Source organism: Micromonospora sp. NPDC002575, assembly GCF_042889525.1.
Lineage (GTDB): Bacteria > Actinomycetota > Actinomycetes > Mycobacteriales > Micromonosporaceae > Micromonospora > Micromonospora carbonacea.
In genome coordinates this window covers 287,375-343,715 of sequence record NZ_JBIARA010000004.1, presented here as the reverse complement: position 1 = coordinate 343,715, position 56,341 = coordinate 287,375, and the positions used below count along the sequence as shown (strand labels likewise).

The 56,341-nt window shown below is 73.8% G+C and carries 51 protein-coding genes and 1 pseudogene (1 of these 52 only partly in view); 21 read left to right on the top strand and 31 right to left on the bottom strand.

Annotated elements, in window-relative coordinates; translation table 11 throughout:
- The 4 genes in view from paaD to paaA are tightly spaced (each overlapping or abutting the next) and all read right to left on the bottom strand, a layout consistent with a single transcriptional unit that may run on beyond the window.
- On the bottom strand, nt 1-236 hold the 5' end (the start) of the coding sequence (gene paaD / locus ACFYWL_RS09320) for a 1,2-phenylacetyl-CoA epoxidase subunit PaaD (RefSeq protein ID WP_386969568.1). 265 nt of this gene lie to the left of the window's left edge; only the first 236 of its 501 coding nucleotides appear in the window; the start codon lies at nt 234-236; the stop codon falls past the left edge of the window.
- Nucleotides 230-955, bottom strand: a complete 726-nt coding sequence (gene paaC, locus ACFYWL_RS09315; protein ID WP_386969565.1) for a 1,2-phenylacetyl-CoA epoxidase subunit PaaC — start codon at nt 953-955, stop codon at nt 230-232. The genes paaD and paaC overlap by 7 nt, the downstream gene beginning before the upstream one ends.
- Nucleotides 952-1,242 (bottom strand): 1,2-phenylacetyl-CoA epoxidase subunit PaaB, encoded by a 291-nt coding sequence (paaB, locus tag ACFYWL_RS09310; protein WP_386969562.1) that lies wholly within the window; start codon nt 1,240-1,242, stop codon nt 952-954. Before paaB ends, paaC begins: the two co-directional genes overlap by 4 nt.
- Nucleotides 1,239-2,309, bottom strand: coding sequence for a 1,2-phenylacetyl-CoA epoxidase subunit PaaA (paaA, locus tag ACFYWL_RS09305; RefSeq protein WP_386969559.1), 1,071 nt, complete (start codon nt 2,307-2,309; stop codon nt 1,239-1,241). Before paaA ends, paaB begins: the two co-directional genes overlap by 4 nt.
- Nucleotides 2,310-2,686: 377 nt before the next feature.
- On the opposite strand from paaA, the gene ACFYWL_RS09300 reads away from it, so the two are divergent.
- Nucleotides 2,687-3,634 (top strand): hypothetical protein, encoded by a 948-nt coding sequence (locus ACFYWL_RS09300; RefSeq protein ID WP_386969557.1) that lies wholly within the window; start codon nt 2,687-2,689, stop codon nt 3,632-3,634.
- A complete protein-coding gene (locus ACFYWL_RS09295; RefSeq protein WP_386969555.1) occupies nt 3,634-4,614 on the top strand; it encodes a hypothetical protein in 981 nt (326 codons plus the stop codon). Before ACFYWL_RS09300 ends, ACFYWL_RS09295 begins: the two co-directional genes overlap by 1 nt.
- 77 nt (nt 4,615-4,691) lie before the next feature.
- Here ACFYWL_RS09295 and ACFYWL_RS09290 read toward each other — a convergent pair whose 3' ends face one another.
- Nucleotides 4,692-5,543: a menaquinone biosynthetic enzyme MqnA/MqnD family protein gene (locus tag ACFYWL_RS09290; protein ID WP_386969553.1), complete on the bottom strand. Its 852-nt coding sequence runs from the start codon at nt 5,541-5,543 to the stop codon at nt 4,692-4,694.
- A 202-nt stretch (nt 5,544-5,745) separates the two neighbouring features.
- Nucleotides 5,746-6,951 carry a S8 family peptidase gene (locus tag ACFYWL_RS09285; protein WP_386969551.1) on the bottom strand — a complete coding sequence of 402 codons (1,206 nt, stop codon included), beginning with the start codon at nt 6,949-6,951 and terminating at the stop codon, nt 5,746-5,748.
- A gap of 342 nt (nt 6,952-7,293) precedes the next feature.
- On the opposite strand from ACFYWL_RS09285, the gene ACFYWL_RS09280 reads away from it, so the two are divergent.
- Complete coding sequence (locus ACFYWL_RS09280; protein ID WP_386969549.1) at nt 7,294-9,537, top strand: M4 family metallopeptidase; 2,244 nt, start codon at nt 7,294-7,296, stop codon at nt 9,535-9,537.
- A 115-nt stretch (nt 9,538-9,652) separates the two neighbouring features.
- The gene (locus ACFYWL_RS09275) at nt 9,653-10,117 is read left to right on the top strand and encodes a hypothetical protein (RefSeq protein WP_386969547.1); all 465 of its coding nucleotides are present in this window, start codon (nt 9,653-9,655) and stop codon (nt 10,115-10,117) included.
- A gap of 10 nt (nt 10,118-10,127) precedes the next feature.
- On the opposite strand, the gene ACFYWL_RS09270 is transcribed toward ACFYWL_RS09275, so the two are convergent.
- Both ACFYWL_RS09270 and ACFYWL_RS09265 read right to left on the bottom strand, forming a co-directional pair.
- Nucleotides 10,128-11,486: an MFS transporter gene (locus ACFYWL_RS09270; protein ID WP_386969544.1), complete on the bottom strand. Its 1,359-nt coding sequence runs from the start codon at nt 11,484-11,486 to the stop codon at nt 10,128-10,130.
- Nucleotides 11,487-11,539: 53 nt separating this feature from the next.
- On the bottom strand, nt 11,540-12,121 hold the full coding sequence (locus ACFYWL_RS09265; protein ID WP_386969541.1) for an ArsR/SmtB family transcription factor: 582 nt from the start codon (nt 12,119-12,121) through the stop codon (nt 11,540-11,542).
- A gap of 346 nt (nt 12,122-12,467) precedes the next feature.
- Here ACFYWL_RS09265 and ACFYWL_RS09260 point away from each other — a divergent pair, with 346 nt between their 5' ends.
- From ACFYWL_RS09260 to ACFYWL_RS09240, 5 genes are all read left to right on the top strand, one after another.
- Nucleotides 12,468-14,477, top strand: a complete 2,010-nt coding sequence (locus ACFYWL_RS09260) for a HelD family protein (protein WP_386969538.1) — start codon at nt 12,468-12,470, stop codon at nt 14,475-14,477.
- A 130-nt stretch (nt 14,478-14,607) separates the two neighbouring features.
- The gene (locus ACFYWL_RS09255; protein ID WP_386969535.1) at nt 14,608-16,014 is read left to right on the top strand and encodes a serine hydrolase domain-containing protein; all 1,407 of its coding nucleotides are present in this window, start codon (nt 14,608-14,610) and stop codon (nt 16,012-16,014) included.
- Nucleotides 16,015-16,026: 12 nt separating this feature from the next.
- Complete coding sequence (locus tag ACFYWL_RS09250; RefSeq protein ID WP_386969533.1) at nt 16,027-16,965, top strand: ABC transporter ATP-binding protein; 939 nt, start codon at nt 16,027-16,029, stop codon at nt 16,963-16,965.
- Nucleotides 16,962-17,699: an ABC transporter permease gene (locus tag ACFYWL_RS09245; protein WP_386969530.1), complete on the top strand. Its 738-nt coding sequence runs from the start codon at nt 16,962-16,964 to the stop codon at nt 17,697-17,699. The genes ACFYWL_RS09250 and ACFYWL_RS09245 overlap by 4 nt, the downstream gene beginning before the upstream one ends.
- A 269-nt stretch (nt 17,700-17,968) precedes the next feature.
- Nucleotides 17,969-18,751 (top strand): VOC family protein, encoded by a 783-nt coding sequence (locus tag ACFYWL_RS09240; protein WP_386969527.1) that lies wholly within the window; start codon nt 17,969-17,971, stop codon nt 18,749-18,751.
- Nucleotides 18,752-18,810: 59 nt separating this feature from the next.
- Here the strand turns inward: ACFYWL_RS09240 and ACFYWL_RS09235 are convergent, their stop codons facing one another.
- The 4 genes and pseudogenes from ACFYWL_RS09235 to ACFYWL_RS09220 all read right to left on the bottom strand — a co-directional run.
- The gene (locus ACFYWL_RS09235; protein WP_386969525.1) at nt 18,811-19,641 is read right to left on the bottom strand and encodes an ABC transporter ATP-binding protein; all 831 of its coding nucleotides are present in this window, start codon (nt 19,639-19,641) and stop codon (nt 18,811-18,813) included.
- Complete coding sequence (locus tag ACFYWL_RS09230) at nt 19,638-20,720, bottom strand: FecCD family ABC transporter permease (protein WP_386969522.1); 1,083 nt, start codon at nt 20,718-20,720, stop codon at nt 19,638-19,640. The genes ACFYWL_RS09235 and ACFYWL_RS09230 overlap by 4 nt, the downstream gene beginning before the upstream one ends.
- Before the next feature lie 62 nt (nt 20,721-20,782).
- Entirely contained in the window at nt 20,783-21,721 is a 939-nt protein-coding gene (locus tag ACFYWL_RS09225) for an ABC transporter substrate-binding protein (RefSeq protein WP_386969519.1), read from the bottom strand.
- A 372-nt stretch (nt 21,722-22,093) separates the two neighbouring features.
- A pseudogene (locus ACFYWL_RS09220) lies at nt 22,094-23,407 on the bottom strand (M14 family metallopeptidase); the annotation flags it as partial.
- A 217-nt stretch (nt 23,408-23,624) separates the two neighbouring features.
- Here ACFYWL_RS09220 and ACFYWL_RS09215 point away from each other — a divergent pair.
- On the top strand, nt 23,625-24,965 hold the full coding sequence (locus ACFYWL_RS09215; protein WP_386969516.1) for a C39 family peptidase: 1,341 nt from the start codon (nt 23,625-23,627) through the stop codon (nt 24,963-24,965).
- Between the two features lie 198 nt (nt 24,966-25,163).
- Here ACFYWL_RS09215 and ACFYWL_RS09210 read toward each other — a convergent pair whose 3' ends face one another.
- The 3 genes from ACFYWL_RS09210 to mqnE form a co-directional block, all read right to left on the bottom strand.
- Nucleotides 25,164-25,430 carry a DUF4229 domain-containing protein gene (locus tag ACFYWL_RS09210; RefSeq protein WP_386969513.1) on the bottom strand — a complete coding sequence of 89 codons (267 nt, stop codon included), beginning with the start codon at nt 25,428-25,430 and terminating at the stop codon, nt 25,164-25,166.
- Nucleotides 25,431-25,470: 40 nt separating this feature from the next.
- Nucleotides 25,471-25,905: a hypothetical protein gene (locus ACFYWL_RS09205; protein WP_386969510.1), complete on the bottom strand. Its 435-nt coding sequence runs from the start codon at nt 25,903-25,905 to the stop codon at nt 25,471-25,473.
- Nucleotides 25,906-26,108: 203 nt separating this feature from the next.
- On the bottom strand, nt 26,109-27,278 hold the full coding sequence (gene mqnE, locus ACFYWL_RS09200; protein ID WP_386969507.1) for an aminofutalosine synthase MqnE: 1,170 nt from the start codon (nt 27,276-27,278) through the stop codon (nt 26,109-26,111).
- A 240-nt stretch (nt 27,279-27,518) separates the two neighbouring features.
- Here mqnE and ACFYWL_RS09195 point away from each other — a divergent pair, with 240 nt between their 5' ends.
- The 4 genes from ACFYWL_RS09195 (at nt 27,519) to ACFYWL_RS09180 (ending at nt 34,103) form a co-directional block, all read left to right on the top strand.
- On the top strand, nt 27,519-28,997 hold the full coding sequence (locus ACFYWL_RS09195; RefSeq protein WP_386969504.1) for a C40 family peptidase: 1,479 nt from the start codon (nt 27,519-27,521) through the stop codon (nt 28,995-28,997).
- Between the two features lie 1,449 nt (nt 28,998-30,446).
- Complete coding sequence (locus ACFYWL_RS09190; RefSeq protein ID WP_386969502.1) at nt 30,447-30,917, top strand: hypothetical protein; 471 nt, start codon at nt 30,447-30,449, stop codon at nt 30,915-30,917.
- Nucleotides 30,918-31,113: 196 nt separating this feature from the next.
- Complete coding sequence (locus ACFYWL_RS09185) at nt 31,114-33,309, top strand: DEAD/DEAH box helicase (protein ID WP_386969499.1); 2,196 nt, start codon at nt 31,114-31,116, stop codon at nt 33,307-33,309.
- Between the two features lie 107 nt (nt 33,310-33,416).
- Complete coding sequence (locus tag ACFYWL_RS09180; RefSeq protein WP_386969780.1) at nt 33,417-34,103, top strand: putative glycolipid-binding domain-containing protein; 687 nt, start codon at nt 33,417-33,419, stop codon at nt 34,101-34,103.
- 74 nt (nt 34,104-34,177) lie between these two features.
- On the opposite strand, the gene ACFYWL_RS09175 is transcribed toward ACFYWL_RS09180, so the two are convergent.
- Together ACFYWL_RS09175 and ACFYWL_RS09170 are read right to left on the bottom strand one after the other, a co-directional pair.
- The gene (locus ACFYWL_RS09175) at nt 34,178-35,269 is read right to left on the bottom strand and encodes a PLP-dependent cysteine synthase family protein (protein WP_386969497.1); all 1,092 of its coding nucleotides are present in this window, start codon (nt 35,267-35,269) and stop codon (nt 34,178-34,180) included.
- A gap of 125 nt (nt 35,270-35,394) precedes the next feature.
- Nucleotides 35,395-35,853, bottom strand: a complete 459-nt coding sequence (locus ACFYWL_RS09170; RefSeq protein WP_043961353.1) for an Lrp/AsnC family transcriptional regulator — start codon at nt 35,851-35,853, stop codon at nt 35,395-35,397.
- Nucleotides 35,854-36,121: 268 nt separating this feature from the next.
- Here ACFYWL_RS09170 and ACFYWL_RS09165 point away from each other — a divergent pair, with 268 nt between their 5' ends.
- On the top strand, nt 36,122-36,388 hold the full coding sequence (locus tag ACFYWL_RS09165) for a BldC family transcriptional regulator (protein ID WP_117668385.1): 267 nt from the start codon (nt 36,122-36,124) through the stop codon (nt 36,386-36,388).
- A 62-nt stretch (nt 36,389-36,450) separates the two neighbouring features.
- Here the strand turns inward: ACFYWL_RS09165 and ACFYWL_RS09160 are convergent, their stop codons facing one another.
- Complete coding sequence (locus ACFYWL_RS09160; RefSeq protein WP_386969493.1) at nt 36,451-37,077, bottom strand: UbiX family flavin prenyltransferase; 627 nt, start codon at nt 37,075-37,077, stop codon at nt 36,451-36,453.
- Nucleotides 37,078-37,207: 130 nt separating this feature from the next.
- On the opposite strand from ACFYWL_RS09160, the gene ACFYWL_RS09155 reads away from it, so the two are divergent.
- Nucleotides 37,208-38,212, top strand: a complete 1,005-nt coding sequence (locus tag ACFYWL_RS09155) for a terpene synthase (protein WP_386969491.1) — start codon at nt 37,208-37,210, stop codon at nt 38,210-38,212.
- A gap of 81 nt (nt 38,213-38,293) precedes the next feature.
- Here the strand turns inward: ACFYWL_RS09155 and mqnP are convergent, their stop codons facing one another.
- Both mqnP and ACFYWL_RS09145 read right to left on the bottom strand, forming a co-directional pair.
- The gene (gene mqnP / locus ACFYWL_RS09150) at nt 38,294-39,205 is read right to left on the bottom strand and encodes a menaquinone biosynthesis prenyltransferase MqnP (protein WP_386969489.1); all 912 of its coding nucleotides are present in this window, start codon (nt 39,203-39,205) and stop codon (nt 38,294-38,296) included.
- Entirely contained in the window at nt 39,205-40,665 is a 1,461-nt protein-coding gene (locus ACFYWL_RS09145; protein WP_353899894.1) for a menaquinone biosynthesis decarboxylase, read from the bottom strand. The genes mqnP and ACFYWL_RS09145 overlap by 1 nt, the downstream gene beginning before the upstream one ends.
- Before the next feature lie 200 nt (nt 40,666-40,865).
- Between ACFYWL_RS09145 and ACFYWL_RS09140 the strand changes: the two genes are divergently transcribed.
- The gene (locus tag ACFYWL_RS09140; protein WP_386969486.1) at nt 40,866-41,792 is read left to right on the top strand and encodes an alpha/beta fold hydrolase; all 927 of its coding nucleotides are present in this window, start codon (nt 40,866-40,868) and stop codon (nt 41,790-41,792) included.
- Nucleotides 41,793-41,817: 25 nt separating this feature from the next.
- Here ACFYWL_RS09140 and ACFYWL_RS09135 read toward each other — a convergent pair whose 3' ends face one another.
- Nucleotides 41,818-42,417 carry a carboxymuconolactone decarboxylase family protein gene (locus tag ACFYWL_RS09135; protein WP_386969484.1) on the bottom strand — a complete coding sequence of 200 codons (600 nt, stop codon included), beginning with the start codon at nt 42,415-42,417 and terminating at the stop codon, nt 41,818-41,820.
- 63 nt (nt 42,418-42,480) lie between these two features.
- On the opposite strand from ACFYWL_RS09135, the gene ACFYWL_RS09130 reads away from it, so the two are divergent.
- Together ACFYWL_RS09130 and ACFYWL_RS09125 are read left to right on the top strand one after the other, a co-directional pair.
- Nucleotides 42,481-42,981 (top strand): MarR family winged helix-turn-helix transcriptional regulator, encoded by a 501-nt coding sequence (locus ACFYWL_RS09130; RefSeq protein WP_386969481.1) that lies wholly within the window; start codon nt 42,481-42,483, stop codon nt 42,979-42,981.
- 216 nt (nt 42,982-43,197) lie between these two features.
- Nucleotides 43,198-43,386, top strand: coding sequence for a hypothetical protein (locus ACFYWL_RS09125; protein WP_386969479.1), 189 nt, complete (start codon nt 43,198-43,200; stop codon nt 43,384-43,386).
- 34 nt (nt 43,387-43,420) lie between these two features.
- Here the strand turns inward: ACFYWL_RS09125 and ccsB are convergent, their stop codons facing one another.
- Genes ccsB through hemL form a run of 6 tightly spaced genes read right to left on the bottom strand, consistent with a single transcriptional unit; the run spans nt 43,421 to nt 49,536 of the window.
- Nucleotides 43,421-44,410: a c-type cytochrome biogenesis protein CcsB gene (ccsB, locus tag ACFYWL_RS09120; RefSeq protein ID WP_386969476.1), complete on the bottom strand. Its 990-nt coding sequence runs from the start codon at nt 44,408-44,410 to the stop codon at nt 43,421-43,423.
- Nucleotides 44,410-46,086: a cytochrome c biogenesis protein ResB gene (locus ACFYWL_RS09115; RefSeq protein WP_386969474.1), complete on the bottom strand. Its 1,677-nt coding sequence runs from the start codon at nt 46,084-46,086 to the stop codon at nt 44,410-44,412. Before ACFYWL_RS09115 ends, ccsB begins: the two co-directional genes overlap by 1 nt.
- Complete coding sequence (locus ACFYWL_RS09110) at nt 46,086-46,973, bottom strand: cytochrome c biogenesis CcdA family protein (RefSeq protein WP_386969472.1); 888 nt, start codon at nt 46,971-46,973, stop codon at nt 46,086-46,088. Before ACFYWL_RS09110 ends, ACFYWL_RS09115 begins: the two co-directional genes overlap by 1 nt.
- Entirely contained in the window at nt 46,973-47,548 is a 576-nt protein-coding gene (locus ACFYWL_RS09105) for a TlpA family protein disulfide reductase (protein WP_386969470.1), read from the bottom strand. The genes ACFYWL_RS09110 and ACFYWL_RS09105 overlap by 1 nt, the downstream gene beginning before the upstream one ends.
- Entirely contained in the window at nt 47,548-48,195 is a 648-nt protein-coding gene (locus ACFYWL_RS09100; protein ID WP_386969467.1) for a histidine phosphatase family protein, read from the bottom strand. Before ACFYWL_RS09100 ends, ACFYWL_RS09105 begins: the two co-directional genes overlap by 1 nt.
- A 3-nt stretch (nt 48,196-48,198) precedes the next feature.
- Nucleotides 48,199-49,536 carry a glutamate-1-semialdehyde 2,1-aminomutase gene (gene hemL / locus ACFYWL_RS09095; protein ID WP_386969464.1) on the bottom strand — a complete coding sequence of 446 codons (1,338 nt, stop codon included), beginning with the start codon at nt 49,534-49,536 and terminating at the stop codon, nt 48,199-48,201.
- Between the two features lie 172 nt (nt 49,537-49,708).
- Between hemL and ACFYWL_RS09090 the strand changes: the two genes are divergently transcribed.
- Nucleotides 49,709-50,044 carry an STAS domain-containing protein gene (locus ACFYWL_RS09090; RefSeq protein WP_386969462.1) on the top strand — a complete coding sequence of 112 codons (336 nt, stop codon included), beginning with the start codon at nt 49,709-49,711 and terminating at the stop codon, nt 50,042-50,044.
- A gap of 59 nt (nt 50,045-50,103) precedes the next feature.
- On the opposite strand, the gene ACFYWL_RS09085 is transcribed toward ACFYWL_RS09090, so the two are convergent.
- Nucleotides 50,104-51,693: an ABC transporter permease gene (locus ACFYWL_RS09085; RefSeq protein WP_386969459.1), complete on the bottom strand. Its 1,590-nt coding sequence runs from the start codon at nt 51,691-51,693 to the stop codon at nt 50,104-50,106.
- On the bottom strand, nt 51,690-52,607 hold the full coding sequence (locus ACFYWL_RS09080) for an ATP-binding cassette domain-containing protein (protein ID WP_386969456.1): 918 nt from the start codon (nt 52,605-52,607) through the stop codon (nt 51,690-51,692). The genes ACFYWL_RS09085 and ACFYWL_RS09080 overlap by 4 nt, the downstream gene beginning before the upstream one ends.
- Nucleotides 52,608-52,698: 91 nt before the next feature.
- Here ACFYWL_RS09080 and ACFYWL_RS09075 point away from each other — a divergent pair, with 91 nt between their 5' ends.
- Entirely contained in the window at nt 52,699-53,208 is a 510-nt protein-coding gene (locus ACFYWL_RS09075) for a GbsR/MarR family transcriptional regulator (protein WP_386969454.1), read from the top strand.
- Nucleotides 53,209-53,264: 56 nt separating this feature from the next.
- On the opposite strand, the gene ACFYWL_RS09070 is transcribed toward ACFYWL_RS09075, so the two are convergent.
- Nucleotides 53,265-53,819 carry a two-component system response regulator gene (locus tag ACFYWL_RS09070; protein ID WP_386969451.1) on the bottom strand — a complete coding sequence of 185 codons (555 nt, stop codon included), beginning with the start codon at nt 53,817-53,819 and terminating at the stop codon, nt 53,265-53,267.
- The coding region (locus ACFYWL_RS09065) for an ATP-binding protein (RefSeq protein ID WP_386969449.1) at nt 53,816-56,341 on the bottom strand (2,526 nt) is incomplete at its 5' end. The genes ACFYWL_RS09065 and ACFYWL_RS09070, both read right to left, overlap by 4 nt.

The window sequence follows — 56,341 nt, the reverse complement described above, 5'->3', positions numbered from 1 at the left end:
CTGTAGACCGTGCGGACGTCGGCGTCGGGGTGCCCGGCGGCGGCCAGCGCCCGCCGGATGTCGGCCCGGATCACGTCCATCGCCGGGCAGCCGGTGTAGGTGGGGGTGATGGTCACGGTGACCCGGCCGGTGGCCGGGTCCTGCTCGACCGCCCGCAGGATGCCCAGCTCGTCGATGGTGATCACCCGGATCTCCGGGTCCACCACCGCCGCCACGGCCTCCCTCGGGTCTACCACTTCGCCCCCGGGTGGGCGCGGTGCAGCACCTGCATCTCCGCCAGCAGGTACGACAGGTGCTCGGTGTGCAGGCCGTCCCGCCCGCCGGCCGGGGCCCAGCCGTCGGCCGGCCGGGTCAGCGTCGCCTCGGCCAGCACCGGCCCGACGTACGCGTCGAAGTCGCCGCGCAGGGTGGCCGGGTCGACCGGCGCGCCCGGCCACGGCGCGAACAGCTCGTGCGCGTACGGCCAGACCTGGTCGACGGCGGCCTGCATGCGGCGGTGCGACTCGGCGGTGCCGTCGCCGAGCCGGCGCACCCACAGCGCGGCGTGGTCCCGGTGGTAGGCGGACTCCTTGCGCGCCTTCGCCCCGATCGCGGCGAGCCGCTCGTCGGCGCACCCGGCCAGCGCGGCGTAGAGCGGGAGCTGGTAGGCCGACAGGAACAGCAGCTTCGCCATGGTCACCGCGAAGTCGCCGTTGGGCAGCTCGACCAGCAGGCAGTTGCGGAACTGCCGGTCGTCGCGCAGGTACGCCAGCGCGTCCTCGCCGCGGCCGGCCCCCTCCAGCTCGCCCGCGTACGTGAGCAGGAGCCGGGCCGCGCCGAGCTGGTCGAGGGCGATGTTGGCCAGCGCGACGTCCTCCTCCATCTCGGGGGCGCGGCTGGTCCACTCGCCGAGCCGCTGCGCGGCGACCAGCGCGTCGTCGCCGAGGGCGAGGGCGAAGTCGAAGGGATTCCTCACAGGTGGGCCACCCCGTCCGGCACCTCGTAGAAGGTGGGGTGGCGGTAGACCTTGTCGGCCGCCGGGTCGAAGAAGGCGTCCTTCTCGTCGGGGCTGGACGCGGTGATCGCGGCGGCCGGCACCACCCAGATCGACACCCCCTCCTGGCGGCGGGTGTAGAGGTCCCGGGCGTTGTGCAGGGCCAGCTCGGCGTCGGGGGCGTGCAGGCTGCCGACGTGGGTGTGCGCCAGCCCGCGCCGGGCCCGCACGAAGACCTCCCACAGCGGGGTCGTGTCGTCGGTGCTCATACGGCGATCGCCTCCTTCGCGGTCGACCGCTTGGCCGCGTACGCGGCGGCGGCCTCGCGGACCCACGCGCCCTCGGCGTGGGCGCGGCGGCGGTGCTCCATCCGCTGCCGGTTGCACGGGCCCTCGCCGGAGATCACCCGCATCAGCTCGGCGTAGTCCGGCTCGGTGAAGTCGTACGCCTGGCGCTGCTCGTTCCAGCGCAGGTCGGGGTCGGGCAGGGTGAGGCCGAGGATCTCCGCCTGCTGCACGCACATGTCGACGAAGCGCTGGCGCAGCTCGTCGTTGGAGAACCGCTTGATCTTCCAGGCCATCGACCGGGCGGAGTGGGTGGAGTCGCCGTCGGGCGGGCCGAACATGGCCAGTGACGGATACCACCAGCGGTCCACCGCGTCCTGGGCCATGGCCTTCTGCTCCGGGGTGCCGTGGGCGAGGGTGTGCAGGATCTCGTAGCCCTGGCGCTGGTGGAACGACTCCTCCTTGCAGACCCGGATCATGGCCCGCGCGTACGGGCCGTAGGAGCAGCGGCACAGCGGCACCTGGTTGACGATCGCCGCGCCGTCGACCAGCCAGCCGATCACCCCCACGTCGGCCCAGCTCAGGGTGGGATAGTTAAAGATCGAACTGTACTTCTGCCGCCCGTCGAGCAGGAGCTGCACCAGCTCGTCCCGGCTGACGCCGAGGGTCTCGGCGGCGGCGTACAGGTAGAGGCCGTGCCCGGCCTCGTCCTGGACCTTGGCCAGCAGGATGGCCTTGCGCTTGAGCGAGGGGGCGCGGCTGATCCAGTTGCCCTCCGGCTGCATCCCGATGATCTCGGAGTGCGCGTGCTGGGCGATCTGCCGGATCAGCGTCTTCCGGTACGCCTCGGGCATCCAGTCGCGGGGCTCGATCTTCTGGTCGGCGTCGATGACGTCGGCGAAGTATGCCTCCAGGTCGGCGTCGGGGCCGGGAGCGACGCCGCCCCGCTGCCGGGTCGCCGCCTCGCGCAGCGCCGCCTCCGCCGCCGCCACCTCGCCGAGCAGGCCACCGCCGGGCGCGTCCTCCGGGGCGGAGAAGTCGTTGCCATACATGACGACAAGTGTTACAGCTCGCGCCTGCCGATACCAGAGGGTGTCACAGGTTTCCGCACACACCTTCCGCCACGGGTCGACCCCGCTTCGCATCGCCCCAGGTGCAGGGACACAGGTATGACATGGCTCACTAATCACAGATGAATCCGCCCAAGCTAGGCATAGCTGGCCACAATCCCGCCCTCATAGCGACCTGACAGGCGTCGGTTCCTGGCGCGTCGGCCACCCGGACGTAGACTTTCCCGGTCACACCGACCGGCTGCGGACGGCCGCCGGGCGTATGACGCGGGCCACCTCCCCCGGCCCCCAGCGATCAGGACGAACCAGTTCGGAAAGCAGTCGGTCCCCCGGCCCTGACATCTGGAGCTCACCCACTCATGCGACCTCGCGTGGCCATGGTGCTCGCCGTCGTGGCGATCCTCGTCGGCAGCGCCATGCTGGTGCCAGCCGCGTACGCCAAGCTCTCCGGCGGCGACGACGGCGGGCCCGGCGGCGCGGACGCCGTGGCGGCCCCCGAGCCGACCGCCCCGCCGCCGCCGACCCTGGCCGCCGGCCCCGTCTCGGTGAGCTTCGCCGGCGAGTTCTTCTCCTGGGCGCTGATGGACCGGGAGACCGACACCATCTCCGGCTCGAAGAACCTGACCAGGACCAGCTCGACCGAGTCGATGATCAAATCCTGGTTCGCGGCCGACCTCCTTCGGCGGCTCGGCGACAAGGAGCCCAGCGCCGCGCAGAAGAAGGCGATCAGCACCGCCATCCGGGACAGCAACGACGACGCGGCCAACTATCTGTACGCGGCCGACGGCCGGGGCGACTCGATCAAGCGAATGATCAAGATCTGCGGGCTGACCGACACCAAGCCCGGTACCGTGCCCGGGTACGTCGGGTGGTGGAGCTTCACCCAGATGTCCCCCCGCGACGCCGTCCGGCTCGGCGACTGCATCGGCGACGGCAAGGCCGCCGGCGCGAAGTGGACGCCGTACCTGCTGGACGAGATGAGCAAGGTCCGGGGCAGCGTCAAGGACCAGCGGCAGCGCTCCGGCGGCGGCAAGTGGGGCATCGTCGACGGCCTGCCCGCCGAGATCAAGGCCCAGGGGCCGGTCAGCATCAAAAACGGCTGGACACCGTTGAACTATGACGGCAACTGGCACGTGAACTGTCTTGCGGTCACCGAGAAGTGGAGCCTCGCCGTCATGTTGCGCTACCCGCAGAAGCTGGGGCTGTCGTACGGCGCGAAGGTCTGCGCCAGCGTCGCCACCCAGTTGGTCACCCCGCAGCCCGGCGCCGCCCTCAAGGTGCCGCAGCAGCCGATCGGCAAGCTCTGATGGCCGGCAGCCGTCGCCGGGCTGCCGGCGGTGGAGGCTCGGCGCGGGAGGGCTCGGCGCGGGGCGAGACCTCGCCGCTACGGCTGATCGCGATCGCGGCCGTCCTGATCGGGCTGGTGCTGGTGTCGCTGCGGCTGCTGCCCGGCTCGCCGATGGCGTCGACCGCCACCGCCGAGTGGGGCGACGCCTCCACGCCCGCCGACCGTGCCGCCGGCACGGCCTCGGACCGCAAGTCGCGTCCCACCGCCTCGCCCAGCCCCTCGCCGACGCTGGAGCCGCTGCCGTTCGCGGACAGGCAGATCGACCTCGACATCGAGGGCTGGTATGCCTGGAGCGTCCTGGACACCCGCACCGGGAAGATCATCGGCTCGAAGAACATGGACGAGACCAGCACCACCGCGTCGCTGATCAAGTCCTGGATCGTCGCCGACTACCTGCGGCGGGCTGACGAGCAGGGGCAGCGGCCCAGCGACGCCAAGCTCGCCGACGCCACCCGGATCATCCGCGACAGCGACAACACCCGCGCCGAGCAGTTCTACAACACGGTGGGCCGGTCCGCGTCGATCAAGCGGATGATCTCCATCTGCGAGACCACCGACAGCAGCGTCGCCGCCGACGGCGGCTGGAGCCGGACGAACCTCTCCCCCCGGGACACCGCGCGCCTGGGCGCCTGCATCAAGGACGGCCGGGCGGCCGGGCCGGAGTGGACCAAGTGGCTGATCAGCGAGATGCGGCTGGTGCGGGGCTCCGGTGACTTCGGCATCCGCAAGGCGTTCCCGGCGGCCGAGCAGAAGAAGATCGCCATCAAGAACGGCTGGATCGACCGGACCCGCGAGCAGGAGATGCACATCAACTGCCTCGCCATCGGCGACAACTGGACGATGGGCGTGATGGTCCGCTACCCGATCGACATGGGCTACGAGTACGGCATGAAGAACTGCCAGAAGATCACCGAGGCGGTGCTGGACTCGACCACCTGACGCGCGCCCCGCGACCGCCGTCGGGCGACGGCGGTCGCGGCGTACGCCGGAGCCTCGCGTACGCCGGGCCCTCGGCCTCAGCCGGCGAAGAACCGGGGGCCGTCCGCCGGCAGCGGCGGGGCCTCGCCGATCTCGGCCGCCCGGCGGGCGAACTCGCGCAGCCCGGCCACCTGACGCCCGCCGAGCGAGAAGTCCAACGCCCGGAAGTACGTGGCCAGGGTGGCGGCGTCGAACGACTCCCACCGGGCGGCGGCCTCGGCGACCTGGTCCAGCTCGGCCAGGCACAGGTCGCGGGAGCGCAGGAACGCCTCGTGCACCTCCTTGACGAGGCCGGGGTGGGCGGCGGCGAAGTCCCGGCGTACCGCCCAGACGGCGAAGACCATCGGCAGCCCGGTCCAGTCCCGCCAGGCCAGCCCGAGGTCGGTGACCTCCAGCCCCCGCTGCGGCGCCTCGTACAGCGCCCGCAGCGCCACGTCGCCGATCAGCACCCCGGCGTCCGCCTCCAGCAGCATCTGCGTCAGGTCGGGCGGGCAGCGGAAGTAGTCGGGGTGGACGCCGTACCGCTCGCCGAGCAGCAGCCGGGCGAGCAGCACGCCGGTGCGCGACGTCGAGCCGAGGGCCACCCGGCCGCCGCCCAGCTCGGCGAGGGGCTTCGTGGACACCATGTTGACCGAGAGCACCGGGCCGTCGCTGCCGACCGCGAGGTCGGGCAGGAGCAGCAGCTCGTCGGCGTGGCGCAGGTACTCGACGTGCGAGATCGGCCCGATGTCCAGGTCACCGGCGACCAGGGCGGCGCTCAGCCGGTCCGGCGAGTCCTTGTGCAGGTCGACGTCGATCAGCGCGCCGGAACGCATCAGGCCCCAGTAGATCGGCAGGCAGTTCAGGAACTGGATGTGTCCGACCCGGGGACGGGCGATGCGGTCAGCCATGTTGCGACCGTATCCCCGCCGTGGGGGGCGGGCTCACCGGGCGGGCCCCGGAGTGGCCAATCCCGCACCGGCGGCGCGACCGCCGCCCGGGTGGGGCGGCGGTCGCGCCGGGTGACCGCCCCGGCGGGTCTTGCGGGGCGGTGGGCCACCGGCCGCCGTCCGCGCCGGGGGTGGCCCGGCGCGGACGGGTGGTGCGGGCGGGTCAGCTTCCGACGTAGAGCAGCCGGTTCGGCGAGCCGGCACCGGGGTTGACGACCACGTTGGGCGTGGCGGCGGCGACGATCGCCGCGTTGACCGTGGCGGGGCTGGCCGTGGGGTTGTTCCGCAGGTAGATCGCGGCGGCGCCGGCGACGTGCGGCGCCGCGAACGAGGTGCCGCTGCCGGTGTAGGTGGCGGTGTCGCCGGTGCGCCAGGCGGCGGTGATGGAGACACCGGGCGCGAAGAGGTCGAGTGCGGTGCCGTAGTTGGACCAGCTCGCCCGGGTGTCGGTCTGGTCGGTCGCGCCGACGGTCAGCGCCTCGGTGACCCGGGCCGGCGAGGTGCCGGTGGCCGGTACGCCGGAGTTGCCGGCCGCGATGCTGTAGGTGACGCCGGCGGCGATCGACCGGCGGACCGCCGCGTCGAGAGTGGTGCTGGCGCCGCCGCCGAGGCTCAGGTTGGCCACGGCGGGACGGGTCGCGTTCGCGGTGACCCAGTCGATGCCGGCGATGACGCCGGCCGTGGTGCCCGAGCCGCTGTTGTCGAGCACCCGGACGCCCACGACGGTGGCGTTCTTGGCCACGCCGTACGCGGTGCCGGCGGCGACCGAGGCGACGAAGGTGCCGTGTCCGTTGCCGTCGTCGGCGTTGTTGTCGTTGTCCACCGCGTCGTACCCGCTCACCGCCCGGCCGGCGAGGTCCTGGTGGGTGATCCGGACGCCGGTGTCGACGACGTAGACGCGCACCCCGTTGCTCGGCCCGTAGGTGAAGGACCGGTTGAGCGGCAGGTTGCGCTGGTCGATGCGGTCGAGCCCCCACGAGGGCGGGTTGGTCTGGGTGGCGAGGGCCTGCACCCGCTGGTCCTGCTCCACGTAGGCGACGGCGGGGTCGGCGGCCAGCCGGCGGGCCGCCCGCTCGGTGAGGTGGGCCGACCAGCCGTTGACGGTCCGGCCGTAGACCCGGTCGACCCGGCCGTCGCCGTAGCGCGAGGTGATGGCCTCGGCGCGGGCCCGGTCGGGCCGCTGGCCCTCCTTGAGCACCACGAGATAGCTGCCGTCGACGGCGGTGGGCCGGTCGGCGCCGAGGACGGTGCCGGTGGCCGCTGTCGCCGCTGCCGGGTCGACCCCGGCGGTGGCCAGCAGCGCGCCGGCGAGGGCGGCGGTGCCGAGGGTGCCGATCCGACGGCGGTTGACGTACGGGGTGAGCCTCACTGGGCTGCTCCTTCCTGGGCCGGTCGACGGCGTCGACCGGCGGCCTCCCGCGCCGATGGGATGTGTGGGCGGAGGGCCTTCGTGGTACGTCGGGTTCGACGTGCCCATCACGCTAGGGATCGGGCAGCCATCGAAGGTTGCCATTCATTTAGGCGATTGTTGTCAATGGGTTCCTTCCGTAACAGAAACGGAACACCCTCGCGCATTTCGTCGGCGATAGCATCGCCGGGATGGGCAAGTCGGTATGTTTATCCATCGATGCTCATCTTCACAGGATCTCCACAGCGGACGATGATCCCGCTATCGACAGATGCGAGTGCATCTCGTATTGGGGAGGTCATCTTGAGATCAGCCCTAGCGCTGGCCGGCGTCACCATGCTGGTCGGCAGCGGACTCGTGGTCACCACCACGAGCGCGTCCGCCGCCCCGCCGTCCACCCCCGGGCCGGCGCTGGTCGCCGCCGCCGACACCGCCCTGAAGGAGCACTCCCAGGCCGTCAGGTCCTCGGCAAAGGACCGCTACGCGGTGCACAGCAGCAAGCGGGACGCCCAGGGTCGGGGCACGGTCCGCTACACCCGCACGTACGACGGGCTCCGCGTCTACGGCGGGGACGTCGTCATCCGCACCGAGGCCGACGGCGACTACGCGGGCAGTTCGGTCGGCCTGGCCGCCCCGCTCAGCCTCGCCACCACCCCGAAGGTCAGCGCCGCGAAGGCCCGCAAGGCGGCGATCGCCGAGTTCTCCGGCCGGATCACCGGCACCGGCGCGGCGGAGCTGTTCGTCGACGCCAGCAGCGGAACCGGGCGGCTCGCCTGGGAGACGGTGGTGACCGGCTGGGCCCCGGACGGGCAGACCCCCTCCAAGCTGCACGTGATCAGCGACGCGCTGACCGGCGCCCGGATCGGCGCGTACGACGAGATCGAGTCCGTCGTCGGCACCGGCAACAGCATCTACGCCGGCCAGGTCTCGATCGACACCACGCTGTCCGGGTCGACGTACAGCATGATCGACCCGACCCGGGGCAACGGCCGCACCTGCGACATGAACAACGGCACCTCGACCTGCACCACCTTCACCGACGCCGACAACGTGTGGGGCACCGGCGCGGCCTCGAACCGGCAGTCCGCCGCCGTCGACGCGCACTTCGGCGCGGCCACGACGTTCGACTACTTCACGAACGTGCACGGCCGCAACGGCATCTTCGGCAACGGCACCGGCGTGCCGAGCCGGGTGCACTACGGCAACGCGTACGTCAACGCCTTCTGGGACGGCGCGCAGATGACCTACGGCGACGGCTCGGGCAACGCCCGGCCGCTGGTCGCCCTCGACGTCGCCGGCCACGAGATGTCCCACGGCGTCACCGAGAACGTGGTCCCCGGCGGCCTGACCTACTCCGGCGAGTCCGGCGGCCTGAACGAGGCCACCAGCGACATTTTCGGCAACATGGTGGAGTTCTACGCCAACACCCCGGTCGACCCGGGCGACTACCAGGTCGGCGAGAAGATCAACATCAACGGCAACGGCACCCCGCTGCGCTACATGTACGACCCGACGCTGGACGGCTCGTCGCACGGCTGCTGGTCGAGCAGCACCAACAGCCTCGACGTGCACTACTCCTCGGGCGTGGCCAACCACTTCTTCTTCAACCTGGCCGAGGGATCCGGCGTCACCCCGTACGGCACCTCGCCGCTGTGCGGGTCGGCCCCGCCGGTCACCGGGATCGGCCGGCAGAAGGCGGAGAAGATCTGGTTCCGGGCGCTGGACGCGTACTTCGTGTCGAACACCCGGTACGTGAACACCGCCCAGCCGACCAACACCGCACGGGTGCACACCCTGTCGGCCGCCACCGACCTGTACGGCCTGTGCAGCACCGAGTACAAGGCCGTGATGGCCGCCTGGACCGCGGTGAACGTCAACGGCACCGAGTCGTGCGCGGCCAACGACTTCACCGTCGCGGTCGCCCCGGCGACGCTGACCCTCGACCCGGGCGCCTCGGGCACCGCCACGGTCAGCACCACGGTCATCCGGGGCACCGCCGAGACGGTCGCCTTCTCGACCGGCCCGCTGCCGACCGGGGTGAGCGTGTCGTTCGCCCCGTCGTCGGTCACCGCCGGCGGGTCGACCACGGTCACGGTCAGCGCCGCGGCCACCGCCGGCAGCGGCACCGTACCGATCACGCTGGTGGGCACCTCCCCCTCGGTCGCCCGGACGACCACGCTGAACCTGACGGTGAACGGGCTGCCGGGCTGCTCGGGCACGAACGGCACCGATGTCGCGATCGCCGACAACACGACTGTGGAGAGCGCCATCGTGATCAGCGGCTGCGCGGCGACCCCGTCGACCGCGAGCAAGGTCGAGGTGCACATCGTGCACACCTACATCGGTGACCTGGTGGTCAGCCTGATCGCGCCGGACGGCAGCGCGTACGTGCTGCACAACCGCTCCGGCGGCGGCACCGACAACATCGACCAGACGTACACCGTGAACCTCTCCTCGGAGGTGGCGAACGGGAGCTGGCGGCTGCGGGTCCAGGACGCGGCGAGCCTCGACACCGGTTACCTCAACAGCTGGAGCCTGAACCTCTGACGGCGGCGCAGCGAGCGGGCCATCCGGCTTTCCGGGTGGCCCGCTCGTGGGCCGACCCCGGCGGGGAGCACAAGCCGGTCGTCGACGCCCCACCGCCGGCCACTACCCTGACGCCGTGCGATACCACGAGGTCGAAAAGGCCATCCAGCAACTGATCGACGCCGCCGGCGAGGACGACCTGCATGCCTTCGGGTTGGCGACCGTCACCCGCCTGACCACCGCCGACCTGGTGGACCAGGCCGACGAGGACGACCTCGACAAGGACGCCTGGGCGGCGCTGGCCACCGCCCGGCAGACCGTCGCCACGGCCGGCGCGAGCGAACTGCGTGCCCTCCTGGACCGCATCGACGAGGGCATCCTCGCCGACGGCGACATGGACCCCGGCCTGCTGATCGTCCTCTCCGCGCTCGAGCACTGGACCACCTACCTGGAGGAGCACCGGCGCAGCGAACTGCACGAGCTCGCCATCCGCTCCCTGGAGGAGGTCGACTTCCGGGTCTCGCCCGCGCTCGACGACTTCCTGGCCGAGCCGGAGATGGCCGCCGAGTACGCGCGGATCCGGCAGTTGCTCACGGCGTAGACCCACCTGCTCACGGCGTAGACCCCACCGCGCGAGCCGTCTCGCCCCGCTGCCCCGCTCCGTCGACGGTCGCGGCAGAACCCGGGGCGACCGCGCGTTCGGCGCGGCGTTCGGCGCGGGCCGCCCGGACGACCGGCACGGCGAACGCGGCCACCGCGAGCACCCCCACGGTGCCGCACGCCGCCACCAGCGGCCGGGGGTCGGCCAGGTCGAGCAGCAGTCCGCCGGCCGCGAGGCCGACCATGCCCGCGCCCTGCACGGCCGCGCCGAAGATGGCGTACGCCCGGCCGCGCGCCGCCTCGGGCACCCGGCGGGCGAGCAGCACGGTGCAGACGACGTTGTCGCCGCCGTTGAGCAGGCCGCCGAGCAGCCAGATCGGCACCAGCAACCAGGCGGACGGCACCGCGGCGGAGCCCAGCACCGCGAGGCAGCACCCGCCGAGCAGGAGCAGCCCCACGCCGAGGAGCCGACCGTCGTCGGTGAGCCGGCGGGCCAGCGGCGTGAGCGCCCATGCCCCGGCCACGATGCCCAGCGGCCAGGCCCCCGTGACCAGCCCGTAGACGGTGGTGGAGCTGCCCAGCGTCTCCCGGATGAAGAACACCTCGATCACGTTGATCGCCCCGACCGCGCCGACGACCCCGGCGAGCGAGGCCACCATGGCGAACAGCAGCCGGTCCTGGCGCAGCCGCCAGCCCCGGGCCGGGCCCCCGAGGGTCGGGCGCCCGTCGCCGGCCGGCCCGCCGGGCGTCGGGCGCATGCCCTCGGGGGTCGGGCGGGGGTCGGCGACCGCACGGGCGCCGCCCCGGCGGGTGCGGATCAGCAGGCCGGCGGCCACCAGGGCGAGGTAGCTGGCGGCGTCGAGCAGCAGCGGCACGCGGGAGCCGAACTGCCCGACCAGCAGCCCGGCCAGCGCCGGGCCGGCCAGCGCTCCGAGGGTGCCGGCCGTCTGGTTCAGCGCGCTGGCCCGGGGCAGGTCCGCGGGCGTGACCATCGCCGGGACGAGGGCGGCGAGCACCGGCTGGGTGACCGCGAGCCCGGCGGCCAGCAGCGCCACCAGGCCGATCACCAGGGCCGGGTGTCCGGCGTACGCGAGGGCGAGGCAGATCGCCGCCTGCACCACGCCGGCCGCGACGAGCAGGGTGCGGGAGTCCACCCGGTCGGCGAGGCGGCCGGTCAGCGGGGCGAGGGCGACGAGCGGCAGGCTGGCGGCGACCAGCAGCCCCGCCACGGCCGGCCCGCCGGCCCCGGCGGACTGGAGGGCGAGGGTGAGGGTGCTCGCGGCCAGGAAGTCGCCGCAGCTGGAGATGCCCCGGGCGGCGGTGGCGAGCCAGACGTCGGGCCAACGCGACCGACCAGGTGTGAAGGACATACTTCGAAAATAATCCTTCACACCCGGTCCGGGCAATCCCCGTCGCCGCCCGTTCAGTCCACCGGCACCGACCGGTACTGCACGGCGACGGGGCGGGCCCCGGCCGGCGGGTCGGTGCGCACCCGACGCCGGTACGGCGCCATCAGGTCCTGGATCGCCTCGTTGAGCGCCAGCGACTCCTCGGCGGTGAGCAGCAGCACGCTGTCGCTGAAGCAGCCGGCGCGGTACCACTCCGGCGGCTCCTCGGGCCCCCGGCGGAACCAGTCCCGGGTGCGCTGCGCGTCCCGGGCGAGGTGCGCCTCCACGAGGGCCAGCTCGGCGGCCCGCGCCTCGGAGCCGGCCGCCTGCCCCGCCTCCACGTTGTACGACGGGCTGAACGCCCGCCACACCCGCTCCCGGGCGTCCCCCCGGCTCGGGGCCTGCTCGACCAGCCCGAACTTCGCCAGCGCGCGCAGGTGGTAGCTGGTCGCGCTCGGCGACAGGCCGGCGATCTCCGCGCACTCGGTGGCGGTGGCCCCGGACTCGATCGAGGCGAGATGTTCCATGATCGCGAGCCGCGCCGGGTGGGCCAGGGCCCGCATCACCTGCGGATCGCTGATCGTCACCCGCTGCCGCTCGGGCGGTGCCTCGCTCATGCCCCCATGATCCCGCCCGCCACCCGCGTCTGCCATCGCCCCCGCCGCCACGCACCGACGGCCGCGGCACAGCTCGGGTGATCAAGAGGTTTGCGTCATCGCCGAGATCGACTCTGACACTTTTCTCTTGATCACCGGGGTGGACGGGGGGACGCGGGTGGGGGCGGCGACGCTGCGGGGTGGGGGGTGGGGGGTGGGGGGTGGGGGTGGGGGTGGGGGTGGGGTAGAGTGTTTGGCTCCGCCCGACGGCCGCGGTGTTGAGCACCGCAGCGGACGTCCCCGCGCCGGCCTCCGTTGCCGGAAACGCGAGCGGCAGTGTTGTCCCCCGCGCCGAGGAGTAGGTCGGATGACCCCGCACGCCCCCATGTCCCTGGACACCGAGCTGGCCGCCGAACGCGCCCACCTGGACGCGTCCCGGGCCGCGCTGGCCCGCATGCGCGAACGCACCGAGGCCCTCTTCGCCACCGGCCACAACGTCGCCGGCGACGCGTACACGGCGGAGACCCTGGGGCGCACCCTGTCCCGCCGCGTCGCCGAGCTGGCCGACCAGCCCGACACCCCGCTGTTCTTCGGGCGGCTCACGTTCGGCGACGAGGAGCACCACGTCGGCCGCCGGCACGTCACCGACGATCTCGGCGAGCCCATGGTGCTCGACTGGCGGGCCCCGATCTCCCGGTCGTTCTACCGGGCCAGCGCCCGCGACCCGCAGGGCGTGACCGTGCGCCGCCGGTTCGGCTTCAGCGCCGGGGCGCTGACCAGCTTCGAGGACGAGCACCTGGACCGGGGCGAGGAGCTGGGCACCGCCAGCCGCATCCTGACCGCCGAGATCGAGCGCCCCCGCGTCGGCCCGATGCGCGACATCGTCGCCACCATCCAGCCGGAGCAGGACGAGCTGGTCCGCGCCGACCTGGCCGCCTCGATCTGCGTGCAGGGCGCGCCCGGCACCGGGAAGACGGCCGTCGGGCTGCACCGGGCGGCGTACCTGCTCTATCTGCACCGGGAGCGGCTGCGCCGGTCCGGGGTGCTGATCGTGGGGCCGAACCGGGCGTTCCTGTCCTACATCGCGGCGGTGCTGCCGGCCCTCGGCGAGGTCGAGGTCGAGCAGGCGACCGTGGAGGACCTGATCGCCCGGGTGCCGGTGCGGGCGGTCGAGGACCCGGCCGTGGCGGCGCTCAAGCACGACGCGCGGATGGCCGAGGTGCTGCGCCGGGCCGTCGAAGCCCGCATCGCCGCACCGACCGAGCCGATCATGGTCTCCGACGGGTCGTTCCGCTGGCGGATCGGCCTCGATCCGCTGCACCGGGTGGTCGAGGAGACCCGCCGGGAGGGGCTGCCGTACGCCACCGGCCGGGAACGGGTCCGGGCCCGGGTGGTGGGCCTGCTGCAACGCCAGGCCGAGGCCCGCCGCGCCGAGTCGCCCGGCGACGCCTGGCTGCGCCGGATGGGCAGGTGCCGCCCCGTCGCCGACTTCCTGGACGCGACCTGGCCGGCGCTCACCCCGGAGGGGCTGGTGCACGGGCTGCTCGCCGACCCGGCGGCGCTCGCCGCAGCCGCCGACGGCGTGCTCACCGAGGCCGAGCAGGCGCTGCTGACCTGGGCGAAGCCGCCGCGCACCCCGAAGGCGACGAAGTGGACGGCCGCCGACGCGGTGCTCGTCGACGAGGCCGCCGGGCTGCTGGAGCGCCCCGCCGGCTTCGGGCACGTGGTGGTCGACGAGGCGCAGGACCTCTCCCCGATGCAGTGCCGGGCCATCGCCCGCCGCAGCGAGCACGGGTCGATCACGCTGCTCGGCGACCTGGCGCAGGGCACCGCCCCGTGGGCCGCCCGCGACTGGCGGGAGTCCCTGGCCCACCTGGGCAAGCCGGACGCGACGGTGGTGCCGCTGAGCGTCGGCTTCCGGGTGCCCGCCGCCGTGGTGGCCTTCGCCAACCGGCTGCTGCCGGCGCTCGCGGTGGACGTGCCCCCGGCCGAGTCGCTGCGCCGCGACGGCGCGCTGGACGTGCGTACCGTGGATGACCTGGTGGCGGCGACGGTGGCCGAGGTGCGGGCGGCGCTGGCCCACGACGGCTCGGTCGGGGTGATCGCCGCCGACGACGCGGTCGGCGGGCTGCGGGCGGCGCTGGCCGACGCGGGGATCGACACCGCGACCGCCGACGACGTGGCGGCCTCGGCGCGGGTCACGGTGGTCCCGGCGACGCTGGTCAAGGGCCTGGAGTACGACCATGTGGTGACCGTGGAGCCGGCGGCGATCGTGGCGGCCGAGCCGCGCGGGCTGCACCGGCTGTACGTGGTGCTGACCCGGGCGGTCTCCCGGCTGACCGTGCTGCACACCGCCCCGCTCCCGGCCCCGCTGTAAGGAAGGGCCCCCTGTTAACGCATACGGTCGAGAAGGGTCCCCTTCTTACCCGCTTACCCGCCGGTTCACCATCGGTGGGGGTTGTGGCGATCGGTGATGATGGGTGCACCTCGTCCACTTGGGAGGCAGCATGCACCTGTCGCGCCGCGATCTCCTGCTCGCCGGGGCCGGCACCGCGCTGGCGGCCACGCCCCTGCTGGCCGCCGCGCCGGCGACGGCCGCACCCACCGGGGCGGCCTCGCCCGGCGGACCGGGCACCGCCGCCGGGCCGGGAGCGCCCGCGCGGCCGGGAGCGGCGGCGGGGCGGCTGCCGGCGGACGCGCTCGACGCCGGGATCGGCGCGATCACCGACGTCGGCATGGTGGGGGCGTTCGCCGAGGCCCGCGACGGCCGGGACCGGTGGCGCGGCGCGAGCGGCGTCGCCGACCTGGACACCGGCCGGCCGATGCGGGCCGGCTTCCAGCACCGGGTCGGCAGCATCACGAAGACGTTCGTCGCCGCCACGCTGCTGCGCCTGGCCGGCGAGGGGTGGGTGGCGCTGGACGCCCCGCTCGGCCGCTACCTCCCGCAGTACGCCGTGCCCGGGGTCACCGTGGAGATGCTGCTCAACCACACCAGCGGCATCGGCGACTACGACACCGTGCTGTTCACCAGCGGATACGACGTCGAGCGGCTCCGGTTCACCACGTTCACCCCGGACCAGCTCGTCCGGATCGGGCTCGGCGAGCCCCGCACCGGGGCGCCGGGGGCGGGGTTCGCGTACTCGAACACCAACTACATCCTGGCCGGCCTGGTCGTGGAGCGGGTGACCGGCCGCAGCGCGGCCGACGAGGTGCACCGGCGGGTCATCCGGCCGCTGGGGCTGCGCCAGACGTACTTCCCGGGGCGGCGGACCCGCATCGCCGGGCCGCACAGCGAGGCGTACCTGCCCTGGTACGACGGCCAGCTCCGCGACTTCAGCGTGACGAACACGTCGTGGGCGTGGACGGCCGGCGCGCTGGTCTCCACGGCGGCCGACCTCAACCGGTTCTTCCGCGCCCTGCTCGGGGGGCGGCTGCTGCGGCCGGCCGAGCTGGCCCGGATGCGGGCGACCGTGCCGCTGGACCCGGCGCAGCCGGAGGCCGGCGGCTACGGCCTCGGCCTGCTGTGGCTGGCGCTGCCCGGCGGGCGGTTCTGGGGGCACGACGGGGTGGTCTTCGGGCACGCCACGATCTCGCTGCACGCCCCCGACGGCTCCCGCCAGGTGACGCTCGGCACGAACGTCACCCACTACCAGGTGCCCGGCCAGCCGGACCCGATCGGGGCCGCCACCGGCGCGTTCCTGGTCACCGCCCTGTCCGGCCCGGCCGCCGCCCTGTCCAGCCCGGCCGCCGCCCTGTCCGACCCGGCCGCCGCCCTGTCCAGCCCGGCCGCCGCGCGGTCCCGGGGCGCGACCGGGAAACTCCCGGCGACCCCGTCGCCGGGCGGCCCGGCGCTGGTCCGGCCCGCTCCGGCACTGGTCCCGGCCCGCTCCGGCGCTGGCCCGGCCGCCCGCTGAGAAGGAGCGTTCATGATCCTCGCCCGCGCCGACCAGGCCACCCGCCGGTACGGCGACGTGCTCGCCCTCGACCGGGTCGACCTCGACGTGCGCGCGGGTGAGCTGGTCGGCCTGCCCGGGCCGAACGGCGCCGGCAAGAGCACCCTGCTCAACCTGCTCGTCGGGCTGCGCCGGCCCACCGCCGGCCGGGTCGAGCTGTTCGGCGGCGACCCGCGCGACCCCGCCCACCGCCTGCAGGTCGGGGTCACCCCGCAGGAGACCGGCCTGCCGGCCACCCTGCGGGTCGGCGAGGTGGTCGACTTCGTCGCCGCGCACTACCCGGACCCGGTCCCCCGGGGCGAGCTGCTCGACCGGTTCGGCCTCGCCGATCAGGCACGCCGGCAGACCGGCGGGCTCTCCGGCGGCCAGCGACGGCGGCTGGCCGTGGCGCTCGCCTTCGTCGGCCGGCCCCGGCTGGTGCTCCTCGACGAGCCGACCACCGGGCTGGACGTCGAGGCCCGGCACACGCTGTGGGAGGCGATCCGCGGCTTTCACGCCGACGGCGGCACCGTGTTGCTGAGCAGCCACTACCTGGAGGAGGTGGAGGCGCTGGCGCAGCGGGTGGTGGTGATCGGGCAGGGCCGGGTGCTGGCCGACGACACGATGGCGGCGGTCCGCTCGGTGGTCGGCGTACGCCGGGTCAGCCTGGTCGCGGCCGAGCTGCCCGCGCTGCCGGGCGTGGTCCGGGTCGAGCGGGTCGACGACCGCACCGATCTGCTCACCACCGACGCCGACCGGCTCGTCCGGGAGCTGGTGACCGGCGGGGTGTCCTTCCGCGACCTGGAGGTGCGCCCCACCTCGCTGGAGGAGGCGTTCCTGGCCATCACCTCCCCCGGCAGGCAGGGCAGCGCCACCCCGGGCGGGCAGGGCGCCGCCACCCCGGCCGCCGCGCAAGGAGACCGATCTCGTTGAGACTCGCCCTCGTGCACGCCCGCTACCAGCTGTTGCAGACGATCCGCATCCCGGTGGCGGTCTTCGGCAGCGCCTTCTTCCCGGCCGTGGCGATGCTCTTCTTCGTGGTCCCGTTCGCCGGGGACGACCCGACGGGCGCCACCTACGCCACCGCCGCGATGGTCACGTTCGCGGTGATGAGCGCCAACATCTTCCAGTACGGCGTGGGCGTGGCCGAGGACCGCGACCAGCCCTGGAACCCGTACACCCGGACCCTGCCGGCCGGGGCGGCGCCCGCCTTCGCCGGACGGGTGCTCGCGGGCCTGGCGCTGACCTTCCTCTCCCTGCTCCCGGTGGTGGTGATCGCGGGGCTGTTCACCGACGCCCGGATCAGCCCTGGCGCGTTCGGCCTGGCCGTCGCCGTGGTCGGGCTGATCTCGGTGCCGTTCACGCTGATGGGGCTCGCCATCGGGTACGCGCTGCCGAGCAAGGCGGCGATCGTGGTGGCGCAGATCGTCTTCTTCCCGCTGGCGTTCGGCGGCGGCCTGCTCTCCGCCCCGGACGCCGCGCCCGCGTTCGTCAGGGCGATCGCGCCGTACCTGCCGACACGGGGCGCGGTCGAGTTGATGTGGGCGGCGGTCGGCGACTGGCGTCCCGCGCCGGTGGCGGTGGCGATGCTCGGCGTCTGGGTGGTGGCGCTGGCGGCGCTCGCCGGTTGGGCGTACCGGCGCGACGAGGGCCGCCGCTTCCGCTGACGGCCCGCGCTCGTGGGGCGCGGGCCGGCGACCGCCCGTCGGGCGCGGGCCGGGGCCGGCGACCGCCCGTCGGGCGCGGGCCGGGGCCGGCGACCGCCCGTCGGGCGCGGGCCGGGGCCGGCGACCGCCCGTCGGGTGCGGGTCGGGGCCGGCGACCGCCGCCCGGCCGGGGGTGATTCGTCCCGTTCCCGCCCGTTCCGCCGGGCGGCGGTGCCAGGATGCGGGCAGGGCGTCCCGCCGGGCCGCCACCTGCGGAGGGAGGGGTCAGCGTGAGCAGCGTCCCGCCGGGAACGCCGTGCTGGGCCGACCTGGCCACCCCGGGCCTCGCGGACGCCCGGCGCTTCTACCCGGAGCTGTTCGGCTGGACCACCCGGACCGCCCCGCAGCCGGAGGCCGCCGGCTACACCACGTTCCTGCTCGACGGGCGCGCGGTGGCCGGGGCCGGTCCGCCGGCCGCGCCGGACCAGGTGCCGATCTGGTCGACGTACGTGGCGACCGACCACGCGGACCTCGTGACGACCCGGGTCGAGGCGGCCGGCGGGCAGGTGCTGGTCGCCCCGTTCGACGTGTTCGACCAGGGGCGGATGGCGGTCTTCGCCGACCCGGCCGGCGCGGTGTTCAGCGTCTGGCAGCCGATGGCCCACCCCGGGGCGGAGCTGTTCGACGCCCCCGGCGCGATGAGCTGGAACGAGCTGGTCACCCCCGATCCGGAAGGCGCGAAGGTCTTCTACGAGCTGGTCTTCGGCTGGCACCCGGAGGAACAGCCGGCGGGGCCGCAGATCGGTGACGGCCCCTACATTGGCTGGCGGTGCGGCGAGCGGATCGTCGGCGGGATGATGCCGCCGCTGGCCGACGACTTCCCGGCCGACCTGCCGGCGTACTGGACCGTGTACTTCGCCGTGGCCGACGCCGACGCCACCGCGGCCCGGGCCGCCGAGCTGGGCGGATCCGTCCTGGTGCCGCCCCACGACACCCCGCAGGGCCGCCTCGCCGCGCTGCGTGACCCCCAGGGTGCGCTGTTCTCCGTCATCGCCCGGCCCACGCGCGGCTGAGCAGCCAGCGGTTGGCGGTTGGCGGCTGTTTGCAGGGGACCCTTCCTATACAGAAAGCGTTAACAGGGGGCCCTTCCTTGCACCCGGACCGGGACCACCAGGGGGCCGTGTTCGCCGGGCAGGACGCGGACCGAGGCGCGGTAGTGCCTCGCCAGCAGGTCCTCGGTGAGCACGTCGCGCGGCGGGCCGGCGGCGGCGACCCGGCCCGCCGCGAGCAGGACCATCCGGTCGGCGTACTCGCCGGCCAGGGAGAGGTCGTGCATGGTGGCGAGGACGGTGAGGCCGTGCTCGCGGCGGAGCTGGTCGACCAGTTCGAGCACCTCCTGCTGGTGACCGATGTCGAGGGCGCTGGTCGGCTCGTCGAGCAGCAGCAGGGTCGCCCCCTGCGCCAGCGCCCGGGCCAGGAAGACCCGCTGCCGCTCGCCGCCGGAGAGGGTGGCCAGCTCGCGGCGGCCGAAGCCGGCGAGGTCGAGGCGCTCCAGCACGTCCCGCACGGCGGCCAGGTCGGCGGCCGACTCCCGGCCCAGCGGCGGGACGTACGGGGTTCGGCCGAGCAGCACGTAGTCGAAGACGGTCATGCCGGCCGGGACGACCGGGGACTGCGCGACGGTGGCCACCACCCGGGCCCGGTCGCGGCGGCGCAGCGCCTCGCTCGGCGTACCGAAGAGGCGGATCGCGCCCGGCGCGGGCAGCAGGCCGCCGAGCGCGCGCAGCAGGGTCGACTTGCCGGCGCCGTTCGGACCGATCACGGTGACCCACTCGCCCCGCTCGACGGTCAGGTCGACGCCGGCCAGGATCGGCGTGCCGTCCAGGCTGACCCGCAGGTCCCGCACCTCGACGGCGGGCGCGCCGGCACCCGGCGGCGGGCCACCGGCAGGCGGGGTGCTCACGTCAGCACCCGGCGGGCGGTGCGCAGCACCAGGACGAAGAACGGGCCGCCGAGCAACGCGGTCACCACCCCGATGGGCACCTCGGCGGGCGCAGCGGCGGTCCGGGCGACCACGTCGGTCAGCGCCAGGAACGCCCCGCCGAACAGCAGGGACAGCGGCAGGATCACCCGGTAGCTGGACCCGGCGAGCAGCCGCACGGTGTGCGGGACGATGATCCCGACGAAGCCGATCAGCCCGGACGCGGAGACGGCGGCGGCGGTGCCGAGCGAGGCGGCGGCGATCAGCAGGTAGCGGGAGCGCTGCGGGTGCAGGCCGAGGCCGCTGGCCTCGTCGTCGCCGACGGAGAGGACGTCCAGCTCGCGCCGGTGCAGCAGCACCACGACGGTGGTGAGCAGGAAGTACGGCAGGACCAGCCGGACGTCGTGCCAGCCGGCGGTGGCCAGCCGGCCGAGCAGCCACGAGTAGACCTGCTGGATGCTGTCGGAGTTGCGCTGGAGCAGGTACGTCTGCCCGGCGGAGAGGAACGCGGAGACGGCCACCCCGGCCAGGATCAGCGTGGCCGTGGAGCGCCCCCGCCCGCCGGCCACCCCGAGCACGTACGTCATGGCGACCGCGCCGAGCGAGCCGACGAACGCGGCGAGGGGGATGGTGAGCGGGAGCCCGGTCAGCGCGCCGCCCGCTCCGGCCCCGAGGGAGATCACGGCGGTGACCGCGAGCCCGGCCCCGGCCGCCACCCCGAGCAGGTACGGGTCGGCCAGCGGATTGCGGAACACGCCCTGGTAGCAGCCGCCGGCCAGGGCGAGCAGGCCGCCGACGAGCAGCCCGAGCACGACCCGGGGCAGCCGCAGCTCGGTGACGATGGCGATCTCGCGTTCGCTCAGCCCGCTGTCGAGGCGTACCCCGGGCAGCAGGTTGAGCAGTTCGGCGGCGACGCTGCCGGGGGGCAGGCTGACCGGGCCGAGCGACACCCCGGCGACGAGCGCGAGAAGCACGGCGGCCACCCCCGCGGCGAGCCAGCCGGGCCGCAGCCCGGCCGGCCGCTGCGCGAAGGAGGGGCCCCCTGTTAACGCTTTCTGCATAGCAGGGGCCCCTTCTTAACGCCCCTCACGCGAGCCGCGCGCCGGGGAGAGCGCGCCGTGGGTCACGCCGGCACCTTGGCGACGGCGTCGACGACGGCCCGGAGCAGGTCGACGACCCGCGGGCCCCAGCGCGAGGCGATGTCGTCGTCGAGCGCGACGACCTGGTTGTTCTTGACGGCGGTGACGCCGGCCCAGCCGCTGCGCGCCTTGACCGTCTCCGGGCTCTGCTTGCAGCACTTGGTGTCGGCCAGGAAGACGAAGTCGGGGTTCGCCTTGACGATGATCTCCTGGGAGAGCTGCGGGTACCCCCCGTTCTTGCCGTCGGCATCGGAGGCGTCGGCGATGTTCTCCAGCCCGGCGAGGGCGTAGATCGAGCCGATGAACGTCTTGCTGGTCGCGCTGTACAGCTCCGGGCCCAGCTCGTGGTAGTAGGTCAGCTTCGCCGACCGCTGCGGCAGGTCCTTGGTGAGCTTGGCGATGTCGTCCCTCATCCGGGTGACGACGTCGGCGGCCTCTGCTGCGTGGCCGGTCAGCGTGCCGAGGTCGGCGAGCTGCCGGTAGGAGTCCTCCAGGGTGGTCGCCGCCGGGGTGAGCAGCACCGGGATCTTCAGCGTGGTGAGCTGTTCGACGATCTTGTTGGTGTCGTTGGCGAGCACCACCAGGTCGGGGCTCTTGCCGGCGATCGCCTCGGCGTTGGGCTGGAAGCCGGACAGGTCGCTCTTCGGCGCGTCCGGCGGGTAGTTGGACTGGTCGTCGACGGCGGTGACCTGCTTGCCGGCGCCGATGGCGAAGAGCATCTCGGTCGCGGTCGGCGAGAGCGAGACGATCTTCTCGGGCCGCTTGTCGAGCGTGAGCTTGCCGACGGTGGCGGGGAAGGCGGCGGCGGCCGAGGCGCCACCGGCGGCGGGGGCGTCGTCGGAGCTCTTCTCGGCGCACGCGCCGAGCGCGAGCGCGGCCACCGCGAGGGTCGCGGCGAAGAGCCGGGGGGTACGTCGGAACACTGGTCCTCCTGTCGGTCGAGGAGCGTGGTGCTTCGCCGACAGGAGCCTGGTGGGGTGCCCGTCCGCGAGGCGCCCTTCCTCGAAGGCGCGTGTCGCGACCGCGCCGCAGGCGACCTGGCTCGCCTCACACACGTCGGCGTCGGCCGGCGGGCCGACGCCTGGTCGGCGGCGGCCGGGGGCCGGACGCCGCGGGTGGGGCATCACAGTTGCGGGACAGCGCCGGATTCGCACCGGCTTCGCTGCGGTTTGGTCGGTGCCACCGTAGCGCACGCCCCGGCGGCACCTCGTTGATCTAGGGACTATCGCCGAGAGTGGCGACGCCGACACGGGTGCGGGGCCCCGTCCGGGGCCCCGCACCACGGGCGGTCAGGAGCAGTACTGCGCCTGCTTGTTGATCACCCGGTAGGGGCAGTCGGCGTACTCGGAGAGCAGCAGGACCGCCTCCTTGTTGCGCGAGGTCTGGGCCGGGATGACCTCGTCGGGCGGGTAGAAGCCGCCGCCGGCGCCGGAGGAGCCGGGGTACATCTCGAAGGTGTACGCAAAGATGCCGTGCGTCGCCCACATCCAGTCGAGGCTGTCGCCGTCGGTGATGTAGAGGTCGCTGGACTGCTCGGGGGTGTAGCCGTTGGTGGCCGCCATCCGCTGGCCGAGGGTGGCGAAGGTGTTGTACTGGTCCGCCGTCATGCCGGTGGTGGTGTTCGCCGTCGTGTAGCCGAAGGGCCAGAGCACGAGCTGCGAGTACGTGTGCCAGTCGATGTTGGCCTTGATCTGCTGGACCCCGCCGACGACCCGGCTGTTGACGAAGTCACGCAGCGCCTTGATCTCGGGAGAGGAGAAGGCGGACGGGCCCCGGTAGGTCGACGACGACGGCACGCCGGACGACCCGCCGCAGCAGCCCCAGTTGTAGCCCCAGTTGCGGTTCAGGTCGGTGCCGACCGCGGCCGCGCCGCTGTTGGGCTGGCGGTTCTTGCGCCAGGACCGGTACGAGCCGGTGGCGATGTCGTACTCGCTGCCGTCGGGGTTGACGGTGGGGACGATCCAGATCTCCCGGCTGTTGACGATGCTGGTGATCCGGGAGTCGCTGCCGTAGCTGTCGGTGAACAGGTCGAGCAGGTAGATCGCCATCTCGACGGTCAGGTGCTCGCGGGCGTGCTGCTGCGAGTTGAACAGGATCTCCGGCTCGGCCTCGTCGGTGGCCACGTTGTCGGAGATCTTCACGGCCATCAGGTCGCGGCCCTCGTACGACCTGCCGATGCTGATCTTGCGGGCGATGGTCGGGTGGTCGGCGACCACCTTGTTCACCACGGCGGTCAGCTCCGCGTAGTCGTGGTAGTTCGAGTCGGCCGACGGGAAGCCGGTCGTGCCGATGCCGTCGGAGTGGACGGGGGCGGCCTGCTTCTCCACCTGGTAGCCGAGCCGCCTGATCGCCGCCGCCTCGGCGTCGGTCGCCGTGACGTGCAGGATGCCGTGCTCGGCGGCGTCGACGGCGGCGCCCGTGCGGGCGATGGCGTTGCGGGCGGCCAGGGTGCGCACGCCGAGCACGTCGTACTCGGCGGCGACCGGCTCGGCGGCGGGCTCCGGGGCGGGGCGCGCGGAGACCGGCCCGGTGGCGACGGTGAGGCCCAGGCCGGCGGCGGTGGCGAGCACCAGTGCGCGACGCAGGCGGGTCGAGGTGCGGAAGGCCATGGACAACCTCCTGGGGGTACGGGGAGATCCCGTCTCGTGGTCAACACTTCACCACCTGTCACATGGTCAGATCAATATCTTTCACTATGTGATCCATCCCGATCGCATCCTCACGCCGGCAACGACTTTCCTCCGAACCAGGTCTGGCGAAACTTCTCGCCGAGCGGGATAGTGACCGGCAAGCATGCCCCGACCCGCCTCACCCCGCGGAGCTCCCATGGCCAGCACTGCCCTACGCGCGCTCGCGCTCACCGGCGTCGCCGCGCTCGCCCTCGCCGGCCCGGCCGTCCCCGCCCACGCCGGCGGCCACCACCCGCCCGTCGAGCACGACGAGCAGATCACCTTCCAGGAGTGGTCCCGCCACCCCGACTGGCGTACCGGCGCCCACCGGGGCACCCGGGCGGTCCCCGGCCACCGCGCCGGGATCACCATCGGCCGGCCCGCCGGGACGACCGAGTTCACCGACGAGCACGCCGGCACCACCAGCACCTGGGAGTACGCCACCTGGACCTCGCCGGAAACCCGGATCGGCTTCGACGCCACCGAGCTGGTCGCCTCGTGGAACGCCGACACCCCGGCGGGCACCTGGCTGCAGGTCGAGCTCCAGGGCACGTACAACACCGGCGACCGGACCCCCTGGTACGTCATGGGCCGCTGGGCCTCCGGCGACGCCGACGTCAAGCGGGCCACCCTCGACGGTCAGGGCGACCCGTGGTCGAGCGTGTGGACGGACACGTTCGCCGTCGACGACGCCGACGCCGGGGTGCTGCTGCGGTCGTACCAGTTGCGGCTCAGCCTCTACCGCAAGCCCGGCCAGACGGCCTCGCCCCGGGTCCGGATGCTCGGCGCGATGAGCTCGAACGTGCCGGACCGGTTCACCGTCACCCCGAGCCGGGGCGGGATCGCCTGGGGCAAGGAGCTGCCCGTCCCCGCCCGCTCCCAGATGATCCACAAGGGCAACTACCCCGAGTGGGGCGGCGGCGGGCAGGTCTGGTGCAGCCCCACGTCGACCACGATGGTGCTGGAGTACTACGGCCGGGGCCCGTCGGCCGAGGACCTGGCCTGGGTCACCCCCGGCTACACCGACCCGCAGGTCGCCCACGCCGCCCGGATGACCTGGGACTACGAGTACGAGGGCGCGGGCAACTGGCCGTTCAACACCGCGTACGCCGCGAGCTTCCCCGGCATCGACGCCCGGGTGACCCGGCTGCACTCCCTCGACGAGCTGGAACGCTTCATCGCCGCCGGCATCCCGGTGATCACCTCGCAGTCCTTCCTCGACACCGAGCTGGACGGGTCGAACTATGGCACCTCCGGGCACCTCTTCGTGGTCGTCGGCTTCACCCCCGACGGCGACGTGATCGTCAACGACCCGGCGTCGTCGTCGAACGCCGAGGTGCGCAACGTCTACCAGCGGGAGCAGTTCGAGCAGATCTGGCTGCGCACCAAGCGCTACCGCGCCGACGGGAAGGTGGCCAGCGGCTCGGGCGGCATCGCGTACCTGATCAAGCCGACAAACAAGCCCTGGCCAACCGTCCAAGGCTCCACCAACTGGTAACCCCACCCACCCCACCCGGCCCCACCCGGCCCGGCCAGGCTCGGCCCGGCCCGGCCAGGCTCGGCCCGGTGATCAAGAGATTTGCGTCATCGTCGAGATCAACTTTGACGCTTTTCTCTTGATCACCGGGGTGGGTGGGGGTGGGGAGGGGAGGGGAGCAGGGGGGAGGGGGCGGGACGGGGTGGGGATGGGCGGGGGTTAGGGGGTGGGGGTGGGGTGGTCGTCGTCGCCGGCCAGGGCGGAGCGCAGCCGCTCCTTCTCGGCCCGGCGGCGTTCGGCGGCCCCGGCCATCTCCCCGGCCATCTCGTCCCGCCAGCCCCGCAGCAGGAAGAACGAGAGCGCGGCGGAGAACGCCAACGCCAGCATGAGCTTGAGGAAGATGTTCAGGTCGACCGGCCAGAGCGCCGCGACGACCACCACGAACAGCCCGATCCGGCCCAGCGTGTACTTGACCGCCGCGCTCACGTCGCACTCCGTTCTCCGCCGGCCCCGCCGGGCGGGGGTTTCAGCCCGTCCTGCGGGCCAGCCAGTGGACCCCGGGAAACCAGACCACCGCGTACACGAGGGTGAAGGCCGCCGCGCCGAGCCCGCCGCCCAGCAGCGGCGGCAGCCCGTCGGCCAGCCCCGCCACCACCAGGCCGCCGACCACGGCCAGCCCGGCCGCCACCAGCGCGGCCACCACGCGGGCCGCGCCGAACTCCCAGGCCCGGAAGTCCTCCCAGTAGAGCCAGGCCGGCAGGATGATCGCCAGCCAGCCGTTGGCGCGGCCGAAGTCGCCCGCGCCGACCGTCGCGAAGCCCCAGTCGAACAGCAGCAACGCGAGCAGGCCGATCACCAGACCGGCGAAACTGATGCCCAGCAGATCGCCGAGGGCGACGATCCGTCCGTCGGCGTCCCGCCGGGGGAACCCGCCCTGACCCTGCTCACTCGGCTCGCTCATGACGCTACGAGGGTACGTGAGCGGCGGCGACGCCGGACGGGCGGTGGTTCAGCCGGTGCCCGGCGGTGGTTCCCAGCCGGTGACGCCCGGCGGTGGTCCTCAGCCGGTGACGCCCGGCAGGGCCGGTGGCGGCGGTCAGCTCGTCGTCGAGCGCCCGCCGACGCCGCCGGCCAGCAGGCCGAGCGCCACCAGCGCCCCCACGATCAGGCCCACACCTGCTGCGGCTCGGACCGGCGCTCCGCCAGCGACGGGGGCGCGTCGTACTCGCGGACGATCTCGTAGCGGGTGTTGCGCTCGACCGGGCGGAAGCCCGCGTCCCAGATCAGGTGCAGCAGGTCTTCCCGGTGCATCGTGTTCGGGGTGCCGTACGAGTCGGCGTCGTGGGTGATCTTGTATTCCACGACGGACCCGTCCAGGTCGTCCACGCCGAAGTTCAGCGAGAGCTGGGCCACCGACAGGCCGTGCATCACCCAGAAGCACTTCACGTGCGGGACGTTGTCGAACAGCAGCCGGGACACCGCGAACGTCTTCAGCGACTCGGCCGGCGACGCCATCGTGGTGCGCGCCTGGATCCGGTTGCGCACCTTGCCGTCCGCCGAGTCGACGAAGTCGTGCTGGTAGCGCAGGGGGATGAAGACCTGGAAGCCGCCCGTCTCGTCCTGCAACTCGCGCAACCGCAGCACGTGGTCGACCCGGTGCCGGGGCTCCTCGATGTGGCCGTAGAGCATCGTCGACGGGGTCTTCATGCCCTTTGAGTGCGCCAGCCGGTGGATCCGCGACCAGTCCTCCCAGTGGCAGGCGTGGTCGACGATGTGCTGGCGGACCTCCCAGTCGAAGATCTCCGCGCCACCGCCGGTCAGCGACTCCAGGCCGGCATCCATCAGCTCGTCGAGGATCTCGTCGGCGCTCAGGCCGCTGATCTTCTCGAACCACTGCACCTCGGTCGCGGTGAACGCCTTCAGGTTGACCTTCGGCAGCGCCGCCTTCAGCTCGCGCAGCACCTTCGGGTAGTAGCGCCAGGGCAGCGTCGGGTGCAGGCCGTTGACGATGTGCAGCTCGGTGAGCTGCTCGTCCTCCATCTCCTTGGCCTTGCGGACCGCCTCGTCGATGCGCATCGTGTACGCGTCCTTCTCGCCCGGCTTGCGCTGGAACGAGCAGTACGCGCAGGAGGCGCTGCACACGTTGGTCAGGTTGAGGTGCCGGTTGACGTTGAACATCACCCGGTCGCCGTTGAGCTCCGTGCGCCGGTGGTGCGCCAGGCGACCCAGCCAGGTCAGGTCGTCGCTGTCGTAGAGGGCGATCCCGTCGGAACGGGTCAACCGTTCGCCCGCGTACACCTTCGCTTCGAGCTCGCGCTTGAGTCCGGCGTCCATCGAAAGCCACGTCCCTTCCACCAGCGGTCCCGTCGAGCCTACGTCGGGTCGTCGACCCACCGCCGGTGCGGTCGACCCCAGCGACGTACCTCACCGGACTCTCAGCCGCTCGTAACCTGTTACGCCATCGACATCCCTGTCCGGGTGCGGTAAGACAGGGTGGGGCGCGCCACAATCGGGGCCGTCCCCGCCGCCGCGCCACCCGAGCGCGGCGCCCAGCCACGCCGGACGGGGAGCGGAATGGTGCAGAGCACGCGACGACAGCGACGGCAGCGACGGAGGGCGCCCCTGTTCTCGCCGGTGCTCCGGCCGATGCTGTGGTCCGCCCTGCTCAGCGCCGTGGCCACGGCCGCGCTCGCCACCCCCGCGTACGCCGAACCGCCGCTGCCCAACGTCGTGCCCGACACCGGTTCCCGCCCCGTCGCCGTCGGAGGGCTCCCGGTGCCCGGCCTGAACGGCCCGGCCCTCCCCGGTGCCGGCGCGCCGGTGACGCCGCTCGGCACCGGCCCGCTCGCCGCCGCCATCGCGGCAGCCGAGGCCCAGGTGGGCCTCCTCGGCGACCAACTGCTCGGGCTGCGCCAGACCCGCACCGAGGCGGAGGCCCAGCTCGCCGCCGCCGACCGGGACCTGAAGGCGGCCCGCGACGCCCTGGCCCGCGCCCAGGAGGGCGCCGACGCCGCCGCGGCCGGCGCGCTCAAGGCCGCCGCCGCGCTGCCGCCCGGCGAGTTCGCCGAGGACCTGCACGGGCTCAACATGCTCCAGCAGATCACCCGGGGCGAGGAGGCGGAGGGGGCGACGACCGCCGCCGCCGGCGAGCTGACCCGCGCCCGCGCCGCCGAGCAGCTCGCCTACCAGGCGTGGCTCGCGGCCGACACCCGGGTGCGTTCGGTACGGGACCAGTACGCCGCCGTGGAGAAGTCGCTCCACGAGCAGGAGAAGAAGCTGCTCAAGCTGCGCAAGGACAACGCCGCGCAGATCATCGAGCTGGAGCGCCAGCAGGAGGCGCTTGAGCAGCAGCTCGGCGCGGGCTACGTCGACGGGCAGAGCAGCAACGGCCTCACCGCGAGCCCGACCGCGCTGGCCGCCGTCCGCTACGCGCTCGCCCAGCTCGGTGACCCGTACGTCTGGGCCGCCGAGGGGCCGGACGCCTTCGACTGCTCCGGGCTGATGTGGGCCGCCTACCGGTCGGCCGGCTACTACCAGTTGCCCCGGGTCTCCCGCGACCAGTACTACGCGACCCGCAGCCGCACGGTGAGCCGCAGCGCCCTGCTCCCCGGCGACCTGCTCTTCTTCGCCTCCGGCAGCAGCTGGACGACGATCCACCACGTCGCGATGTACATCGGCAACGGCAAGATGGTGCAGTCGCCCACCACGGGCCAGACGGTGAAGATCAGCACGGTGGGCTGGTCCCGGCTCTACGCCGCCACCCGGGTGGTCGGCGCGGTGCCCGCCCCCACCCCCACGCCGGCCCCGACCACGCCGAAGCCCACCAGCACCCCCAAGCCGACAAAGTCCCCGACGCCGAAGCCGACCACCCCGTCGCCGAAGCCCACGACGCCGTCGCCGAAGCCGACGACGGCGAGCCCGTCGCCGACGCCGACGCCCTCGCCGAGCCCGTCGGACACCCCGTCCCCGTCACCGGCGCCGACCACCCAGGCAAGCAGCCTGGCGCCGAGTGACAGCGCCTCGCCGGACGCCTCGACGAGCGTGGCCGGCTGAGCCCGTCCGTCCACTCCGGCTGTGCTGGCGGGCGGGAATGTGGCACCGTGACACCCATACACTTCCGGCCCGACGCCTCGGGCCCGGAGGCGAGCGTGGGCACGGAGGACGACCATGGGCGAGCAAGAGGTTCCGGCGGGAACGGCCGACCCCGGATCCCGGCCTGACCCCGGGTCCCCACCCGCCCCCGGCGGTGACCCGGCCGGCTCCACACGCACCCCGGTCGGCGTCGCGCCGGCCAACGGGCCGCAGCCCGGGTCGGCCGGGCGGGCGGCGGTGCCCGCCGCGACGGCACGGGCCCGGGTGAGCGTCACCGGCGTGACCGTCCCGCCCGGCGGCGTCGCGTTGCCGGCCGCGGGCAGCAGCGGGACGACGTACCGCGCGGGTGCCCCGGCGGTCGATCCGGCTCCGGGCCAGCCTTCGACACCGCCCGGCGGGGCGACCAAGGGCGTCGCCACCGCGCCGGCGGGCGCGGAAGACGCCGGTGTGACGCCGGACGCCAGCGTCGGCCGGACGCCGGATGCCGGCGTCGGCGCGACGCCCGCCCCGGAAAGCGCCCGCCCCGGCGCTGGCGTGCCGAGCCAGCGGACCGGCGGCACCGGGCCCGCCCGGGCCAGCGCCTCGGTGCCCGGCCTGAACCGGGTCTCCGCGGGCGAGGCGGCCGGTGCCGTCGGGGCGGAGGGGGCGGGCGGGGCGAAGCCCGGCAGCGCCAAGGTATACCGGTCGGCCCCGATCAGCCCCGAGCCGCCCGAGCCCGCACGACCCCCGGAGCCGGCCGAGCCCCCGAAGCCGGCCGGGCCGCCCTCGCCGCCGGAGCCGGAGCCCGCCCCGGCGCCCACACCCGTTCCCGGGCCGAACCCGCCCACGCCGCCCGTGCCGGGTCCCACACCACCGTCGCCGAACCCGCCGGCCCCCGAGCCGACGCCGCCGGCCCCCGGGCCGTACCCGCCAGTTCCGGTGCCGCCGCCCGGCCCGGCCGTGCCGCCACCGGCCCCCGGTCCCGTACCTCCGCCCGGTCCGGTGCCGCCCGTGCCCGGCCCTCCCGTCCCCCCGCCCGGCCCGGCGGTGCCGCCGCCCCCGCCGTCGCCCGGTCCGATGCCGGCACCGCCGTTCCCGCCACCGCCGCTGACCGCCCCGGCTGCCCCGGCCTGGCCCCCGGCCGCCCCGCCCGGCTCCGCGCCTTTCTCAGCTCCACCGTCGTCCGGGGCCCCGTCGGGCTGGCCGGCGGGCCAGGCCGCGCCGTCGTTCCCCACCGAGCCACCGTCGCCGCCCCCGGTCGTACCGGCACCGGCGCTCCCGGCCTGGCCACCGCCGACCAACCCGGGCACCCAGCGGGGCGGCACGCCCGCGGCCACCGGCGCGTCCAGCACACCGGCACCGGTCGCCCCGGCGTCGGGCGTCCCCGGGGCGGGCGTCCCCGGGGCGGGCGTCCCGGCGTCGGGTGTTCCCGTGTCTGGCGCCCCGGCATCGGGTGTTCCCGCATCGGGGCCACCGGCCGCCGGCCGGCCGGCGGCCGGCCTGTACGGCGCGGCCCCGACCACCGCCTGGTCGGTGGCACCCCCGGGCGGGGCTCCCGCGCCCACGGGTGGGGCCCCCGGCGGTCGGGCCACCGTCGGCAGCCCGGCCGGACGTCCGGAACCGGGGACGGCCGACCTGGCCAGCACCGCGTACGGCACCGACGGGCCGGGCTTCGCCACGGTCGCGCTGCCCACCGGCAGCCAACTGGACAATTCCGGCTCGCTGACCGGGCACATCCTGGCCCAGGGCTGGACGGATGCCCCGGCCGCGCGGTCCAGCACCGCCAAGGTGCTGATCGTCCTGGTGGCGTCGCTCGGGCTGCTCGTCGCGATCGGTGTGCTCGTCGTGCTGCTGGCCGGCGACGCGATGGACGGGTTGGTCGGCGGCCTCCTCAACGGCTGATCGGGCCGAAACGGCTGATCGGGCCGAAGTGGCACCTGGCGGGCCGGAGGAACGGTTGAGCCGGGTCGCCCAGGAGCGGCTGTGTGGGCCCGGGGATGGTGAGCCCGCCCACTACGATCTCGTGGCACGGTGGCGGGTTTGCTATGTCGCCGTACACTTGTCGTGATCACTGACCCGGCGCGCGTGAGGCGCGCCCATGGGCGATCTTGCGGGCGATCCGGCGGCGTTCAGCTGCGGCAGGCCATCGCGAAGATGCGCCCCGCTCGAAAGGCATTTCTTGACCACGTTTGCTGACCCCAGCACGTTCCCGTCCGTCTTCGACACCTCGGCCGAGGCGACCGGCCCGGCCGACGCCCCCGCCGCCGGGGCCGGCTCTCCCGACGTCGCCCCGACCGCTCCCGGCTCTCCCGACGTCGCCCCGACCGCTGCCGGCGACCCCGTCGTCGTCGACGACAGCGTGGCGCTCGCAGTCGCCGACGCCACCGCGGGTGACGTCGGCACCTCCACGGGTGACGTCGACACCGACACCCGCGCCGACGCGGACACCGACGTCGACTTCGCCGCGCTCGGCCTGCCCGATTCGCTGGTCCAGGCGCTCGACCGGCTGGGCATCACCACGCCGTTCCCGATCCAGCGGGCCACCGTCCCGGACGCCCTCGCCGGCCGCGACGTCCTCGGTCGGGGCCAGACCGGCTCCGGCAAGACCCTCGCCTTCGGCCTGCCGGTGATCGCCCGGCTCGCCAAGCGCAACCGGGCCCGCCCGCTGCACCCCCGGGCCCTGGTGCTGGTGCCCACCCGGGAGCTGGCCATGCAGGTCAACGACGCGCTCGTGCCGCTCGGCAAGGCGGTCGGGATCTTCCTCAAGACCGCCGTCGGCGGCGTGCCGTACGACCGGCAGATCGACGCGCTCCGGCGGGGGGTGGAGATCGTCGTGGCCACCCCGGGCCGGCTGGGCGACCTGATCAACCGGGGCGTCTGCCACCTCGACGACGTCGAGGTGACCGTGCTCGACGAGGCCGACCAGATGGCCGACATGGGCTTCCTGCCGGAGGTCACCGAGCTGCTGGCCAGGACGCCGGCCGGCAGCCAGCGGCTGCTCTTCTCGGCCACCCTGGACGGCGACGTGGACTCGCTGGTCAAGCGGTTCATGACCGATCCGGTCACCCACTCGACCGCCCCGGCGACCGCGGCCGTGTCCACGATGGACCACCACCTGCTGCTGATCCCGCCGCACGACAAGTTCGCCGTGGCGGCGTCCATCGCCGCCCGGTCCGGCCGGACGATGCTCTTCGCGCGCACCCAGCTCGGGGTGGACCGGCTCGTCGAGCAGCTCGCCGCCGTCGGCGTGCGGGCCGGCGGGCTGCACGGGGGCAAGACGCAGCGGATGCGCACCAAGACCCTGGCCGAGTTCCGCGAGGGCCGGATGAGCGTCCTGGTCGCCACGGACGTCGCGGCCCGGGGCATCCACGTGGACGGCGTCTCCCTGGTGCTGCACGTGGACCCGCCGAAGGACCCGAAGGACTACCTGCACCGGGCGGGGCGTACCGCCCGGGCCGGTGAGTCGGGCGCGGTGGCCACGCTGGTGCTGCCCAAGCAGCGCCGGACCACCCTCGCCATGCTGGAGAAGGCCGGCGTCGAGCCGGCGGAGACCCGGGTCCGGGCCGGCGACCCGGCGCTGGCCGAGCTGACCGGCGCCCGGGAGCCCAGCGGGGTGCCGGTCCGCGACGAGCCCCCCGCCCCGCGCCGGCACGGCGACCGCCCGGCCGGCCCGCGCCGCTTCGAGGAGCGGGGCGAGCGCCGCTACGGCGACCGGGACGGCCGGAGCGAGCGCCGCTACGGCGACCGCCCCACCAGCGAGCGCGGCTTCGGCGAGCGGCGCTACGGCGACCGCCCCACCGGTGAGCGCAGCTTCGGCGAGCGGCGCTCCGGTGACCGCGCGGCCAGCGAGCGCGGTTTCGGCGAGCGGCGGTACGGCGATCGGGAACAGCGCGTCGGCGGGGAGCGCCGGTTCGGGGACCGCCCGACCGGCGAGCGCCGCCACGACGACCGGGGCGAACGGGGCTTCGGCGAGCGACGGTTCGACGACCGAGCCGGTGGCGAACGCCGCTACACCGACCGCCCTGCCGGCGACCGCCCTGCCGGCGACCGGCGCTACGCCGAGCGCCCCACGGGCGAGCGCCGCTTCGGCGACCGGCCGACCGCCGACCGCCGCCACGACGACCGCCCCATGGGCGAGCGCCGCTTCGGCGAGCGGGGCTTCGGCGAGCGGGGCGGGGATCCGCGTACCGGCGATCGGCGGGGTGGGTTCCGCCCCGAGGGGCGCGGACGGGACGACCGGGCCCGTGACGATCGGCGCGGCTTCGGCGGGCGCCCGCCGGCGCGTACCCACTGATCCTGACGACGGCCGGGACGCCGCCGCGGAGCCCACGCTCCGCGGCGGCGTTTCCGCTTGCGCTGCCGGCCGGGGCGGCGTGCCGTAACGTCCGGTTCATGCCGACAATGCCGAAGTCGCTGTTCTGGGCCCGGACGGACACCGCCGGCAGCGAGCACGTGGTGTTCGACGACGGTGCCGGGCTCGGCGCGCAGGGCGTCGTGCTCGCCGTCGACCCGATCCCCTACACCTGCCGGTACCGGCTGACGGTCGGGCCCGACTGGGCGACCAGGCGGCTGGAGGTCGAGGCGGAGGGCGCGGGCTGGCAGCGGAGCGTACGCCTGGAGCCGGCGGGTGGCCGGTGGCGCGTGACCGCCGGCGAGCAGGGCGACCTGGATGCGGCGTTGCGGGCGGCCGGGCATCCGGCGGCCGGTCTGCCCGGCACCGACGATCCGGACCGGCTGGCGGGCGCGGTGGACATCGACCTGGGCGGCTCGCCGCTGTTCAACACCCTTCCGGTACGCCGGCTCGGGCTGACCGCCTCCCCGACCACGACCTCGCCCTCGGCCTCGGCCTCGACGGAGCCGGGGACGGGGACGGGGACGGGGACGGGGACGGGGACAGCGCACCGGATCACCGTGGCGTGGGTGCAGGTGCCCAGCCTGATGGTGCTGCCCGCCGAGCAGGTCTACGCGGCGCTCGGGCCCGGCCGGGTCCGCTTCGCCAGCGAGACGTTCACCACGGAGCTGGACGTCGACCCGGGCGGGTGGGTGCTGCGCTATCCGGGGCTGGCCGAACGCATCGCCCCGCGCTGAACGTCCCCGGCGTGCCGGGAGCGTTAGCAGGGGTCCCCTGTACAACAGAATGCGTTAACAGGGGGCCCTTCCTTCTATGCGGGCCAGGCGCCGGTCGCCAGGAAACGGTCGACGGTCGCCAGGTGCGGGGCGAGGTCGAGGCCCTGCCCGGCCACCCAGTCGTCGGCGTAGTACGTGTCGGCGTACCGGTCCCCCGGGTCGCAGATCAGGGTGACCACCGAGCCGGTGCGGCCCTCGGCGAGCATCCCGGCGATCAGGCCGAACGCGCCCCACAGGTTGGTGCCGGTGGAGCCGCCGACGCGGCGGCCGAGCAGCGCCGAGCCGGCCCGCATGGCGGCCAGGGAGGCGGCGTCGGGCACCTGGACCATCCGGTCCACCACGGCGGGCAGGAAGGACGCCTCCACGCTGGGCCGGCCGATCCCCTCGATCCGCGAGCCCCGGCCGGTGCACACCGACCAGTCGGCGGCCTGCCAGGCGGGGTAGAACGCCGAGTTCTCCGGGTCGACCACGCAGAGCTTGGTGGGCAGCCGCCGAAACCGGGTGTAGCGGCCGATGGTGGCGCTGGTGCCGCCTGTGCCGGCCCCGACGACGATCCAGGCCGGCACGGGGTGCCGCTCCAGCGCGAGCTGGGCGTAGATCGACTCGGCGATGTTGTTGTTGCCCCGCCAGTCGGTGGCCCGCTCGGCGTACGTGAACTGGTCCATGAAGTGGCCGCCGGAGTCCTCGGCGAGCCAGCGCGCCTCGACGACCACCTTCGCCGGGTCGGCGACGAGGTGGCAGCGCCCGCCCTGGAACTCGATCTGGGTGATCTTCTCGGGCGAGGTGGACGCCGGCATCACCGCGATGAACGGCAGCCCCAGCATCCGGGCGAAGTACGCCTCGGAGACCGCCGTCGAGCCGGAGGACGCCTCGACGATCGTCGTCCCCGGGCCGATCCAGCCGTTGCAGAGCCCGTACAGGAACAGGGATCGGGCGAGCCGGTGCTTGAGCGAGCCGGTGGGGTGCACCGACTCGTCCTTGAGGTAGAGGTCGATGCCCCACTCCCGGGGTAGCGGGAACGGCAGCAGGTGGGTGTCGGCGGACCGGTTGGCGTCGGCCTCGACCGTGGCGATCGCCTCGGTCACCCAGCGCCGGCTGGCCTCGTCGCACCGGTCGAGATGAGTCATGTTCGGAAACGTAGCAAGCGGCTCGGCCCTGGTCGCCGCCGTGTGCCGGGCGGCGGCCGGGTGCCGGGCGGGCTGCCGGGCCGCCGCCGGGTGCCGGGACGCCGCCGGGTGCCGGGCCGCGACCGTCAGGTGGCGGGGCGGGCCAGCGGCTGCGGGCGGTTCTCCCACTTGGTGGAGAGGGCGATCCCCGTCCGGGTGGAGGCAACCCCGGGGGTGCGGTTCAGCCGCACGATCAACTGCTCCAGCTCGGCGATGGTGCCGACCCGGGCCTTGAGCAGGAACGACTCGACCCCCGCCATGAAGTAGCAGGACTCGATCTCGGGCATCCGCCGGAACGCCTCCAGCACGTCGTCGGTGTCGCCGCCGGAGTCCTCGACGATGCCGATGAGCGCGGTCACGCCGAGGCCGATGGCCTCGGGCTCGACCTCCGCCCGGTACGCCCGGACGACGCCGCTCGACTCCAGCTTGCCGACCCGCTCGTGCACGGCCGGGGCGGAGAGGCCGACCTGGCGGGCCAGCTCGGCGTACGAGAGTCGGGCGTTGCCCTGCAACAGCTCCACGAGGCTGAGGTCGATGGCGTCCACGGACTGTGACCCTAGTCGTTGGGGCGTAACGCCGGCCGCCCGGCATGCGTTGCACATGACAGTAGGTGAGTGTCCGCAGACCTTCGGTCGAGGGAGAGCAGAGCCACCCCAGTTTACTAACTTCCCACTCAGTGCGTTTTTCGCGTTTGGCGGACAGGCCAGGTCGCTGGTGCTGTAATTGCCATACGTCCCTCATGACGGCTCTGGGCTCGCACCGGCCGGGGGCAGTGTGTTCAGCCGGGGGCTTCGTCGACGCGAGGAGGGGGCTGTGGACACTGGAGATCGCCTGCTGACACCGGGTGAGGTCGCCGCGCTGTTTCGGGTTGACCCGAAGACTGTGACGCGCTGGGCGGCGGCCGGCCGGATCGGCAGCATCCGGACTCCAGGCGGGCATCGCCGGTTTCGGGAATCCGAGGTGCGGGCCCTGCTTGAGGGGGAGGGCATGCTTGACGAGGCGGACGACATGGGGAAGGCCCGCAACGTCGGCCCCGCCGCGTCGACCGGCCCCGGCCCGGCCAACGCCGGGATGTACTGAGCAGGTGCGCTGACGGGCACGGGCCGGCCAGTCCGGCCCGCGTCCCGCCGCCGGTCCCGGCGTCAGCGGGTGACGCCCAGCTCGCCGGACCAGCGGCGGAACAGCGTGTGCGGCACGCCCAGCGCGTCGAGCACCTTCCCCGCAACGAAGTCGACGAGTTGCTGCGCGGAGGCGGACGCCCCGGCACCGTAGAAGCCGGGGCTGGCCGGCAGCACCACCGCCCCGGCGTCGTGCAGGGCGATCAGGTGCTCCAGGTGGCTGCGGGTCACCGGCGTCTCGCGGGGCACCACCACCACCGGCCGGCGCTCCTTGAGGTTGACCTCGGCGGCCCGCTGCAGCAGGTCCTTCGACAGGCCGATCGCGATGCCGGCGCAGGCCGCCGTGCTGGCCGGCACGACCGCCATCCCGCGTACCCGGTAGGAGCCGCTGCTGGGGCCGGCGGCGAGGTCGCCGGCGGGCCAGTGCCGCACGTCGGCGTCGCCCAGGTCGCGCCCGAGCCAGGCCGCGAGGTCCTCGGCCCAGTGCCCGTCGCGGAAGGCCCGCCCGGTCTCGTCGAGGATGGTCAGCCGGGCGGCCCGGGAGACGACCAGGTCCACCGGTTGGCCGGCGTCGAGCAGCCCCCGGACGACCGCCGCCGCGTACGGCGTGCCCGACGCGCCGGAGACTCCCACCACCCATGGTTCCCGCATGCCGTCCAGCCTGCCTGGTCACGGCGACGGGCCGCCGACCGCCCCCACCCCCGCACGGGGCGGGGCCATCCGCGCGGTGCCGACCTGCCATGCTGCCGAGAAGATTCACGTCCCACAGGGGGGATCGGTGATGACCGACGACATCCTCCGGTCGCTGCGCGCCGACTGCCCGATCCCGCCTCGGCTGTCGCCGCACGCCGACCGGGTGCAACGCTGGCTCGACGACCGGCTGCCCACCGTCGGCCTGCCGTTGGACGGACCCGCCCTGGAACGGCTGTCCCGCGCCCGGTTCGCCCGGTACGCGGGCCGGCTCTATCCGCAGGCCACCGAGCCCGACCTGCGCGTCATCGCGGCCCTGTTCACCTGGTTCTTCCTGGTCGACGACGCCTGCGACCGGCCGGGCCGGCTGCGCCCCGACCAGATCCTCGCGCTACGGGACGGGACGCTCCGGCTGCTGCGCGACGGCCCCCGGGGGCGGCACCCGGGCCTCACCGGCCCGCTGCGCCGGCTGCTGGTGCGGGCGTGGCGGGAGCCGCGCCGCCGGATGCCGGCCCGCTGGCGGGAGCGGTTCGCCGACGCGGTCGGCCACCACCTGCACGGCACCTGGCGGGAGGCGGTGGAGAAGGCGGCCGGCCGCCCGCCGGACGTGAACCGGTACGTCGAGCTGCGCCGGGCCACCTCGGCGGCCCACGTGTCGTACACGCTGATCGAGTTCGTCACGGGCCGGCCGCTGCCCGACGCGGTCTACCACCACCCGCTGCTGCGCGAGATCGCCGACCTCGGCAACGACCTGCTCTCCTGGTACAACGACATCGCCTCGCTGGAGCGGGACCGGGCCACCTCCGGCGGGCACAACCTGGTCCTGGCGCTGGCCGCCGAGCGGGGCGTCGGGGTGGACGCCGCACTCGGCCCGGCCGCCGAGCGGTGGCGGGCGGCGATGCGCCGCTTCGTCGAGCTGCGCGCGGGCGTGCCGTCGTTCGGGCCGGCGCTGGACGAGGCGGTCGCCGACCACCTCGACGGGGTCGCCGCCGCCGTCCGGGGCACGATCGACTGGACGCTGGAGAGCGCCCGCTACGGCGACGGTAAGGAGGGGCCCCTTCTTAACGCTTCCGGTAGAGCAGGGGCCCCTTCTTAACCACGCCGGGCAGCGGCGGGCGGCAGGCGGCGGCGGGCAGCGGCGGGCGGCGGCGGGCGGCGAGGCGGCGGGCGGCCCGGCTCAGGGGCGCAGGCCCAGCCTCGCCACCAGGTCGACCAGCGCGAACACGAACAGCGCGATGCCGACGAACCCGTTCGCCGTGAAGAACGCCCGGTTGACCTTGCTCAGGTCGGTCGGGCTGACCACGAGGTGCTGGTAGCCGAACGCGGCGGCGGTGAGCGCCAGCCCGATCCACCACGGCCAGCCGAAGCCGACGAGCGCCCCGAACCAGACGAACAGCGCGAACGTCACCACGTGCGCGACGGTGGAGGCGTGCAGGGCGAACCGCAGCCCGTACCGGGCGGGCACGCTGTGCACGCCGATCTCGCGGTCGACGTCGGCGTCCTGGCAGGCGTAGATCAGGTCGAAGCCGCCGATCCACAGGCCGACGGCCGCGCCGAGCAGCCACGCCGGCCACGAGCCGGCGAAGGTGCCGGTGACGGCGAGCCACGCGCCGACCGGGCCGACCGCCTGGGCGATCGCGAGAATCGCGTGCGGCCAGTTGGTGAACCGCTTGCCGTACGGGTAGACGACCAGCGGGATCACGGCGAGCGGCGCGAGCGCCAGGCAGAGCGGGTTGAGCAGGGCGGCGGCGGCGAGGAACACCACGAGCGCGACGCCCGCGCCGGTCCAGGCCGTCCGCACGCTCACCGCCCCGGTGACCAGCTCCCGGGCGGCGGTACGCGGGTTCCGCGCGTCGATCCGCCGGTCGAGGATCCGGTTGGCGGCCATGGCGAACGTCCGCGCCCCGACCATCGCGACGGTGATCAGCAGCAGGTCGAGCCAGCGCACCCGCCCGCCGTTGACCTGCATCGCGGTCAGCGCCGACAGGTACGCGAACGGCAGCGCGAAGACGGAGTGCTCGATCGCGACGAGCTTGAGGAAGGACTTGACGCGGCCCGGCCGCGCCGGCGCAGCGGCGGCGGTGGCCATCAGATCCCGTACTCCTTCCAGCGCTTGTCGACCAGGGAGACGACCTCGGGGGCCATGGTCATCTCCTCGGGCCAGCCCCGGGTGTAGCCCTCGCCTGCCAGCTTGCGGGTGGCGTCGACGCCGACCTTGCCGCCCCAGAACTGCTGGTAGGAGGAGTGGTCGAGGTGGTCGACGGGCCCCTCGGTGAGCAGCAGGTCGCGGGCGTAGTCGACGTTGCCGAACGCCCGGAACGCGACCTCGTGGTAGTCGTGCACGTCGCAGTCCTCGTCGACGATCACGATCAGCTTGGTCAGCGACATCAGGTGCGCGCCCCAGATGGCGTTCATCACCTTCTGGGCGTGCTTGGGGTAGCGCTTGCGGATCGACACGATCGCGCAGTTGTGGAAGACCCCGGCGGCCGGCAGGTCGTAGTCGACGATGTCGGGGATCAGCAGCTTCAGCAGCGGCTGGAAGATCCGCTCGGTGGCCTTGCCGAGGCCGTGGTCCTCCTGCGGCGGCTTCGAGGTGACGATCGAGTGGTAGACGGCGTCGCGCTGCATGGTCATCGTCTCGATGTGCAGCACCGGGAACGGCTCGACCGGGGTGTAGAAGCCGGTGTGGTCGCCGAACGGCCCCTCGGGCAGCCGCTCGCCGGGCTCCAGGTAGCCCTCCAGCACGATCTGGGCGTGCGCCGGCACCTGGAGCGGGACGGTGAGGCAGTCGACCATCTCGACCCGCTCGCCGCGCAGGAACCCGGCGAACAGGTATTCGTCGATGTCGCTGGGCAGCGGCGCGCTGGCCGCGTACGAGACGACGGGGTCGCAGCCGATCGCGACCGCGACGGGCAGGCGCTGGCCGAGCCGCTCGGCCACCGCGTGGTGGGCGGTGGAGTCCTTGTGGATCTGCCAGTGCATGCCGAGGGTGTTGCGGGAGTGCTGCTGGAGCCGGTAGAGCCCGAGGTTGCGCTTGCCCGTCTCGGGGTGCTTGGTGTGCGTGAGCCCGTAGTTGTGGAAGATGCCGCCGTCGCCGGGCCAGACCTGGAGGCCGGGCAGCCGGCCCAGGTCGACGTCGTCGCCGGAGTAGACCACCTGCTGGCAGGGGGCCGTCTTGACCTTGCGCGGCGGCACCGACTTGAGCTGCATGACCTTGCCGAGGCCCTCGCGGATGCCGGACCAGCCGACGGGCAGCTCCGGCTTGATCAGCGCGCCGATCCGCGCGCCGATCTCGTCGAGGGAGTCGACGCCCAGCGCCATCGCCATCCGCTTCTCGGTGCCGAACAGGTTGATCGCCACCGGCAGCTCGCCCCGGGTGGGGCGCTCGAACAGCAGCGCGGGGCCGCCCTCGCGCACGGTCCGGGTGACGATCTCGCTGATCTCCAGCGTCGGGTCCACGGGGACGCGGACGCGGCGCAGCTCCCCCGCCCGCTCCAGAGCCGCGAGGAAGTCCTTCAGATCGGTGTACGGAAACCCACGAACCGCCATGCCCCCAGTCTCCCGCACCGGGCTGAGGTGCAAGGAAGGGCCCCTTGTTAACGCTTTCTGTAGAGGAGGGGCCCCCTATTAGCAGCCCAGTCAGCCGCCGAGCCCGCGTCTCCCCAGTCGACCGACGCTCGTTGGTACGGATGGCAGCGCGGCGGATGGCAGCGCGGCGGATGGCGGTGCGACGGGTGACGGTGCGGCGGGTGGCCGGGCCGCCAGTGTCGGGGACGGGGGCGGCGATGGGGGCGGCGATGGGCGACGGACGGGTGCCGGCGGGGTTCACCGAGCAGCGAACCCAGGTCGGCGCGGTGGCGATCAACTATGTCCGAGGCGGCCGGGGGCCGACCCTGGTGCTGCTGCACGGCTACCCGCAGTGCTGGCGGATGTGGCGGCGGCTGCTGCCGGAGCTGGCCGACTCGTACCAGGTGATCGCCCCCGACCTGCGGGGCTTCGGCGACAGCGACGCCCCGCCCGGCGGGTACGACAAGAAGACCCTCGCCGCCGACCTGCACGGCCTGCTGACCGGCCTGGGCCTGGCCGGCGACATCCGGCTGGTCGGCCACGACGTGGGCACCATGGTCGCGTACGCCTACGCTGCCGCGCACCCCGACGAGGTGTCGCGGCTGGTGCTGACCGAGGCGCCGATCCCCGACGAGAGCATCTATACGTTCCCCGCGTTGACCGCCGCCGGGCCGGCGGTGTGGAACTTCGGCTTCTTCAACCTCGCCAACGGCCTGCCGGAGGAGCTGGTTGCCGGCCGGGAGTCACTCTGGGTGGACCGCTTCACCGACTCGCTCATGGTGCACAAGGGCAGCATCGGGGCGGACGACATCGAGGAGTACGCCCGGCATCTGCGGGATCCGGCGCACCTGCGGGCCAGCTTCGCCTACTTCCGGGCGTTCGGGCAGGACGTCGCGGACAACGCGGCGTACCGGGAGCGACCGCTGCCGATGCCGGTGCTCGCCGTCGGGGCCGGGGCCAGCCTCGGCGGGCAGGTGGCCGACCAGGTGCGCCGGTACGCCCGCACGGTCGAGGGCCGGGTGATCGAGGACAGCGGTCACTGGCTCTTCGAGGAGCGCCCGGCGGAGCTGACCGCCCTCCTGCTGCCCTTCCTGCTCCCGCCCCGGTGATCAAGAGAAAAGCGTCAGAGTTGATCTATGCGGTGACGCTTTTCTCTTGATCACCGGGGCGGGAAGCTGGGGTGGGCGGCCAGGCGTAGGGGGCCAGGGGCGGGTCGAGGGGGACGTCCAGCAGGCGGTTGGCGAAGGTGGAGATGGTGTACGCGCCGACGCCGAGCACGACGTCCAGCGCGTGCCGGGGCCGCCAGCCGGCGGAGAGGAAGGCGGTCAGCTCCTCGTCGGGGACGTCACCCCGGTGATCGAGCACGGCGACGGTGAACCGGCGCAGCGCGTCGAGTCGCGGCTCGGGCAGCCCCGCCCCGGCGCGCAGCGCTTCGATCAGCGCCGTCGTGCCGGCATGTCGGGCCAGGGCGGCGGTGTGCATGGCCACGCAGAGCTGACACCCGTTGCGGACGGCGACGGTGAGCACCACCACCTCGCGGGCGACCGGGTCGAGATCGGTGGACTCGAAGACGGCGGCGGCTCCCAGGAAGCCCTTGAGCAGCTCCGGGGACTCGGCCATCAGGGCGACGGCGGCGGGCAGGTGCCCGAGCTTGCGGTGGACCCCGGCCATGGCGGGCCGGGCGGCGGCGGGCGCGGTGTCGAGGGTGTGGGTGGTGAAGGCCGATCGGGGCATGGACAACCTCTTCGCGTACGATGGTCAACGTGGTTGACCGAATAGTAAACGTGGTTGTCGAACGTGGCAACGGCTGACCCCGCGAACGCGGCGACGGGCACCCCGGAGCGCCCCGGCTTCCTGCTGCCCCTGCTGTTGCTGGCCGGCTTCCGTACCCTCGTCGACGACCTGCACGCGGAGCTGGCCCGGCAGGGGCACGCGGAGCTGCGGCCGGTGCACGGCTTCGTCCTCCAGGCCGTCGGCCCGGCCGGCGCGACCGCCAGCGAGCTGGGTCATCGCCTCGGCGTCTCCAAGCAGGCCGCCGGCAAGACCGTCGACCGGCTGGTCGCCCTCGGCTACCTGAAACGCGCCGACGACCCCGCCGACGCGCGACGCAAGCTCATCCGGCTGACCGAGCGGGGGCACGACGGGCTGCGCCGCTCGGCGGCTCTCTTCGACGAGCTGCGGGCACGATGGGCGCAGACGCTGGGCGAGCAGCGGGTGAACGCGCTGGAGGACGACCTGCGCCGGGTCGCCCAGCCGAACTTCTTCCGGCTCGACGTCCCGGGGTGGTTCGGCGCCTGACCGACCACCGGGGCCCGCACCGGCACCAGCCGGAACAGGTCAACCGTCAGCAGCCGGCGCAGCTCACGGGCAGCAACGGCGCACGGGCCGGCTCACCCGGCGGTGGCCAGCCCCACGAACGACCGCCGGGCGCCCGGCGAGCCCATCGGGAGTTACACATCTCGCAGAAGCGGGTTCGCGCTCGCCGGAAGGAGCACCCGGCAACACGATGGAGGCATGAGCGACGCGTACGTATCCGGCGACCCGGACGGCCTCTCACCCCTGCTGGTTCACATCCGCGACGCCGTAGCGCGGGAGCTGCACGCGCAACTCGCCATGCGATCGGACCGGATCGAGCTGGCCGACGTGCCGGAGATCGCCTACCAGGTGACACTGCGCGTCGACGGGGCACTCACCGGACGGTGACAGCCCGTCGAGACGGCGGCGACGAGGCGGCGGGTCAGCTCACCCCGGCGTACGAGTGCAGGCCGGTGAAGAAGAAGTTGACGCCGAACAGGTTCATCAGCACGGTGAGGAAGCCGACGATGGCGAGCCAGGTCGCCACGTTGCGGCGCACGCTCGGGGTGGCCCGGGCGTGCAGGTAGCCCGCGTAGACCACCCAGGAGATGAACGCCCAGGTCTCCTTCGGGTCCCAGCCCCACGGCCGGCCCCACGCGGCCTCCGCCCAGATCGCCCCGGCGATCACCGCGAAGGTGAAGACCGGGAACGCGAAGGCGTGCAGCGCGAAGGTCAGCCGCTCCAGGCCGGCCGCCGCCGGGAGCCGCTTCGCCAGGGTGTACGGGAAGCTGCGCTTGCCCTGCTCGTAGCCGTTGCGCATGAGGAACGCGACCGCCGGCACGACGCCCAGCAGGAAGATGCCCGACGAGAAGCTGATCGTCGACACGTGCACGATGAACCAGTAGGAGTTGAGCGCCGGGGTCAGCGGCACCACCTCGACATAGAGCTTCAGCTCGGCGAACGCCAGCAGCAGCACCATGACGAGGGTGAGGAACAGCCCGAGGCGGCGCAGCGTGGGGCGCTTCCACAGCACGGCGAGCCACGCCGCCGTGCCGATGAACGACACGGTCAGCACGAACTCGTACATGTTGCCCCAGGGCATCCGGTCGGCGGCGATGCCGCGCGTGACCGTGGCCCCGAGGTGCAGCGCGGCGGCGAGCACGGTGATCCACACCGCGACGCGGCCGGCGAGCCGGCCCCGGGCCGCCGAACGGTCGACGCCGTCCGGCGGGGCGTCGGCCTTGGCGACGGGCCCGCCGGGGAGGGCGACGCCCCCTGCGCCCACCCCCGCCCCGACCAGCTCACGCGCGGGCGCGGCGGGCCGGGCGACGGCGCGGGCGTTGCCCAGGGCGTACTCGACGGCGTGGCTGATCATCGCGATCAGGTACGCCAGGGTCGCGAACGTGACCAGCTGGTCGGAGAGTGCGGACATCACTGCGCTCCTTCTCGCGTACCGGCCGGGCCCCGCGTCGTCTCCTCGCCGCGGATAGCGGCAAGGAGCTGCGCGAACTCGTCGGCGAACCCTGGATAGTCGGTGCGCGGCAGGCCACCGGCCTCCACCAAACTACTACCGGCCGTCGGAGATCCACCGGCGGGGTCGGCTGCGGGGTCCGCCGCGCCGCCGGACGCCCCGGCCCCGGCCGGCGTGAGGCGGAACCAGACCCGGCGGCGCTTGCCGAACAGCGCGCCCATGAGGCCGACCAGCAGCGTCGTCGAGCTGACCAGCAGCAGCGCCGAGCCGGGGTCGTACCGGACCGAGATCGTGATGTACGGCTGCGTGCCGACGAACTCCAGCACGCTGCCGTCGTCCAGCGTCCACTTCTCGCCGACGGCGAGCTTGCGGTCGCCGATCTGCTTGAGCTTGCCGCTGCTGACCTGCCGCTGGTCGAGCTGGTAGACCGAGCCGGGGATGCCGGCGTCCATGCCCAGGTTGCCCCGGTAGGCGACCAGCACCACCGCCGGGTTGCGCTCGGTCGGGAACTCCGAGCGGGTGAACGGGGGCTGCTGCGGCGCTGTGGGCAGGTAGAGCCCCTCGAAGGCGACCTGGAGGTCGGCGTCCCGCTTCCCCGTGGCCGGGTCGACGTTGACGTCGGGGAACGCGGCCACGCCCTCGCTGGTGAGGGTGGCGTCCCCGGTGGTCAGGAACGGGAAGTTGCTGGTCTGCGTCTTGCCGTAGCGGTCGGTGTAGCGCAGGATCGGCGCGTACCCGTGGCCGAGCAGGTAGACGTTGGCCCCGCCGAGGCGCAGCGGGTCGTTCACCGAGAAGGACGCGGTGCGGGCGGCCCGGCCTGCCTCCTCCACGTCGACGGTGGCCCGGTACGACTCCGGCTGCGTCGACTCCAGGAACGTCGCGTCGAACTTCTTCAGCGTCAGGCAGAACGGCGGCAGGTCGGCGCTGTCGACGCGGGGGCCGAGCTTGGCCTCGGCGTACTGCTGCCGGGTGTTGCAGAACGCGTTGTCCGCGCCGGCCACCAGCAGCTTGTTGCCGTGCCAGCCGTACCACGAGCCGAGCGCGACCCCGAGCAGCACGGCGATGAGCGAGGTGTGGAACAGCAGGTTGCCGGTCTCCTTGAGGTAGCCCTTCTCGGCGGAGACCTCGACGCCGCGCACCTGGACTCGCCAGCGGCGGCGGCGCAGCTCGGCGGCGATGGCCTCGACGGCCTCGGGCCCGGTGGGGACGACGCCGGCCAGCACGGCGTGCTGGGGCAGCCGGTCCAGCCGCTTCGGCGCGGCCGGTGGCTTCGCCCGCAGGGCGCGCACGTGGTCGCGCAGCCGGGGCACGATGCAGCCGATCAGCGAGGTGAACAACAGCAGGTAGATCGCGGAGAACCAGACCGAGCCGAACACCTCGAACGCGCCGATCCGGTCCAGCTTCGGGGCCAGGTCGGGGTGCTCGACGAAGTACTTGTTGACGTTCTCCGGATTGACCCCGCGCTGCGGCAGCACCGAGCCGGGGACGGCGGCGACCGCGAGCAGGAAGAGCAGGATCAGCGCCGTACGCATGCTGGTGAGCTGCCGCCACGAGTTGCGCAGCAGGGCCAGCACGGGGTTGGGCCGGCGGCGGGGCGCGCCGGCCGGCGGGGCCGGCCGGTCCTCGACGACCGTCATCAGATGCTCACCTCGCCCACGCCGAAGGTGGTCTGCAACCAGATCACGAAGTCGGTCCACCCGCCGGTGACCAGCGCCAGGCCGATCAGGATCAGCAGGACCCCGCCGGCCCGGGTGACCCAGCGGCTGTTGCGCCGCACGGCGCGGAACACCCCGAGCAGGCGGTGGAAGGCCAGCCCGAAGACGACGAACGGCACCCCCAGCCCGAGGCAGTACGCCACGGCGAGCACCACGGCCCGGTCGAGCTGCCCGCCGGGGGTGGCCATGCCGAGCACCGCCGCGAGCGTCGGGCCGGTGCAGGGCATCCAGCTCAGCGCGAAGACCGCGCCGAAGACGGGGGCCCCGAGCAGGCCGGCGGCGGGCAGCCGCTGGATGCGGAACTCCCGTTGCAGGCCGGGGAGCACCCCGACGAACGCCAGCCCGAGCACGACGATCAGCGCGCCCGCGCCGATCTCCAGCTGCCGCTCGTACTGGATGAGGACCCGGCCGACGCTGGCGAAGAGGATCGCGGTGGCGGTGAAGACGGCGGTGAAGCCGGCGATGAAGAGCAGCGTCCCGGCGAGCACCCGCCCCTTGACGGCCGCGCCGGTCCGGCTTGCCTCCCGGGTACGCTCCGCCGCCCGTTCCCGCACGGCGACCCCGCCGGCCGCTTCAGCGTCGCCGGGGGTGTTAACAGGGGGCCCCTGCTCTACAGAAGGCGTTAACAGGGGGCCCTTCCTTGCACTCTCCAGGTCGGTGCCGGCCAGGCCCGTCACGTAGCTGAGGTAGCCGGGGACCAGGGGGAGGATGCACGGGGAGAGGAAGCTGACCAGCCCGGCGAGCGCCGCCGCGCCGATCGCCAGCAGCAGCGGGCCGCCGCTGGCGATGTCGTGGAAGGTCTCGCCCATCAGCGGGAACCGTCGGGCGCGGGCTGCTCGGCGGCGATCCGCTCGACGATCGGTTGCAGCCGGTCCCGGGTGACCGCCGACCGGATGACCACGGCGACCCGGCCGTCCCGGTCGAGGATCACCGTGGCGGGGATGGTGTTCGGCGCGATGTCGAAGGCGAGGGCCAGCCGGCTCGGCGGGTCGAACAGGCTCGGGTAGGTGACCCGGCCCTCCTCGAACGCGAGGGCCTTGTCCCGGTTGTCCTGCACGTTGATGCCGAGGAACGCCACCCCGGAGCCCTTGGTGGCCTGGTAGGTGGCCTCCAGGTCGTCGGCCTCGGCCCGGCAGGGCGGGCACCAGGAGCCCCAGAAGTTGACCACGACGACCTGCCCGAGGTCCTTCGCGATGTCGTAGCTGCCGCCGGTGAGCAGCTCACCGGTCAGCTTCGGCGCGGCGGAGCGCTGGTCGGGGGCGCACTCGATGACCCCGTCGGTGGTGGCGCAGCGCCGTTCCTGGCTGTCGCCGGAGCAGCCGGCCAGCGCCGCCGTGGCCGTCACGGCCGCGAGGAGTCCGGCGATCCACCTTCGGGCTGGCATCAGGCCCCCTTGGCCGTCCGGGCGGTCGGCGATGTGGCGACGAGGTGGGCGGCGGGCTCCGAGTATCCGATGCCGACCACCTTTCCGCCGTCGAAGTGGAACGAGGTGAGGCTGGCCAGCCCGCACTGCCGCTTGCGCGGGTCGTGCCAGAGCCGCTTGCGCTCGACGTACCGGCGCAGGGTCCAGATGGGGAGCTGGTGGGAGACCAGCACGGCCTCCCGGCCCTCGGCGGCGACGCGGGCGGCGTGCAGGGCGGCGAACATCCGCTCGGCGATGGCCCGGTACGCCTCGCCCCAGCTCGGGGTGACCGGGTCGCGCAGCACCCACCAGTTGCGCGGGTCGCGGAACGACCCGTCGCCCGGGGAGACCTTCTTGCCCTCGAACCAGTTGGCGCTCTCGATCAGCCGCTCGTCGACCCCGACGGGCAGGCCGAACTGGGCGGCGATCGGCTCGGCGGTCTGCTGGGCGCGTTCGAGCGGGCTGGCCACCACGTGCACCACGTTGCGCTCGGCGAGCCCCTGGGCCGCCGCCTTGGCCATCTGCACGCCCAGCTCCGACAGGCGGAAGCCGGGCAGCCGGCCGTACAGGATCTGGCCCGGGTTGTGCACTTCGCCGTGCCGCAGCACGTGCACCACCGTCTTGCTCACCGGTTACCCCCCGTTGCCTGCCGCTGCCGCCGCGCTCGCCGCCGCCGGCAGGGCCGAGGCGATCTGCTCCAGGGCGGCGTCGTCGATCGCCGCCGAGACGAACCAGGACTCGAACGCGCTCGGCGGAAGGTAGACGCCGTCGGCGAGCATCGAGTGGAAGAACGCCCGGAACGCCGGGACCTGCTGGGTCCGCGCGCTGTCGTAGTCGATCACGTCGGCGTCCGTGAAGAAGATCGAGAACATGCTGCCCGCGTACGACAGGCGGTGCGGGACCCCGGCGGCGGCCAGCGCGTCGGAGGCGAGCTTGCCCACGACGGCGGCCGTGTCGTCGAGCCTGCGGTAGACGGCGTCGTCGGCCAGCCGCAGCGTGGCCAGGCCGGCGGCGCACGCGAGGGGGTTGCCGGAGAGCGTGCCGGCCTGGTAGACGGGGCCGGCCGGGGCGAGTCGCGCCATGATCTCCGCGCGCCCGCCGAAGGCCGCGGCGGGCAGCCCGCCACCCATGACCTTCCCGTACGTCCACAGGTCGGCGTCGACCGGGTCGAGCCCGTGCCAGCCGGAGCGGGACACCCGGAACCCGGTCATCACCTCGTCGACGATGAGCAGCGCGCCGTGCGCGTGGGCGATGCGGGCGAGCTGGGCGTTGAACCCGTCGCGCGGGGCGACCACGCCCATGTTGCCGGCCGCCGCCTCGGTGATGACGGCGGCGATGTGCTGCCCCTGCGCGGCGAACGCCGCCTCGACGGCGGCGACGTCGTTGTAGGGCAGCACGATCGTCTCGCCCGCCGCGGCGCCGGTGACGCCCGGCGAGTCGGGCAGGCCGAGGGTGGCCACGCCGGAGCCGGCGGCGGCGAGCAGCGCGTCGACGTGCCCGTGGTAGCAGCCGGCGAACTTGATGATCTTGGAGCGGCCGGTGTGTCCCCGGGCCAGCCGGATCGCCGTCATGGTGGCCTCGGTGCCCGAGTTGACCAGCCGGACCTGCTCGACCGGGGTCCGGTCGACGATCTCGGCGGCCAGCTCGACCTCGCCGGGGGTCGGGGTGCCGAAGCTGGTGCCCCGGGCGGCGGCGGCCTGGACGGCGTCGACCACCTCGGGGTGGGCGTGCCCGAGCAGCAGCGGCCCCCAGGAGCAGACGAGGTCGACGTAGCGCCGGCCGTCCGCGTCGTGAAGCCAGGGACCCTCCCCCCGGACCATGAAGCGCGGGGTCCCGCCGACGGCCTGGAACGCGCGCACGGGGGAGTTGACCCCGCCCGGCACGATGGCGCGGGCGCGGTCGAACAGGGCCTCTGAGGCCGGCGCGTCGGCCGGGTAGCGGCCGGATCCGGCGGAGAAGTCATCGGTCACGATGCGGCCATTGTGTCAGCGCCGGACGGCGAATCGGCAGCCACCCCTGATCGGGGTTACCGGGCTCACCCCGGCGGCAGCGCTCGGCGCGAGGAAGACGGCGCTCCGGCGGGGCCCGCCGCACTGGTCGCCTCGACGGGCCGGGTGGGCGGGATCGCGCTAGGCTGACCGGGTGGATCGTGCCGAACTGTCCATCACGGTACACCGGACGGGGGATGAAGCCGTGCTTCGCCTCGCCGGTGAGATCGACATGCTCACGGCCGCCCAGCTCTCGACCGCCGTCAACGAGGTGCTCACCGACCCGCCGCCACGCATCGTCCTCGACCTGGGTGGCGTCACCTTCTGCGACTCGCAGGGCCTGGGCACCCTGGTCGTCCTGAGCCGCAAGGCCAGCCACGCGCAGAGCCTGCTGATCCTGACCAACGTCGGTGACTTCCTGCTGCGCGTCCTGGACATCACGGGCCTGCGCTCGGCCCTCATGATCCGCAACGGCGCGCCCGCCGACTGACCCGGGCACCAGTCGCACCCGGGGTCAGCTCGGCAGGCGTCTCAGCCCGGCAGGCCGCGTCAGCTCGGCACGTCGCGGCGGCGGAACGCCAGCAGGCCCGCCGCCGACAGGGCCGCCGCGGTGGCGGTGAGCGCCAGCAGCGGCGTGCGGGGGACGGGGCCGCCCAGCACCTGCGGGGTGTGGGTGAACGGCGACAGGTCCAGCAGCCACTGGCTCAGCTCCAGCACCGCGCCGAGCTGGCCGAGCAGCAGGCAGGCCGCGAGCGCCGCCCAGGCCACCCCGACGCTGACGCGCGGCAGCAGGCCGAACAGCAGCACCGCCACGCCGACCAGCACCCACACCGCCGGCACGTGCGCCAGCGCCGCCCCGGTCAGCCGGGGCACCCGCCCGGCGACGTCGCCGATGCTCAGGCCGTACGCCAGCCCCGTCACCAGGCCCGTGACGACCAGCACGACCGCCGGGCCGAGCAGCGCGAAGGCGAGGTGGCCGAGCAGCCAGCGGGGCCGGCTCACCCCGGTGGCGAGCACCGGCTCCGCCCGCTGGGCGGTCTCCTCGGCCCGCATCCGCAGCGCGGCCTGGATGCCGTAGCCGGCGGCGGCGAGGGCGGTGATGCTCAGGGTCGCCCCGAGGTACGCCTCGGCGACCGACGCGGAGCCGCCCAGGCGCTCCAACAGCCGGGCGACCGCCTCGTTGCCCTCCACCGCGCCCCCGGCCGCCTCGGCCGCGCCGCCGAGCACCGCGCCGAGCGCCGCCGCGCCGACGGTCCAGCCGAGCAGGGCGACCCGGTTGAGCCGCCAGGCCAACCCCAGCGGGCCGGCGAGGGCGTCGCCGGCGGCGGCCGGGCCGAGCCGCTGCGGCAGCAGGCCGGCACCGAGGTCCCGCCGGGCGGCCAGCCCCGACGCCAGCGCCCCGACCAGGGCGGTCAGCCCGACCAGCACCGCCAGCGGCCACCACCGCTCGGCGGTGTAGGGGTGGGTGCGCTGGGCCAGTCCCAGCGGGGAGAGCCGGCTCAGCCACTCCACCCCGCCGGCGTCCCCGGCGAGCCGGACCAGGTATGCCACGCCGAGGACCGCGAGGCCCAGCCCTCGGGCGGCGCCCGCGCTCTCGGTGAGCTGCGCGGCCAGCGCGCCGACGGTGGCGAAGAACATCCCGGCGAGGGTCACCGACAGCCCGAACGCCACCGACCCGGCGGCCGGCAGGTCGGTGGCGACCAGCCCGCCGGCGACGAGCAGCCCGAGCAGCAGGTCCGCCGCGTACGTGACGAGCAGCGCGGCGGCCAGTGGCGCGTGCCGGCCGAGGACGGTGGCGCCGAGCAACTCCCGCCGCCCCGCCTCCTCCTCGGTGCGGGTGTGCCGGACGACCACGAGGAGGCTGATCAGGCCCACGATCAGGTGCAGCAGCCCGGCCCGCTGGGCGGCGAGCGCGCCGACGCTGTCGCCGTACGCGGGGCCGAGCAGCGCCACGATCGACGGGTTGCCGGCGGTGGTGGCCAGGTATTCGGCGCGCTGGGCGGCGGTCGGGTACAGCTCGGCGTAGGTCGCCGCGTAGCTGGCGGGGAGGACGGCGATCAGCAGCACCCAGATCGGCAGCAGGACGCGGTCGCGGCGCAGGATCAGCCGGACCAGGTGCCGGGTGCCGGCGAGGCTCATCGGGTCGCCCCGGCGGGTGCGGTGTCGGACGCGGCCGTGCCGTAGTGCCGCAGGAACAGCTCCTCCAGCGTGGGCGGCCGGCTGACCAGGCTCCGTACGCCGATCTCGGTGAGCCGGCGCAGCGCGGCGTCGAGGGCCGGGGTGTCCACGTCGAAGCGGACGCGGTCGCCGTCGACCCGCAGGTCGTGCACGCCGGGCAGCCCGTCCAGCCCGCGCGGCGGCCCGGCCAGCTCGGCGTCGACGCTGGTGCGCTGGAGGTGGCGCAGCTCGCTGAGGGTGCCGGCCTCGGCGGCCCGGCCGCTGCGGATGATCGTCACCCGGTCGCAGAGGGCCTCGACCTCGCCGAGGATGTGGCTGGAGAGCAGGACGGTGCGGCCGTCGGCGCGGGCCCGGCGGACCCAGTGCTGGAAGACCTCCTCCATCAGCGGGTCGAGCCCGGAGGTGGGCTCGTCGAGGATCAGCAGCTCGGCGTCGGAGGCGAGGGCGGCGACCAGGCCGACCTTCTGCCGGTTGCCCTTGGAGTAGGCCCGGCCCTTCTTGCGCGGGTCCAGCTCGAAGGCGGCGAGCAGCTCGTCGCGGCGGGCGCGGTCGAGGCCCCCGCGCATCCGGCCGAGCAGGTCGATCACCTCGCCGCCGGTGAGGTTGGGCCACAGCGTCACGTCGCCGGGCACGTACGCGAGCCGGCGGTGCAGGGCGACGGCGTCGCGCCACGGGTCGCCGCCGAGCAGCCGGACGGCTCCCGCGTCGGCCCGGAGCAGGCCGAGCAGCACGCGGATGGTGGTGGACTTGCCGGCCCCGTTGGGGCCCAGGAACCCGTGCACCTCGCCGGCGCGGACGGTCAGGTCGAGCCCGTCGAGCGCCCTGGTCCGGCCGAAGGTCTTCACCAGGCCGGAGATCTCTATCGGAGTTTCCACAGTTTCGAAGCTACAGTCATTTCAGAAAGTTGTGAAGACTGTGCAGGCTGAGGCACGATCAGATACCCGACCAAAGGTGAGGAGCCGCCGGATGACCGCCGATCCACCCCGCCGCAACGAGGAGGCGGTCCACCTCTTCGTCGAGCGGATGGCCATGGCCTTCGCCGAGGTGGGCTTCCCCCGGATGCCGGCCCGGGTGCTGTTCACCGTGATGAGCGCCGACGACCCGCTGACCGCCGCCGAGATCGGCGAGCGGCTCGACGTCAGCGCGGCGGCGGTCTCCGGCGCGGTCCGCTACCTGACCCAGTTCAACATCCTGGTCCGCGAGCCGGTGAAGGGCTCCCGCCGCGACCGGTACCGGCTGCCCGACAACCCCTGGTACGAGGCGACCATCACCAAGACCCGGATCTACAAGAACTTCATCGACCTCGCCGACAGCGGGGTCGACGCCCTGCGCGGACGCGACACGGTGGCCGGCGAGCGGGTCGCCGAGCTGCGCGACTTCTTCGTCTTCGTCCAGGGGGAGATCGACTCGCTGGGCGAACGCTGGCGGGCCCGGCGCGCCGCCACCGGGCACGACGGGCACCCGGCCGGCCGCTGACCCGCACCGCACCGGCCGTCGCCCTGCCGGTCGGGTCCGCCCCGACGCCGCGCGACCTACAGGCTGCTGCCCCAGCGGGCCTGTTCGAGGAGTTCCACGGCGCGGGCGTGGCCGGCCGGGTCGTCCCCGCGCAGCAGCGCCGTGGCCTCGTCGACCGCGTCGGTGAGCGCCCGCCACCGCGCCTCGCGCTCGCGGACCAGGTCCGACTGCGCCGCCAACTGCCGGGTCTTCACCCACAGCTCGACGAAGACCGACACCTTGGCCCGCAGCACCCACGGATCGAAGGGCTTGGTCAGGTAGTCCACCGCGCCGACCGCGTACCCGCGGAGGGCGAGCTGGGCGTCCTTGTCGGCGGCGGTGAGGAAGATGATCGGCACGTGCCGGGTGCGTTCCCGCCGCTTGATGTGGCTGGCGGTCTCGAAGCCGTCCATGTCGGGCATCTGCGCGTCCAGGAGGATGACCGCGAAGTCGTCCACCAGGAGCTGCTTGAGCGCCGCCTCGCCGCTCTCCACCGCCACCGACTGCACCGGCAGCCCCTGGAGGATCGCCTCCAGGGCCATCAGGTTCTCCCGCCGGTCGTCGACCAGCAGCGCCTTGGCCGTCTGACTCACGAACTCTCCTCGCCTCGGCTGCCGCTCGCCCAGGACGACATCAGCTCGATCAGCTCGTCCAGGTCGACCGGTTTGGTGATGTAGTCGCTGCCTCCCGCCGCGAGCGCGGACTCGCGGTCCCCCGGCATCGCCTTCGCGGTCAGGAAGACGATCGGAAGGTCGGCGAAGTGGTGGTTGCGGCGAATCTGCCGGGTCGTCTCGTAGCCGTCCTGGTCGGGCATCATCGCGTCCATCAGCACGATGTCCACCTCCGGATGCTCGGCCAGCAGGCGGACCCCGTCCGCCCCGTTGTCCGAGTACAACACGGTCATACCGTGCAACTCCAATGCGCTGGTCAGAGCGAAGACATTTCGCACGTCGTCGTCGATGATCAGCACGGTCACGCCCTCCAGCCGGCCGGTCCCCGGCGTCTCGACCGGCTCCGGCAGCTCCAGCGGGGGCATGAGCAGCGACGACGGCAGGCCCGCCCGGGCCGGCGAGGGCGGCGCGGGCGCGACCACCGCGTCCGGTGCCAGCACGTCCGGTACGTAGAGGGTGAACGTCGAGCCCTCGCCGGGCGCCGAGCTGACCGTGATCGAGCCGCCGAGCAGGCGGGCCAGGTCCCGGCTGATCGACAGGCCCAGCCCGGTCCCGCCGTACCGTCGGCTGGTCGTGCCGTCCGCCTGCTGGAACGCCTCGAAGATCAGCGACAGCTTGTCGTCCGAGATGCCGATCCCCGTGTCGATCACCGTGAAGGCGATCACCTGCCGGGCGTTGGTCAGCGCCGGGACGTCAAAGACGGCGTTCTCGGGGGCCGGGGCGATGCGCAGCGTCACCGCCCCGTTGTCGGTGAACTTCACGGCGTTGGAGAGCAGGTTGCGCAGGATCTGCTGCAACCGCTGCGCGTCGGTGACCAGCGCCGGGGGCAGCTCCTTGGCCAGCCGCACCTGGAAGTCGAGGCCCTTCTCCTCCGCCTGCGGGGCGAACGCCTGCTCGACGAACCCCCGGATCTCGGCGAACTGGACCTCCGTGGGCTCGACGTCCATCCGGCCCGCCTCGATCTTCGACAGGTCGAGGATGTCGTCGATCAGGCGCAGCAGGTCCGAGCCGGAGCCGTGGATGGTCCGGGCGAACTCGATCTGCTTCGGGGTGAGGTTCTGCTCCGAGTTCTCCATCAGCAGCCGGGCGAGCAGCAGCAGCGAGTTCAGCGGCGTACGCAGCTCGTGGCTCATGTTGGCCAGGAACTCCGACTTGTACGCCGACGCCCGGGTGAGCTGCTGCGCCTTGTCCTCCAGGCCGAGCCGGGCCAGCTCGATCTCCCGGTTCTGGGTCTCGATGTTGGCCTTCTGCTCCGACAGGAGCTGGGCCTTGTCCTCCAGCTCGGCGTTGGTGCGCTGCAACTCGGCCGACTGCTCCTGGAGCTCGTGGGCCAGCCGCTGCGACTGCGCCAGCAGCTCCTCGGTGCGCCGGTTGGCCTGGATGGTGTTGACCGCCACGCCGATGGTCAGCACCAGCCGCTCCAGGAACGTCAGGTGCAGGTCGGGGAAGGCCGCCACCCCGGCGAACTCGATCACGCCGAGCAGCTCGCCCTCGAACAGGACGGGGAGCACCACCAGGTCGGCCGGCGGCGTGTTGGCCAGCCCGGAGCGCAGGGTGAGCCGGCCGTCCGGCGAGGCGCTCACCCGGATCGTCCGCCGGGAGAGGGCGGCCTGCCCGACCAGCCCCTCGCCCGGCCCGAACGTGACGTCGTGCCCCCGCGCGACGTAGCCGTACGAGGCGGTCAGCCGCAGCCGCATGCTGCCGTCCGAGGTGTCCGCCAGGAAGAACGCGCCGAGCTGCGCGTCGACCAGCGGGGTCACCTCCATCATGATCATCCGGCAGACCTCGCCGAGGTCCCGCTGCCCCTGGAGCAGTCCGCCGATGCGGGCCAGGTTGGAGTCCAGCCAGCCCTGCTCGGCGTTCTTCTTCGTCGTCTCCCGGAGGGTGACGATCATCTGGTTGATGTTGTCCTTCAGGTCGGCGACCTCGCCCTGCGCCTCGACCGCGATCCGCTGGGTCAGGTCGCCCCGGGTCACCGAGGTCGACACCTCGGCGATGGCCCGCAGCTGGGTGGTGAGCGTCGAGGCGAGCTGGTTGACGTTCTCCGTGAGGTCCCGCCAGGTGCCCGAGACGCCCTTCACCTGGGCCTGGCCGCCCAGCTTGCCCTCGGTGCCCACCTCGCGGGCCACCCGGGTCACCTCGTCGGCGAACGACCGGAGCTGGTCCACCATCGTGTTGACGGTGTTCTTCAGCTCCAGGATCTCGCCCTGCGCGTCCACCGTGATCTTCTGGCTCAGGTCGCCCTTGGCCACCGCCGTGGTCACCGAGGCGATGTTGCGCACCTGCGACGTCAGGTTCGACCCCATCGAGTTCACGTTGTCCGTCAGGTCGCGCCACGTGCCGGAGACGCCCTTGACCTGGGCCTGGCCGCCGAGCTTGCCCTCGGTGCCCACCTCGCGCGCCACCCGCGTCACCTCGTCGGCGAACGAGCTGAGCTGGTCCAC

Coding starts and splice junctions, on each gene's coding strand:
- paaB (WP_386969562.1), bottom strand. CDS start 1,242: ATGAGCACCGACGACACGACCCCGCTGTGGGAGGTCTTCGTGCGGGCC.
- paaA (WP_386969559.1), bottom strand. CDS start 2,309: ATGTATGGCAACGACTTCTCCGCCCCGGAGGACGCGCCCGGCGGTGGC.
- ACFYWL_RS09300 (WP_386969557.1), top strand. CDS start 2,687: ATGCGACCTCGCGTGGCCATGGTGCTCGCCGTCGTGGCGATCCTCGTC.
- ACFYWL_RS09295 (WP_386969555.1), top strand. CDS start 3,634: ATGGCCGGCAGCCGTCGCCGGGCTGCCGGCGGTGGAGGCTCGGCGCGG.
- ACFYWL_RS09290 (WP_386969553.1), bottom strand. CDS start 5,543: ATGGCTGACCGCATCGCCCGTCCCCGGGTCGGACACATCCAGTTCCTG.
- ACFYWL_RS09270 (WP_386969544.1), bottom strand. CDS start 11,486: ATGTCCTTCACACCTGGTCGGTCGCGTTGGCCCGACGTCTGGCTCGCC.
- ACFYWL_RS09265 (WP_386969541.1), bottom strand. CDS start 12,121: ATGAGCGAGGCACCGCCCGAGCGGCAGCGGGTGACGATCAGCGATCCG.
- ACFYWL_RS09260 (WP_386969538.1), top strand. CDS start 12,468: ATGACCCCGCACGCCCCCATGTCCCTGGACACCGAGCTGGCCGCCGAA.
- ACFYWL_RS09255 (WP_386969535.1), top strand. CDS start 14,608: ATGCACCTGTCGCGCCGCGATCTCCTGCTCGCCGGGGCCGGCACCGCG.
- ACFYWL_RS09250 (WP_386969533.1), top strand. CDS start 16,027: ATGATCCTCGCCCGCGCCGACCAGGCCACCCGCCGGTACGGCGACGTG.
- ACFYWL_RS09230 (WP_386969522.1), bottom strand. CDS start 20,720: ATGCAGAAAGCGTTAACAGGGGGCCCCTCCTTCGCGCAGCGGCCGGCC.
- ACFYWL_RS09215 (WP_386969516.1), top strand. CDS start 23,625: ATGGCCAGCACTGCCCTACGCGCGCTCGCGCTCACCGGCGTCGCCGCG.
- ACFYWL_RS09205 (WP_386969510.1), bottom strand. CDS start 25,905: ATGAGCGAGCCGAGTGAGCAGGGTCAGGGCGGGTTCCCCCGGCGGGAC.
- mqnE (WP_386969507.1), bottom strand. CDS start 27,278: ATGGACGCCGGACTCAAGCGCGAGCTCGAAGCGAAGGTGTACGCGGGC.
- ACFYWL_RS09195 (WP_386969504.1), top strand. CDS start 27,519: ATGGTGCAGAGCACGCGACGACAGCGACGGCAGCGACGGAGGGCGCCC.
- ACFYWL_RS09185 (WP_386969499.1), top strand. CDS start 31,114: ATGGGCGATCTTGCGGGCGATCCGGCGGCGTTCAGCTGCGGCAGGCCA.
- ACFYWL_RS09180 (WP_386969780.1), top strand. CDS start 33,417: ATGCCGAAGTCGCTGTTCTGGGCCCGGACGGACACCGCCGGCAGCGAG.
- ACFYWL_RS09175 (WP_386969497.1), bottom strand. CDS start 35,269: ATGACTCATCTCGACCGGTGCGACGAGGCCAGCCGGCGCTGGGTGACC.
- ACFYWL_RS09160 (WP_386969493.1), bottom strand. CDS start 37,077: ATGCGGGAACCATGGGTGGTGGGAGTCTCCGGCGCGTCGGGCACGCCG.
- ACFYWL_RS09155 (WP_386969491.1), top strand. CDS start 37,208: ATGACCGACGACATCCTCCGGTCGCTGCGCGCCGACTGCCCGATCCCG.
- mqnP (WP_386969489.1), bottom strand. CDS start 39,205: ATGGCCACCGCCGCCGCTGCGCCGGCGCGGCCGGGCCGCGTCAAGTCC.
- ACFYWL_RS09145 (WP_353899894.1), bottom strand. CDS start 40,665: ATGGCGGTTCGTGGGTTTCCGTACACCGATCTGAAGGACTTCCTCGCG.
- ACFYWL_RS09135 (WP_386969484.1), bottom strand. CDS start 42,417: ATGCCCCGATCGGCCTTCACCACCCACACCCTCGACACCGCGCCCGCC.
- ACFYWL_RS09125 (WP_386969479.1), top strand. CDS start 43,198: ATGAGCGACGCGTACGTATCCGGCGACCCGGACGGCCTCTCACCCCTG.
- ccsB (WP_386969476.1), bottom strand. CDS start 44,410: ATGTCCGCACTCTCCGACCAGCTGGTCACGTTCGCGACCCTGGCGTAC.
- ACFYWL_RS09115 (WP_386969474.1), bottom strand. CDS start 46,086: ATGACGGTCGTCGAGGACCGGCCGGCCCCGCCGGCCGGCGCGCCCCGC.
- ACFYWL_RS09110 (WP_386969472.1), bottom strand. CDS start 46,973: ATGGGCGAGACCTTCCACGACATCGCCAGCGGCGGCCCGCTGCTGCTG.
- ACFYWL_RS09105 (WP_386969470.1), bottom strand. CDS start 47,548: ATGCCAGCCCGAAGGTGGATCGCCGGACTCCTCGCGGCCGTGACGGCC.
- ACFYWL_RS09085 (WP_386969459.1), bottom strand. CDS start 51,693: ATGAGCCTCGCCGGCACCCGGCACCTGGTCCGGCTGATCCTGCGCCGC.
- ACFYWL_RS09075 (WP_386969454.1), top strand. CDS start 52,699: ATGACCGCCGATCCACCCCGCCGCAACGAGGAGGCGGTCCACCTCTTC.